The following is a 57,671-nucleotide window of genomic DNA, read 5'->3' on the forward strand; positions in this document are numbered from 1 at the left end:
TAAAGGATTTAAATGGGAATGGGGAAAACCTACATCAACTCTAGTAAATGATTATGAAAGCGTGTTGTCTGCAGTCTTTGCTAGAGAGAATAGAGAAAATAAAGCTTATGTGAAAGAGTGTAAGCAATTAGAAGCAGAAGAAAAAACACACAATAAGGTCCCTAAAATGATCTCAGACCTTATTATTGAAGTTTGGGATTCTGTGTTTCCTCATCGGAAGATAAAGTTAGAAGATGCTTCCATTAAAGTTGCTCTTCCTAGTGATGAAACGACTACATATCAAGCGAACAACATGTCTGATGGAGAACGTGTTGCTATTTACTTAATAGGACAATGCCTTATTGCACCTACTAACACTATTGTTGTAATAGATGAACCGGAAATTCATTTACATAAAGCGATTATGCATAGGTTATGGGATGAAATTGAAAAGCGTTGTTCTGATAAAACCCTTGTGTATATAACGCATGATCTTGATTTTGCAGCTTCTAGAAAAGATGCTGCCAAGATCTGGGTCAAATCATATCAAGGGAACTTGACTTGGGAGTATTCTATTCTTGCCCCTAATGCTGATATTCCCGACAAGCTCTACTTTGAGGTTCTTGGAAGTAGAAAGCCTGTATTATTTGTAGAAGGAGAGAAGGGTAGTTATGACTCTCATCTATATTCATATATTTATGATGGCTATAATGTAATTCCTTGCGGCAATTGTTATAACGTAATTGCTATGACCAAAGCCTTCAATAATGAGGAAGTCAAGAAGTTACACAATAACAATATCGTTGGTATTGTTGACAGAGACTATATGACTCGCGAAGAGATAAATGCCATTGAGAATAACAATATAAAAGTATTGCCTATTGCTGAAATAGAAAATTTATATCTCCTTGAAGGAGTTGTCAGAGCTGTTGCTGAAAATCAAGAATTATCTGCTGATAATATATTTGAAATAGTTAAGGAGTTCGTTTTTAAAGAGTTCTTAAAAGAAAAAGAAACGCAAATATGTAAAATGTGCGAAAGAGATATACACCATAAACTGAAGGGTTACAGTGTAGGAAAGAAACCAACAAAAGCCGATCTAAGAAAACAACTAAAGGATATTGTTGATCAAATTGACACGGATGGCATGTATGAGGAATATGAAAATCAGATCGATCAAATTATAGCAGAACAGAGTTATGATGAACTTCTTTTGCTATATAATCGAAAAAGCCTACACAAAAGAGTTTCTCCTTTCTTTGAACTTGCTACAGATAATTATTCCAAGTTAGTTCTACGCTTACTTAAAACTGACAGAGGAAAAGTTATTATAGATTCGATGAGAAAGAGATGTCCTAATTTATCTGAAGTAAAAGAATTGTAATTCTCTCAATTGCGTTTGATGAGCTGCTACGACTTGTGTTCTCACCAGTCGGGGACGGATAAACCGTTGATGGAGAGGAAGGGATTCTGCTTTGAATCGTTTTCAATGCAGAGCATCGTGCCATCTTCCTCGAAGTAGCGTCTGTACATGGATAAATAGATCTTGGCTTTGGCTTGCATGGTGTTTCCAGTGCGATACATTTGCGTTATCTGATCATCCGAGAAACCCATAAACGTTAAGAGCCTGCGTACATTGAGGAGGATAAGGAATAGAGGCATATACCGCTGAATGAAACTTCACTCTTCTTCGTAGGCTTTCTGATTCTTACACTGATGTGCCAGATCACGGTCCTTATTTTTGAGCCTGTCTTGCAGAACGACAACCTCCTTGTGAATGTGGTTTTGCAGAGCAAACTTGCGCAGGAGACATTAAAAGCCCCCTACAACTTTGATTTTCTCACCATGCGCGAAGACTATGACGAGAGGGATTTGGAAGATGAATTGACCAAACACATCACTCAGTTACTTCTGGAGCTGAGCAAAGGTTTTTCCTTTTGTGGCAGGCAGGTAGAGCTTGTGGTGTCAGGAACATCTTATCGGATTGATATGCTTTTTTACCATATTCGCCTTAAATGCTATGTGGTTGTAGAGTTGAAAACCCATGCCTTCCAACCAGAATATGTTGGTAAACTCAATTTCTATGTTACGGCAGTTGACAAATTGCTGAAGCAAGAAGAAGACAACCCTGCGATAGGGCTTCTCATTTGTAAGACAAAAGATGAGACCAAAGTGGAATGGGCTTTCAATGGCATCAATAAGCCATTAGGTGTGGCTGCTTATGAAATAAATAGTCCTCCCTTATAAACCTAATATTCTGCTGATTCATAGTACATTATCCTGTAAATTACTTGCTTATATCTGCAAGTTTTTGTACCTTTACACTATAATTCTTGCAGATATTTATGCTTAAACGTACATCTAAACAGCTCTCTATGTTCTCTTCTTTAGAGGACATGCTTAGTCATCAACATCCCCTTTTCCAACTTAGTAATAAGATTAATTGGGAATGTTTTGAAAATGCTTTTTCTCCTTTGTATTGCAGCAATAATGGTCGCCCGGCTCATCCTATTCGCCTGATGTGTGGTCTTTTAATCTTAAAACATTTGCGTAATGTGTCAGATGAAATGGTTGTTTTTCAATGGAGTGAGAATGCTTACTATCAATATTTCTGTGGTGGACTTGAATTTATGCCAAAACAACCCTGTGACGCTTCCGAGTTAGTTCACTTCAGAAATCGTATAGGTGAGGAAGGTATGGAGTTAATATTAGCAGAAAGTATCCGTGTTAATACCGACCATGATGACGAAGATCATTTTGATACTGCTTTCATTGATTCTACCGTGCAGGAGAAGAATATAACCAATCCTTGAGATGCGAAGTTGCATAAAAAGATAATCAAAAACGTTCTGAAGATCGTTCATGACAATTGTCTTCCTCTACGACAGAGTTATACGCGTACCTTGAAAGGCATTTACCGTTCCCAACGTTTTCGTAATCATCCCAAGAATCGTAAGAAAGCTCTTAAGGCAGATAGGCAACTGAAGACCATAGCAGGTAGATTAGTAAGAGAGCTAGAGCGTAATCTTGGGAGAAGGAAAGGATATGAGAAGATGTTTGAGCTATATTACAGAGTTCTTTCTCAGAATAGGAAGTCAAAGAACAAAGTATATTCTCTGCACGAACCAGATGTTGTTTGCGTCAGCAAAGGTAAGGAACATAAGCAATATGAGTTTGGCAATAAAGTATCTATTCTTCGCTCATGGTCAGGACTTATTCTTGGTGCATGTTCTTTTAGGAATGAATATGATGGGCATACTATCGAAAAGACGTTAGAACAAACCCAAAGGATGACAGGAAAGCAGGTTGATAAGTTAGCAGGAGATAGAGGGTATAGAGGTATAAAGCAGATTGGGCAGACAAAGATACTCATTCCAGACGTTCCTAAAGCTAAAGACAGCTACTACCAAAAGAAAAAGAAACACAAACTATTTTGTAAACGAGCAGGTATAGAACCAACAATAGGACATCTTAAAGCAGACCACCGATTATCTCGCAACTTTTATAAAGGTGTGAAAGGAGATGCTATCAATGTATTATTAGCTGCGGCAGCATATAACTTCAAAAGAGCTATGAGAGTTCTTTTGTACCTTATAAAAAGAATCAGCATAGAGCTTGTCAGTACAAGTTTTATGCTGAAATATAGTTTTTAAGGAACGACTAAATAACATCATACCGAAGGAAATTGTTTCAAAATTGCCCACAATTGAAGAGGTCGAACAAGGACTTAATAAGGTTGATGTTCCTAAGAAATCTTCAAAGGAATAGAATAATCTCCCCTAAATAGCAAAAATGCTACTTGGGGGAGTATTTTATTCTTTCAAATGCTTCTTCAATTCACCCTGCTCCTGCAAAATACGTTTCTGTTCCATCAGTAACTCGGATTGTCGTTGTAGGGCTTGTTCGTAATTGATAACCTTCTGCTCTAACTGATGGATGGCTTGGGGATTGCGATGCGAGATAAACATACTGTCAAGATGAGCAAAGTCTGAGACGGTGGCTTTGCCTTGCATACGCAGATAGCGGTAACGCAACTCGTAGTCAGAGGCGGTTTGAAGTTCATGAGCACCCATGGAGAAAAACCAACAACTCACCATGACTAAACCGCAAACAAGACCTAGTAAAATTCGCTCGGCTAAACGTACACTAGCAAAGAGCGAGTAGTTCTTAAACACCACTGGCTTTTGTTGCTCGCTGATAAGTTTTTGTAAGGCTTCAAACTTTGTGTCGAGTTTCTTGAACGACTCTTCTAATGCCGCCAAAACAAAAAGTTGGTGCTCTTTGATTTTGGCTTTCGTTTCTTGGGATAGTTGGAGGTGTACAGCTTTGGGCACTTGGGTGTTATCTTGAGGCTTCGTATTTTGTTGCTCAACCAAAGCAGTACGAAGTTCTGCCTGTGACTTCTTGATGGTTTTGCATTCTTGTTTGAGTTCTTCGAGGATGTCGAGAATGGGGGCTGTTTCATTATTCATACTGATATAAATTTGATGTGATTAAATTCTACGTTTGCGATTAGCTCTATTGCGAAGTTTCTTTTGAAAACGTATTTCGTCTACATCTACACCAGCATTAGACGTTGGCAGTGTGAAACTTTCGACGAATGCTTCGGATAGTTCTGTAAGAAAATTACTCGATCCTTCAGAAACCTCCTTAGACACTAGTACAAGTTGTTCATACTGTTGCTGCTGATTATTTTGATTGAGCGTTTCATTAAGTCGAGCAAAGGAGTATGAGCGGTCTATCTTCGACCCACTAAAACTACATCCGTCTTTTACAAAGATGATTCCTTGGATAACATCGGTATTGCCTTTCGTCTTGAAACGAGTGGTAATACCTTGTTGCTCTAGACCAGCAACAAAAACTTTCCAATTTTTCGATTGGGGTAACACTGCCTTGATGGCATCGAATATCTCATACTTCAATTTATCTTCCCCCCGCAATCGAGGGCGATTCACCTTTTGTTTTCCTTCCCCAATAGTCAAGCCATAACGTTCAGTCAATTCTCTGCAAATCTTTGTGGAGCGATATTTCTCGTTGCGGTCGGTGATGGTCTTGCCATCGTTGCCAATGCGGTTGATGCAAATATGCAAGTGCGGATGCTGGCGGTCACTGTGCCTTACAATCAGGCTCTGTGTATCGGCATAGCCCATTTTCTCTAAATACTCATCGGCAATCTTCACCATCATAGCATCCGTTAATCTTTCGGCGTCATTTGCAGAAAATGAGAGGATGGTATGACAAACTGCTTTTTGTACATTTGGACGCATAGATGCTTGCAAATTGAAGTCGTGTGCAATATCATTTGCCAGAGTACTCCGTACACCAGTAGCAGCTAAGACTTTCGCTTTATCATCCGGCCTATTGAGCATATAATTGATGACACCATTGAAGTCTGTTCCTTGTATAATCTTGGCAATCATGATTTCAATCGTTTCAAGAGTTCGTGAATAAGTTGTTTTAGCGCATTCAAATCTTCATGGATTGCAGAGATACCGAAAGTATTGAGCTGATGGGCTATCTGATTGAGATTGTTTGCCATCCCTGAAACGCAACGAATGAGTTGCATATCTTCGGGTTTGATACGACTCTTTATCTCTGCTTTGGTGATGAGTTGTCGCAAAAACTCAGTGCGCGACATAGAGGCTTCACGAGCTTTGCCCTGCAGGGTGTAATACTCCATCGTGTTGAGTCGAAGCAGTACTTGATATTTTCGTTTTTCAGACAACGTCTTGGTGGGGCGTCCACCCTTATTCTTCTGTTCCATAACTTCTTGTTTTTCATGAGACCAACGGGATTTTCTCTCCCTAGGGAAGGGAGCAAGGAGGTTTTGAGATACTCAAAACACAAACTTGCTTCCCAGATACACACTATCTTCTGATACCATGCTTCGTGGTCGGTAGTAACGGTTGCTTTTCTTTGAGTTGGGACTTAGATACGAGCCATTCGTTGAGGTCTTTGTGCTCTCGGTAGCGTGTAGCACCATCAATGACCTGCGGAAAAATTTGCTTCAAAACGGCAAATGATTTTCGCCCGGCATCGTCATTATCCAGAAAACTTTCCACTTCTCGATAGCCCGCAATCTGTTCTTTGATGCGGGGCAAAAGTGCCAAAGAGTTGAGCACGATGGCATCGCAGGTGGAAGAAGGATGGAACGTTTGCCATGACAGAAAATCCATGAAGCCCTCAAAGATTTGTAGGCATTCGCTTCCTCTTCTAATCGTTGTGGTCGCCTTCGGTGCGATACATCCTTTGAAATATAGACTACGGATTTCCCATCCGCCAGCATCATTAGCAAAGCCGATAGCATAAAACAATCGTCCTGCATTGCGGTAGTTTATCTCATAGCAAAACTCATTGGCGATGGCTGAGTTAATCCCTCGTTCTGAAATATAATTCAGCAAGTGTGGACTGGTAAGTGACACCACGGAAAGAAGTTTCAGCTTATGTTCAGCAAAATCCTTCTTTCCTCCAAAAGAAAAAGGTCTTGGTCTTAATGACGTCCCATTCTCCAATAGTTGTAATGCTTCTGCCATATCGCAATGATGTAAAGCGCATACAAGGTCGATGATGTCTCCATGCTCGCCAGTGCCAAAGTCGTACCACAGGTTGCGCTCTGTATTGACTTTGAAGGATGGTGTGCGCTCATTACGCAGCGGAGAGCAGTACCAATAGTGAATACCTTGTATTCGCGCAGGGGGATAGCCCTGTTGTTGCAAATAATCGGTGATAGAAATTTGCTTGATGTGTTGTATTTCCATTGTTGTTTTGTTTTAAGTTGAAATGAAATTGACGCAGCCTATTTTCTTTTGGAGGCTGGTTGATTCTTGTTTGGTCGGACGGTCGTAAACTATAGGCACCCATTTGCGACCGACCAAACTTATTTCTCTTTGGTCGGGTTGGTTCAGGTATATATAGCCTGCGTCCGACCGACCAAAGGTTTTAGGACTGGTTATCTTGGTTGAGCCGATATTTCCCTCGTTCTTCCTTTATCAGCATGTCTTTGTTGAGCATAAATTGCAGAAGTTCTTTGAGTTTGGTTTGCCCATAAGATTGCCCTACGACCTCAGTATAAGCCTTTTTGAGTGCCACGATAAGTTCGCCATAGGGCAAGACTTCGTGCAAAGAAAAGGCTTGTGTCAATACTTTTCGATGTTCTGTGTCGCTTAGTTCGTGGTAAGAATAGCGGTGGGGGTTGCGCTCATTGTCCGTATAGGTATGGTCGATTTCAGGAACGCACACCTCATCTTCCATTTCCTTGAGCCGAAAAGCAAATTTGTCGAAAGGCTTGGAACGAATGATGGCAGGGGCAACGATGCTTCGCTCGGGCAGCGTGTTGTCCCTCGTGACTTGCAGGACGGTCTCTGCCTTGTTGTTGAGTTCTGTGCCGATATGCCCTCGCACGTTGTCATCGCCTTTGTTGAGGTGAAGCACGGTTTGAATATGGATATTCTGCTCGCTCGTCCACTGCATCAGGTCGCCTACAAGTCTAGTCGCCTCCGTTGAGTTGTTGATGTCGAGCATCAAATCACGAATGCCGTCAATGACCACCAGTCCCACGTTGGGCGTGTTGTAAATGGCGTAACGGATGATTTCTCTGCGCTCGTTCGGGTCGGCAATGGCTCTGAGGTGGCAGAACTTTAGACTCTCCGGCTCTCTATCAATCGGGAGTCCCGCCAATCGCAGAATGCGTTGCATCACAAGTTGGCAATGGTAAGGGCTTTGCTCCGTGTCAAAGTAGAGGATAGTGCGCTTGCTCTCGGGAAATAATGCCCGATACTCCAGCACTTGTCCATTGATAAGGGCTGCTGCAACAATGGCACTCACATTGAAAGTCTTCTTGGCTTTCGCCTTGCCTGTCGAGACACTGAAGTTGCCCAGCGTACCGATGATGGCTTCGCCTGCTTGCAGCACAACAGGCGGAAGCGAGAACTCGTCCGTTACATGGATGAGCGATGCTTTCCAAATGTTTTCATAATCTGTCGTATTCATCCTCGTCCTCTAGTCTTTCGTCCTGCCAACTCCAGCGCAAGGTCGGCATCAACAATAATCTTGCGACCTACTTGCGTGATGGCACGGTCGATTTTACCACTTTGCTTGATGCGATTAGCCGTGGGCAGACTGCACCCAAAGAGACGTGCAATGCCAGCCAAGCCATATACATACCGTCTTTCTTCTTTGGAGGAGGAAACCTTTGCAGTTTCTCCACTTGTGGACATATTGCCGTGTTGTGCAAGGAAAAACAACTCTTCGCCGGTCATCTGCCAAACAGGTTTGCCCAATAATTCGTTTATCGTCATAATTCGATCGTTTTGAAATGAATAATTCGCCCTTGCGCATAGGGCATTTAGTCAGGTCTGACGATGCAAAAGTAGAGGACCTTTGATGTTATTCCAAGAGGCAAGGATGCAGTGGGAAGTATCAGGAAATGTGAGGAAATCATAAGGGCTCACTAAGTGTAAAAACAGCAGCCTAAAATCACACTTTCAGAGATAAACTCGTCATCGCACGCTATCAGATTTAAATGCCTTTGTTCTGAAACCAAGAATAAAGCCCAGCCCTTTATGTTAATACTCAGAGTTTCTTTGTTTTATTGAGGCTAATTTATTACCTTTGTTCATTAGAAATAAATAAGGCAAATATGGAATTTGAACCTAAAGGTATACTGAAAATTGAAGGTAGTTTTTTTGTTCCAGACTATCAGCGTGGCTATAGATGGGGAACATCAGAAGTAGAACTACTATTAAATGATATTACGGAAAACGGCAAGCAACATGGGCAGAATTATTATCTCCAGCCAATTGTCGTAAAGGCTATCGGCAAAAATAATTACGAACTTATCGATGGGCAGCAACGACTTACAACGCTTTATCTAATACTTAGTTATCTGCGTAAACAGCTTCCTAGTGTCCGTATTCGCTATGATATTACTTATGAAACCCGAAAGGAAACACATGATTATCTTCAAAATATAGACTTTAGTAAGAAAGAAGACAACATAGATTTCTTTTTCATTGCCAATGCTTTTGAAACAATTGAAGGTTGGTTTGAAAAGAAGCAAAAGAATGGTGAAGACTTATTGGGGGTATGTATTAATTTTTATCAGCAACTTAACGATAATGTGAAAGTTATATGGTACGAACCGGAGGAAAATGTTAGCGGGGTAGAACTTTTTACCCGATTAAATATTGGTCGTATCCCTCTCACTAACTCAGAGTTGGTAAGAGCATTGTTTTTAAGTAGAAATAGCGGATTGACTAATGGTAGACAATTAGAAATAGCGGCAGAGTGGGATAATATCGAAAAAGAATTGCACTCTCCGGCTTTCTGGGCATTTCTTACCAATTATAATCCAAAAGAATACCCAAACCGAATAGAATTGCTATTTGACATGATGGCTGGTGGACGAAAAACGAAAGATAAGTATGCAACCTTCTTTTTCTTCAATCAGCGCATTAATGAACAAGGGAATAAGATAGATGTATGGAATAGCATTATAGCCTTTTATGAGCAACTAAAAGAATGGTATGAGAGCAGAGAATTATTCCATAAGGTTGGATATCTTGTTGCATTGAACCAAGAAAACCTTCGCCGTTTACTTAATGAAACAAAAGAGATGAAGAAGTCGGAGGTAAGTAGCTATATTGACTGCAAGATAAAAGAAAGTCTTAAAGATATAGAATCGCTGGAGAACTTAAATTATCACGATAATTACCAAGACATTCATAATGTATTGCTCCTTTTCAACATTATCTCAATAATGAAAAACGATGATGATAGTCTGCGCTTCCCCTTTGATAAATATAAGGCAAATGGTGTAAAATGGAGTATGGAACATATACATGCTCAGAATGCTGAAACCTTGAACACAAGCGAGAAGCGAAAAGAATGGTTAAGGCTTCATTACGAAGTTTTGCCAAAAGGAAATAGCGAAGATATTAAAGAGTTAGAATCAAGAATAACAGAAGCTCTTAAATTAGAAGTAGTGAGCAGAGAATTGTTTACCACTCTCCAGCGAGATGTGTTTAGCTTCTTTTCAGAAGAGGAAAATGGTGAATATATAGATAATCTATCTAATATGGCTCTACTCAACTGTGCTGATAATGCAGCTTTGAACAATTCTGTGTTTGAAGTAAAACGGCAGCAAATCATCCAAATGGATAAAAAGGGACACTTCATTCCATACTGCACACGCATGGTATTCCTCAAATACTATAATAGTGAAATAAACTCGCAATTACATTCATGGGACGAAAACGACCGCAAAGCCTATATGTCTGCAATAAGCGAAGCCCTGTCCCCATATCTAACCTCAATAACTGGAGAATAAATGAAACAATATAGCTTTATAGATGTGTGCCAACAAGAGTTAAATGGCATAGAAATACCTCTTATCCAGCGAGATTATGCCCAAGGACGCAAACAAGAAGCAAAAAAGCGTGGTAGATTCCTGCAAGCTTTGCATGAGGCTGTAAAAGGAAAAGGGATAAGTCTAGATTTCATTTATGGAAGTCTTACAAAGGATAAGAAGCTTATTCCTTTGGATGGTCAGCAACGGCTTACCACTCTGTTTCTATTACATTGGTATGCAGCCAAGCGCGATGGCATAGCAAAAGAGGAATGGGAGTGTTTGGGTAAGTTTACATATTCAACTCGTATCAGCGCACGGCGCTTTTGCGAACATTTGCAAGAGTTTACTCCTGTCTCTGAAAGTAAAGACCCTATTTCAGCACAGATACATAACGAGGCGTGGTACTCGCTATCTTGGGATAACGATTCTACTGTGATATCTATGCTTCAAATGTTGGATGATATTGCGCTTACTTTCCATGATATAGATGACCTATGGGAGGAAATATGCAAGAATAAGAAGATTACTTTCTGTTTTAGAACCCTTGAGGATATGGGGGTTACTGATGATATTTATATCAAGATGAATTCACGCGGGAAGCCTCTTACAGATTTTGAACATTTCAAGGCAGAGCTGACAAATTTGATAAAACGGGAAGATTTCAGCCTGAAAATAGACAAAGACTGGACTAATATGCTATGGCCTTACCGAGGAGATAACAATATTATTGACGAAGAGTTTCTTGCTTATTTCCATTTTGTTACAGACATTATATGTATCAAGAAGGGTACCGATATTATTGGGGCAGATCAAGATTTTGATACTGGTAATAGTTATTTTGAAATGATATCGGTTTACAAAGATGAAGATAACCAGAATATCAATTTATTGGAAAGATACTTTGATTGTTGGTGTGAGATTGGGGATATTGATAAGTATTTCAGCAGTTACCTTGCAAATTCCAAATATGAAGAGTCTAAAGTAAAAGTTTACGATTGGAATACCAACTTGTTTAAGGACTGTTGTGAAAATTATCGGGGAATAGGACGAAGAAGAAGCTCTTTTACTATAAATAAAATAATAATGCTATATGCTTTTATTATCAGGAACACTGAAGGTAAACATATTGATGATAAGATATTTCGTCGCAGGCTTCGGATTCTACGCAACCTTGTGTGGAACTCAATTTACGAATTGAGAACAGATCGTATACAAAAACTCTTGGAAGAAACCGAACAGATTATCCTAGAGGGACAAATTTCAGTCAGCAAGGAAGACAGAGGATTCAATCGACAGCAGAAGGAAGAGGAACTCAATAAGCTAATTTGGTGTGAAACCCATTCTGCGTATGTTGATAATCTGTTCCATTTAGAAGACCATCATCTTCTTTACGGATGTACTGCTATAGCAGATTTGGGAAAGCCAGACATGATAGAAAAACTTCGTACTTTTCTTAATATCGAATTACAAACCATCAGTAGGGCATTGCTTACTTATGGAGATTATGGTCAAACCATTAACAATTACAAGCAGATAGGCAATGGGGCAGAAGACGTTTGGAAACAGCTGCTACATCCTTCTAACCAGAGAGGCGGATTCGAAAATACACGGCGTGTGCTTGCGGAAATGTTAGACAATAGCCCTGCAGTCACGGAAGAAGAGCTGAATGAAAGAATAGACACTTATCTAAAAGCAACAGAAACTCCTAAAGATTGGAGATATTACTTCGTAAAGTATCCTTGCATACTGTCAAAACCAACCAACGGAAAGTACGACTGGAAAAACAGCTATGAGTTAAATATAATGAGTGCCAATACCTATCGTGGGCGTTATTGGGATGCAATTTCCCTTGCAATATACAATAAATATGGAGAAATAGAGAATTTATTTTTGGATAATTGGGGAAATCCTCTAATGTTACCATCAGGAAACAAACTTGTTAATAAGCAAGGGTATTTTATAGTACTAAATAAAGAAGGAGAAACTTTGTATGAAGAAAAGATACCTCAAACTGATGGAGTAGACGCTAAGGATAGAGTTAATATGGCATTGTCGCTGATTAAGAGTTATTAAATAGACGAAGATGGAAGAAAATAACAAGTGGGTCGTTGCAGCAGCCAAAGTAGCACAGCGACTACATAAGGATCAAAAAGATAAGGCTGGTGTAAACTACTTTAGTGGACACTTGTCTTACGTTGCCTCCTTGGGAAAAACATGGCAGGAAAAGGTTGTTGGATATCTTCATGATGCAAATGAAGATACACCTAATAGTATTGACTCCATTCTAATGATGCTTGAAGAAGAATCAAAAGACACCTTGCTTGCTCCAGAAAGAGATAAAATTTCTAAAGCATTACTTCTACTCAATCACCATACAACCAAAAGCAGAGAAGAATATATCAAGTGCATAAGTAGAGATCCGTTAGCAAAAGCCGTTAAAATAAACGATTTAACTCACAACATGGATGTTCGGCGTTTACCACATATTTCACCCAAAGATATTGAGCGATTTGAAAGATATAGGAAAGAGTATGCCATTCTTACTAAAGAGTTCACAAGAAATATTGTACACTAAGTGAAGGGTAACTATAAGAAAAGCTTATCCGTTTGGCAAGAGCGAGCTAATCATACAAAATATTCCAAACACTAAGCATTAATATTTATTTGTACGTCATACCCCGATAAGTTATGAGGTTGATATTCATAGTATCAAAAATTTTGGGTGCAATAAAGGGTGTAAATCACGTAACTCGTTGATTTACGCCCTTGTTTGCGGAGAGAGAGGGATTCGAACCCCCGGTACCTCTCGGTACGGCAGTTTTCAAGACTGCTGTAATCGACCACTCTACCATCTCTCCTTTATTATAGAAGGCCTTAGTGGTAAGGCGGTGCAAAGATAACACTTTTTTTGATTTGGCAAACGATGTTCGAAATTTTATAAACAAAGTTACAGAAATGTTCAAATACAGGCCTTAGGAGGCAACACTTAATGAGGAACAGACGGGTTAGAGATGGCTTAATGCGGGTTAGAAATGGCTTAGAGATGGTTATAGATGTTTTATAGATGGCTTATAGATGGCTTAAAATGGCTTAGAAATGGTTTAGAGATGGGTTAAAGAAGGCTTAAAGAAGGCTTAAAGCGGCTTAGAGATGGTTTAGAGATGGAACCGATACTTCTTTGTGGCGCGCTGTGGAACCATCGAACCATAACTTCCCGAAATACCGCCAGGAGCCATACCCATGTATTGCTGCCAGCGATTACCAATGCGTTCCACATAGTCTACCGTTTCGCTGCCGCGCATATAACCATTCTTCACGATAGGGTCGTTATAAAATTGCGGAGTGCTTAGGCGTAAGACGAAAGGTGCCACCTCTTCCCAACGTTGCGGGTTTCGGCCGTACTTCCGCGCCAAAGCCATAGCATCGCGCACATGACCCGCACCGCCATTATAGCTGGCTAACACAAAACGTATGCGTTCCATGCGGTCGCCAATGTCGTTGAACTTCCCGTCCAGTTCCCTGATAAGCCTTGTGGCCGCCGCAACATTGGGTTCAGGTTCATGCACTTGACTGGCAGGCAAACCCAAATGAGCCGCCGTGCCAGGCATTATCTGCATCAATCCCCTTGCACCAGCCCACGAATGCGCCTGCGGGTCGAACGTAGATTCCTGATAACATTGCGCCGCCAACAACCGCCAATCCCAGCGGGCGGTTGGCGCATACTTCTGGAAAAGATGGTCGTATTGCGATATAACGCCCGCCTTTCGGTCCAGCATGGGCGAATAAACATGGCGCGTAATGCTGCGCGACGAAAGCGCGAACTGCTCTTCGGCCTTAATCTTTGCTAGCAATGCAGGCTTAAACCACTTGTTCAGCGTGTCGGCCAAAGCCTCGTTCCCCTCTTGAACCGCCCACTGGCCATTGCCCGATGCCGACGATGCACCACAAAAGGCCACGCCCCCTACCTTTTTGGGCAAGAAGAAAGCCACCAAATCGCCATCGCCATTCTTTAATCTTGCCACCATGTCGGCCGTGTCTTTGCACACTTCCACCCTAAGCGAAACACCCAGCGCTTTGGCAAAACGTTCGCAAAGCAGATATTGCAAGCCCATTCCGCGACCGTGATAGTCGTAGTAATTCTCTGGACCTGTAAGGGTAAGCATGATGAGTTCGCCGTTGTGGATAATGTCGTTGAGCGAAAAACCGCTTTCTGCCGAAGTGGCACTATCGGCACCAAGCGTCGTACCCCACGGCGTTTCCACGGGTTGGTTTTGTTTCTTATGGTTGCAAGCCACTAGGCCAACAACCATCAGCATGATGAAGGATAGGCGAAAGAGGATGTTCACATTCTTGTTTTTTGAGGGCGAATACGGGGTTTACGTTATAGGCATGCGCGGGTATTAGCATGCCACGGTCATGTTGTTGTTAGTGGTGTTCGGGTACGATGGCGAAGAAAACAAAGTCTTCCGTGCCGTTGTTTTCAAAATAATGGGCGTGCCCCATAGGACAATAATGCACCTGTCCTGGTAAGAGCGTTTCTTTTTCGCCGTCGCAATAAAACGTTCCTTCGCCGCTCAATGCAAACACCACCTCGCAATTTTCTTCGTGCTTGTGCAGCCCGCTTGCAGCCCCTGGTTTCAAAACGTTGCGCATAATGCGGCACTTGTCGTCTACAAAGGCGCGCATGAACATTTCTCCATGTCCACCCTTAAAACCAACAATCTTGGTTTCTTCCAATTTATTCAAGTCGATGTGCATAACATTTTCTTTGTTTGTACCTTGCAAAGGTAGCAAAAAAAGAGGACACTCCCTTATAGGAAGTGCCCTCTTTTGTATAATTACTGCGCTGTAAACGGGGCATTGTCGGCATAATGCCACCGTTTACGTAAAAGCCATTTGGCTTAGAACGTAACGCGCAAGCCCACTTGTGCGTGCCAACGGCTGGCCACATCGCTAACAAATGGTGTATTGTCGAAATACTGGAACGATGCCACTTTCGTATCGGCTGCGGCACCATCTTCAACGCCCTGAACTTGCAACTTGTTAATGTTGTAAACAGAACCATAAGTTGTGCCCCAGTTCTTGTTAAGCAGGTTGGCCACGTTAAGGATGTCGAATACCAACTCTATTTTGCTGCCGCGTCCCTTCAAATAATAGAAGTCTTGCGAGATGTGCAGGTCGAATTGGTTTTCCCAAGGCGTCAGGTGTGAGTTGCGTTCGGCGTATTGTCCACGATGTTTGCGTGCATAGCTGTCGCCTTCAATCCATTGTTCAAACTGCGCCTTCTGTTCGTCGGCCGTAATGGTTCTCGAACCAACCTTCTTGTCCACAAACTTCATCTTAGCCAGTTCGTCTTTGGTGGGGATGTACAGCAAGGTGTTGCCTTTACGATAGTCGCCATTAAACGATTCGTTTTGGCTGTCGCTCATGGTCAAGCTATAACGTTGTCCGCTCGACCCGTTGTAAGTAAGCCCAACATGTGTTTGCCAGCGTCCATTGCCATAACGTTTGCTGTTATAATTGGCTGTAACAACAAGGCGATGGGGGATGTCGAACATCGAAGCAGCCAATACGGGCTCGTTGGGGTCTACGTTATAATAATAGCCCCAGTTGGAAAGGGCGATAGACGAAGTTCCATCGTTTACCGAGTACGAACGGCCGAACGTGTAGTTAGCCATGAGGTCGAGGCCGAACTTAAACGACTTCTCCACCTGGGCACTTAGCGAATAGCTGTATCCCTTGTTCGTATTCTTCATATTAACAATACTGCTGTAACTACCCGGCTTGCTGGCGTAGAAAATGGTAGACGAGTTTTCGGCACCCTCCACAGCATATACTCGTTTGCCTTCGTTTACAAGTGCCAGGTTTTCAAACCAAACGTTGTTGAGGTTTCGCGAGTAAAGTCCTTCCAAGGTAAACTTCATGTCCCAAGGCAGTTGTTGTTCCCAAGCCAAGTTGGCACGGAACACCTGTGGGAACTTGAAGTTACGAGCCACCGTTGCAATATTAGGTTTCACAGGAACGGCATTAAGCCCAGGGGCATGTGCCGCCTCTTCTGCATTGTTCTTATACGTTTCGAACGAAGGAGCAAGTGCACCCGTTTTTGAGTTTGCACGAATAGACACGCCTTTTTGCTCTATACCTGTGTTGGCCCAAGCGTTTTCAATCCAAACGAAAGGTGCGCGCCCGTTGAAAATGCCCAGTCCACCGCGCAGCATCGTCTTATGGGTTTCGTCTGTGTACCAACGGAAACCGAAACGGGGCGAGAACATCAGCACCGACTTGGGCTTACGTCCTACAACAGCATCGTGTTTCGTGGAGAAATCGCTAGCATTAAAGTCTTTGTTTGTCGATGGGTTATTTACATAATATGGAATGTCGAGCCGCACGCCATACGTAAATTGCAGCAAGGTGTTCAAATCCCATTTGTCTTGAACATAAAAGCCTACTTGTCCGCTTTTAAAGGGCGTCTTCCATTCTCTTGTTCCTGTAATGTTGGTATCTGCGTGGTTCCAAGTAAACTCGCTAGCCTTATCTGTCATAAAGGCTGTGATGCCGCCCATGCCTTTGCTTCCATACGAATACCGTCCGGTAAAGGCTTGCATAAACGAGTTCTTCATGTCGTACAGCTCGTTATGCGTACCAAAGGTAATGTTGTGGTTGCCCAGATACCAAGAGAGATTGTCTTCCAACACCCAAATATTCTGTTCAAGAGCATTCAACCCCGAAGAATATTCGGTACCGATGTTGATGTATTTGTCTCCTGCTGTTTCAACTTTGGTTATAGGATCGTATGCGCCAACCTTGCTCATAGCCACATTGGGCGCACGGTAAGGGATGTCGCGGCGGTCGCGCACCATGGTCAATCCCACGCGCAACTCGTTGTAAAGCGAACGGCTGAGGTGCGAGTTAAGTTCGGCCACAAACGAGTGCATGTTGTTTACGCGCTTATAGCCGCTGTTTACGAAGTTGTACGTGTTGTAGCTCGAGCTGATTTCGTCTTTATACGAGTCGTTAAACTGATAACGCAACGAGAACTTGTTGTTGCTGTTGATGTTCCAGTCGATGCGGCTCATGAGCGAGAATGCGCCCGAAGTGATGTCGGGGCGGCTATAATCTTCCCTTATTCCCGTTATCGTTTCGTATCTGTCGGCTATGGCCTTGGCCATGTCCAGGGTCATGAAATAGCCTGGGGCACCAGCGTAGTACGTAGCAGGGTAAGTGTTTTTCTTATACTCGGCACTTGCAAAGAAGAAAAGCTTGTCTTTCACGATGGGACCGCCAAAGGTAGCACCAAAAGTCTTGGTAGACTCGTTTTGGTATTTCTCTTTCATCCTTGTGTTTTGGTTCCATTGGCCATAGAGGTTCTCATCGGTGTAGTAGGTGTAGGCCGAGGCTTTAAATTCGTTCGTTCCCGACTTGGTAATGGCGTTGATGGCACCGCCGGTAAATCCGCTTTGGCGGATGTCGAAAGGCGAGGCCACCACCTGTATTTGCTCAACTGCGTCTAGGGCAATGGGGTTGGCATTGGTTTGGTTGCCAATTGTGCCGCCACTCGACAAGCCGAACACGTCGTTGCTCACCATACCGTCTATTTGGAACGAGTTGTAACGGTTGTTTGCTCCTGCGATGGTAATACCGCCTTTTTTGTTGGCCTTTACCAATGGCGACAGCGTTGCCACATCGTAAATGTTGCGGTTAACGGTGGGCGTGTTGTCGATTTGTGTCTTCGAAAATTGCGTTGAAGCGCCCGTTGTACCAACGCCGGCCTTGCCTGTAACCGTTACTTCGCCCAGTAACTTGGCGTCTTCTTTGAGATCGGCGTTGAATACGCTTGTTTCGCCGAGAGCTAAATTTACGTTCTCGACCACTTCGTCTTTGTATCCCACGTACGAGATGGTGATGGTGTAGGGGCCTCCTACGCGCATACCCTGTATGGAGTAGCGGCCTTTCTCGTTGGTTATGCCGTTGTAGCGAGTTCCTGAGGGGTTGTGTACAGCCACCACGGTGGCCCCAATAACCTCTTCACCGCCGGCAACAACCTTTCCGTTGATACCCGATGTTGTAACCTGTGCCATGAGGGGGGATGTGAGGAACATCACAATGGCGAACAGAAAAAACAATCTTTTTTGCATAGTGATTACAAAAATTAATTAATAAGAAAACTTTTTTATAACCCCTCGGGGGATTATAATGCAAAATTAATTCTTTTTCCGTGAAGTAGAAAGCGTTGTAAAGGAAATGTTGCCACACGTAAGAAAATATTTCAAGCGCACCGAATACGGCTGCAAGAAACGTTATAAACAGAAAAAGAAACGCCTCAACGTTTCTTCTACCTTATATATGTTGCTATCAAAATAATCCTGAATATGGTGGGCTGTGTGCCGAGAGCGGTAAACGAGGCTCGAACTCGCGACCCCCAGCTTGGGAAGCTAGTGCTCTACCAACTGAGCTATTACCGCATTTGAGCCGATACCCGGACTCGAACCGGGGACCTATTCATTACGAATGAATTGCTCTACCAACTGAGCCATATCGGCCTTTCCCTATTAATTTCCTAATGGGGCATTATCTCAAATGCGGTGCAAAGGTAGTTGTTTTTTCGATAAGCACCAAATGTTTTGCCGATTTTATTCGCCAGTAATGTGGAAATATCTTCCCAATGGCCATTGCATGACTATCGTGTCGCCAGGGTATATGCACGCCAATCCCTATTTGCCGTAAAAGCAATTGGGGACTTAGGCATTAACTTCTATTGAAAGAGACAGGGTTCTTTTATGGGTTTGGACGTTGATGTCCATGATATGGACAGTTGCTATCTTAAACGTACCTTTACCGTTGGTAATGGTTCTCGGTTTCTGTTTGCCATCATCGTTAGCGCAACTATCCGATAGCCGACAATCGTTTTTTTCGGTAAATGCGAAAAGGAAATGGCTGCTATATGTGAAAAAGCTCACGTTCATCCTGGTTGCATGGGCCAATCCAACGAAAATACGAATGCCACATAAAGCACTTAAAAGAGGCAAATGTGCAGGTTTAGAAATGATGAGGCCTTCAAGTTAAAGCATTTGTGCGTTTCACTACAGGCGTCTAAGGGTTTATGCAGAACAACCTAAAAGACTTCAGGGTGATTTTTAGAACCTTCCTTAAAAGTGCACAAGCAGCCCGAAGAGGGCTTGTCTTCCTCTTAAAGGTAGGTCGAAACGGGTGGTGTTTAACCCTGCGCTTTGCACCACGATGTAGTGTTTGGCGTTAAGCAGATTGTCCATCGTGCAATGGGCTTCCAGCTTTCTGCTGATTTTGAAGCGGATTTCGCCATCAAGCATGTGGCAGTTCTTATACTTGGAGGGTGCCACCTCGTTGAGCAGATGGTGGTATTTCATGCGAATGTCCCATCTCTTTGTGGGGAAGAGATAGGCGGAGATATCCGAAGCAACGGATGATAGCGCATCAGAGTGGGCGTAGGCATTGCGGTCCCAGAAGAGCGAGCCCCGAAGTTTGATGTTCAACCGCATCCACTTTATTTTCTGATAGTCGGCCGCCACCTCCAGGGCGAGTACGTTGGCATGGTTGCTCGTCTGCAAGTTGGATTGCGAAAGCAGGTATGTTGAAAGCGAATAAGCCAAGGAAGACTTCAAGGAGAGGCCCGCATCTGTGAAACTTTTTCCCCAATCAGAGTTTATCATAAAGGAACGGCTGCGGTTCTTCCCGTTCTTTTCTGTCAAGATGGTGTGTTGGCTGGTATATCCATAATCGATGTAGCTCTCTCGTTGTTCTTCGTTGTAGGCTATGGTAAGGTTGCAGAACAACATTGTGGCCAGGTTTTGGTAGGAAAGGCTGCTCGAAATTCGGTTGCTGCTGCTGAAGCACGGCATCGGGTAAGAGCGGAATGTTGTGCGGTGGGATATTCGCAGCGGTTGGAGCGAATAAAAGCTGGCAAGAGCGTCGCTTTTGTTGGAAGATAGTGTGAGCTTTGCCTTCCAATGATGGTTTAGCTGACACTTGATATGCAGGTATGGCGAGATGAAGAGCAGGCTGCGCCGATGGTTGAAAGGCGCAATGCTGGCATGCAGCCATTCAAAGGGCAGTTCCATTATGATGCTGCTGTTGGTGTTCCACGTTATGGTATAGCTTGGAATTAACCCATATCGCATGCTTCTGCGATGAACGAGGTTTCCTGCATCGTACGCGTTGTCCTTATATTGAAATGCGGCTCTCAGTTCGAGGTAGTTGCCAAAGAGGGGGAAAGCAGTGGTAAGGGTGTTCTTGGTGTGCCAAGATTTCAGCGTGTAGGCATTGTCCGAGTTGTAAACGGGCAATGAATCGGAAAGGCTTTGCAGGCCCTCGCTTCGGTCAAGACACCTTGTTAGCGACTTAAACTGCAACACCCTGTCTCCCCAGGAGAAAGACGACGTGAGGTAGTTTTGCACGTAAACGGGGCGTTGGCGTATGGTTTCACGTATGTTTTCGCCATTGCTGTTGAGAGAGTTCACGTTGCAAAAGCTGTTGTAAGCGTAACGCAATTCGTCGGCAACATACGCCGTGGCACTGTTCAGTTCGTATTTCAAGATGGGTAACAACGTGCAACTGCGATGAGCCAGGTGTTTTTCCTCGTCGAGATTTACAACCGTTGTTCCGCCATAAGTGTAGTTGTGCCTGCTGTCGTAGTGCGAATGGTCGTTATAGGTAAGCAAGTTAAACCTCAATGTGGCCACCTTCGAAAGACCGACAAGGTGGTTGAGGGTTGCCGAATAGGATTTGTTGAAGACATAGCGTTGCATGGGCAGGCTCTCTTGAAAGCCTGAACCGGGCAACAACGAAGGGGGTAGGGGTTCGTATGCATCTAAGTCCGTGAGGTCTATGTGCTCGCGGGTTTCTTCAGACAGGTCTTTTCCCCTGTTGTTCGTCTTTCCGGTGAGCATTAGCTGGCTTGTGCCCAGTATTTGTGTAAGGAAAACACTGCCATCCCACAATGTGGAATGCCCATAGCCCATTGCACCGCTCACCTCGCCGAATGGGCGGGCTTTGTGAGATTGTTCCATGCGGATATTAAGGGCTGCTTTTTCAGAAACCTGTTTGCCTTGAAGCATCCTCACAGGCTGGTGGTTTTCCATCACTTCTACCGCTCTCACCGCATCGACCGGCATATTGCGCGTGGCCTGGTTGTAGCTGTTGCCCAACAGGTCTCTGCCTTCGATGTAGAATTTGTTGATGGCCTTTCCCTGATAAGACACCATTCCGTTGTCTGCAACCTTTATTCCTGGTAGTTTCTTCAGCACGTCCTCCAAATAAGAGTCGCCCCTGGCGGCGAACGACTTGACGTTAAAGACGAGCGTGTCGCCTTTGGCACTGATGGGAGGTGCCTTAATGGTTACTTCTCTGAGGGCGATGCTATTTTCGGTGAGCCAAACTCTGTTGGACGTGCCAGTAGAAAAGGCGGAGACATCCCTTGATAGTTTGACATAACCGAGCGCAGAGAATACCAGATGGTCCCGGGCGCATGCACTCACACTCAACTTGCCATTGTTGTCGGCAAGGGCATAGTTTTTTATTTTACCTTCTAGTGACAACACGCGGCACACGGCCTTGTCCACAGGTTTGCCAGACAGGGAGTCTAAGACGACAAAATCCAACGTGAACTCGATCTGGTTCTGCTGTGCCCAAATCGTGTTCATGTTGGTAAGTGTGATGATGAGTGCAAGCAAGCGGTAGGCCATATCACTCCATTTCCATGGGATTGTATGGCTTAGCACTCACGGTGGCCTTCACGTCGTCGGGGATGGTTACGCCGCTGCTTGTTAGCGCGCTGACGGGGTCTGCACAATAGTTCTTGTATATCTTCCTCACAGTTTCGCGGTTTGTCTTTACGATGTCTGCCTTGGCCCAGAGATAGATGGGCTTATAGCCATGTACTTTCTCCAAGCCGTTAAGAACAAAGTCGAAATGCCCTCTTGTGTCGGTTACGCGCAGCACAAGCCCCGGCAGTCCGTTGAATTTGTAAGGACCGTAAGGCATGGCTATGTCGGGCGAATACCAAGCGATATAGGTTCTGCCGAACAGCTCTGTCTCTGCCTTGTTGCATTTGTATCCGGCAATTGTGGAGTCCCCTTCCATCAACTTCCATTTCATCGGGGGGCAATTCTCTACATATTGGTATTTTTTGTTTCGCATTCCAGCTGTGCGCTGCACGATGTACTGGCTTTTGTTTTTGTCGAACACTATCCCTTCCTTGAATTGTACTTTCTTTAAGGTAGAAAGCATGAGGGCAGATGCTTCTGCCACGGGTGTTTCTTCTCGAGAAACCGCATCGCAAATCGAGTCGAAGGCCAACTCGTAATAATCGCAGAAACGGTTGTAGTTGTCGCCCATCTCCAATATGGTAACTCCCCGGCGTTTGTCTTCTGGGTGAGCAGCGTCTCTAACAAAGGTGTAGGCATAGGTTGCCATGTACTTTGCTGGTTCGAGTATCGTCTTGGCTATGCTGTCTCCCTTAACCCGTGTCTTCCCTGTTGAGTTTCCCCAATTGATGGTTTGCGCCAGGGATGGAACAACGAGGCAAACAAGCAGCATGGTCGTCATCATGTTTCTTTTCATACGCTGAAATTTTTGTCGAACAGTGTGGCCAACGATGAAGGGTTCTTATTCGGCAGGAATGTTAATCGCCACAAGGGGCTTCATCAATGGCCAAAACCTGCTCTATTGTATTCTCCAAAGTGGTTCTGTCTGTGTCAATAGTGTACAACTTTTCCACAAGACGTGGCTGCACAAACAACATCCTTACGGAATTAGGTACTTGTAGGAAGGTGCATTACTGCCAAGCTTTTTCATAATCTATATGTTTTAAATAATGTGACATTTCCTCAGAGGTTTAAATCATAATAGCCGTTTATCGCTTTCACCATTATAAAAGGGTATCCGTCGGGCAATTCGGAAATAGGCGATTGTATTTGCAAAGTTAATTTTTTTTCGTAGAAGTGCCAAATGAAATACGAAAATGTGCTAAGGCATATTCTAAAACATCCTCCGTTATGCCTTTTCTCCTTCTTAAAGTTCGTTCTTCACTGTCACCTTGCCTTTATTTGTCATCGTTTACTTGCTCTTTCAAGTGTATAGCGAACAAAGCCCTATAAAGAAGGAAATAAGTGCAATCTGCAAGGATGAAACCGAAAGATGTGGTAAAGATAATTTTTTGAACCTGCCTTAATGGGTTGAATGCGAAACGAAGAACTGCTTTACTGGGTCATAGACTTGTAGGGTTGTGAGTTGGTAGGGTTGTGAGTTGGTAGGTTGGTGAGTTGGTAAGTTGGTGAGTTGGTAAGTTTGTGAGTTGGTAAGCTCGTGAGTTGGTGAGTTGGTAAGTTGGTAAGTTGGTAAGTTGGTGAGTTTGTGAGTTTGTGAGTTGATGAGTTAATGAGTTGATGAGTTAATGAGTTAATGAGTTGATGAGTTTGTGAGCTCGAAGGCTCTTAATCGTGTGAGAAAGTGAGCATTTAAGTGCGCGTGCCCGCGAATTTTTATTTTCATTAGTCCGTAAGCCAAAAACTCACAAGTGTATCAACTCACAAGTTTATCAACTCACAAGCTCATCAACTCACAAACTCAAACACTTAAAAATATTTTTTTTATTTTACGATGCTGCTCTAATTTTCACTCCGTTCTAGCGAAATTATAGTTTAAAAAGTAGGTAAATATCTACTGTTTCTAACCTTTCACTCATTTCGTTTTGTCTGTTTTTAAGGACATAAGCTACATTTTGCACCATTTTGCCTTTCTATTTTGGTCGCCAACTCAAAATTTTTCAAGCCCAATAACCCGCTTTTTACCCCTAAAATCCTACTTTTTGACGACTATTTCGCCCTTTTCGGCCATGTATCTCATGGTTCGAGAAGGTTTTATTTATACCATTGCAGCGGATATTTATGCTTTTCGCCTCGCATTTAGCACCATTTTACACTGCGTTTTGCACCATTTTACCTTGCGTTTAGCACCAAAACACACTGCGTTTTGCGGCATATTGCACTGCGTTTTGCAGCATATTGCGCTGCATTTAGCACCAAAACGCACTTCATTTTGCTGCAAATCGTCCCAAAACGGGTATTAGTGGTGGTCCGTTTAAATAAAAATACATTTTACCCGCATGTACAACTACCCCCTTTTGATGCCAAAACAAACCTCCGCGAGAATCGATTTTTTGCGACAAGATGAGCGGTTGGTGGACAAAAAGGGTACTTATAATGTTAAAATACTTGCAGAAAAGCTTACAAAAACTGAGGCGTAGGCGGGCTTGTCAGTTGCGGATTTATAGTCAAACAGAATTGGGGTTGCAAAGCCATAGGTGCATCGTAAACAAACAAAAGTCCTCCTTATCCTCTGTGCAAGGGTTTATTGATGCCGTGCTACGCAATGTCTTGCATCCTTCAAACAACAATTTTCCAAAAGCAATTCTGTTTGACTATAAAAGAATGATGGGTCTGTCACGCGAAAACTGATAGGCTTGAAAAACACACGAACTCAACAACTCATAAACTCACGAACTCAACAACTCATGAACTCAACAACTCATAAACTTACGAACTCACAAACTCACGAACTCACGGCCTTATAAGCTCACACCCTCACAAGATACTTGTGGTGGCTTGCCCATTAGTGAAATGTTCACCAATACGCCAACCACCACAAACATAATTAACCTTTGGGATAATACCCATTGTGGTTATTAGATGCGGATTGGAACCTTCTTCATTAGGTTTCCAAAATAGTCCAACCCTCAATCGTCGTGCTTAACGGTCACTCGTCCCGAATAGTTTCCTGCCTCGACATTTCCACTTTTCAACTGTCGTACACGGTAAGAGAGTGAGATATGGTCGCCGTCGTATCTGTATATGTCGACATAGCTTCCTTCGGCAAGCACTTGTTCCCAGCCTTTGGCTTCTACAACCTCTCCGTCGAATTCCCATTTGCCTCTTTGCGACAAGTCCAAACGTATGCCTATTGCCGCCTTGGGACAAGTTATGGATACGTCTATATCGTCTACATTCGACTTTAGTTTAATCTTGATACGCTCACCCTTATCCTCAATCTTGGCGCGTGTAATGGCGTAAGCCCTTGATTGAACAAACATTGTGTTGGGTGGTAAGTCGTCAACAATCTCATCATGGCTTTTGCTACAACTCGAAAATAAAGCGGCAATGGCCACGAAGGCAATGGCCAATAAAGGTAAAATCTTAATCTTTTTCATGATCTTAAATTATATGTTCTTTTACGTTCCTCTAAAAGTGCGTTTTCTCGCCATGACAATGTCCGAGCAAGTTCAACGTTGTTCATTTGGCTTAACGAAAACGTTCTTTTCTCGTTCCTCTAAAAGTGCGTTTTGCCTTTCCACTTCGCTCAAAGCTCCGTGTTGGCGATTTCCAATTCTCGCCATGACAATGTTCGAGCAAGCTCGACGTTGTTCATTTGGCTTAACGAAAACGTTTGTTTGCAAAGATAGGCAAAAGGTATGTACGGCCAGCTGCGCATCACTCATTTATAAATAATACTATGCTTTTTTAACTGATTTTATTACATTGAGGTTGTTGTGAACGCCCCATTAAACAAGCGTATTAGGTAACCATACAAGAAGGATAATGTATCTGAAACTCCGAAAAAGGGGACTAAGGTTTGCCGTTGTCGAGGATATTTTATAAGTTTGCATAGCAAAAAGAGCTATGCCGAACCAAGGCAGGCCTTGATATGTTACACGCAGGCGGCGCACGAAACAGGCCCCCCAACAACTAAACACGAAGAATTATGAGTAGACAAAAAAGGTATTTATTACAAGAGAGCGACTTGCCCAAGCAATGGTATAACATACAGGCCGACATGCCCAACAAACCTTTGCCACCACTTAACCCTGCAACGAAACAACCCGTAAGCGTAGACGACCTTGCCCGCATCTTCTGTAAGGCCTGCGCTGAACAGGAGTTGGACACTGAAAACGCGTGGGTTGACATCCCAGAAGAAGTTCAGGACAAGTATAAATACTACCGTTCCACACCACTTGTACGAGCCTATGCCTTAGAAAAGGCGCTAGGTACGCCTGCGCACATTTACTTCAAGAACGAGAGCGTAAACCCACTAGGCTCGCATAAGGTTAATTCGGCCTTGCCCCAATGCTACTATTGCAAACAAGAAGGCGTTACGAACGTTACCACCGAGACGGGCGCAGGACAATGGGGAACAGCCCTTAGTTATGCTGCCAGCGTGTACGGGCTGTCGGCTGCCGTTTACCAAGTAAAGATTTCGATGCAACAAAAGCCCTATCGCTCGTTGGTTATGCGCACGTTTGGCGCAGCAGTAACGGGCTCGCCGTCTATGTCTACTAGGGCCGGAAAAGACATTATCACGCGCGACCCGCTACATCAAGGGTCGCTTGGTACGGCTATTAGCGAGGCCGTGGAGTTGGCTACCACCACCCCCAATTGCAAATACACGCTCGGTTCGGTGCTCAACCATGTTACACTGCACCAAACTATCATCGGGCTTGAAGCCGAAAAGCAAATGGCTATGGCCGAAGAATACCCCGATGTGGTGATTGGTTGCTTTGGTGGCGGCAGCAACTTTGGCGGTTTGGCCTTTCCCTTTATGCGCCATAACATCTTAAATGGGAAGGAAACGGAGTTTGTTGCAGCCGAACCAGACAGTTGTCCCAAGCTAACGCGCGGCAGGTTTAAGTACGACTTTGGCGATGAGGCTGGCTATACGCCTTTGTTGCCGATGTTTACGTTGGGTCACGATTTTAAACCTGCCAACATTCATGCCGGCGGTCTGCGCTATCATGGGGCAGGTGTTATCGTATCGCAACTAATAAAAGATGGTTTTATGCGCGGCGAAGACATTCCACAACTTGAAACTTTCGAGGCTGGCACCCTGTTCGCACGCACAGAGGGCATCATTCCCGCACCCGAAAGCAATCATGCCATTGCCGCCGCCATACGCGAAGCAAAACGTTGCAAGCAAACTGGCGAAGAAAAGGTTATACTCTTTGCACTATCGGGACACGGACTGATGGACATGACCGCATACGACCAATACCTCAATGGCGACTTGTTTAATTATTCGCTTTCGGAAGAAAGCATTGCGCAAAGCCTTAAAGCGGTTCCGGAGTTTTAATGCCACATTAACAGGACTTGTGGGCTCGCTAGCTACTCACCCCAAATAATGAGGTTACGTAACTTGCTTGCTTAACAAGTCCTTTATTTAGTTGACGAGTTGACAAGTTGACGAGATAACAAGTTGAGAAGTTGACGAGATAACTGGTTGACAAGTTGACGAGTTGATAATCTGACACAGGTTATAACGCGAGTAGTAGCCGCAGAGATGTAACCCGTAACCTTCTTTCCCTCGTACATACCCAGCCAAAAATACCGCTTTGGCGAGGGGCTCATGCTCTTGGGCATAGTGAAAGATTTCACGGCATGCAGCGACTTATACACCAAGCTTTCGCCACTTGCCTCATCGGTAAGTTTCATTTCCTTAACGTCATCGGCATTGTAGTTGGTTCCATCCTTGCTTTCGGCCGAAGATGCAACAACGACATCGGTGGCATTCTTAACCATGTATATGGGCCATAAGATGCGCTTTTCTCTTTCACCAACCAGCCTTCTACCTTCTTGCCATCGTTTAGAATTAGTTCGCATTTAATGGCGTTCGACTTCTCTGCAGACACGCTGAACGCACACAAAACTGCAAGTAGTAACGAAAGTAACAAACTCTTTTTCATACGTTTGATTGTCTTTAATGGATTAAACAAATAGTTGTTAACGCCGAAAAGTTGGTCAAAAGTGCAGAATTAGGAAAGAGCATGGGGCTGCTTTTTGCTTGTTATTTCACCACTTGCACAATGAGATAGCCCACATATATAATATATATGGATGAGAGAAGGGTGCCTTCGAGGCGTGTGATGGTGTACTTCGTGAACGAGAACAACCACAACAACATCATCGAACCAAAAAGTACGGAGAGGTCTACAAGGCCTATACCCTGTATGTTCATGGGCGAGATAACGCCTGTTACGCCTAAGATAAGCAAGATGTTAAAGACGTTTGAGCCCAGCACATTGCCAATGGCGATGCCGCTATTGCCCTTACGGGCAGCCACAGCACTGGTGGCTAGTTCTGGAAGTGACGTTCCGCCGGCCACAATGGTCAGTCCGATAACGGCGTCGCTAATGCCTATGGCCTGAGCCACAGTGGTTGCACCGTCTACAAAGAGGTTGCTGCCAAACACCAAACAGGCCAAACCAACAAGCAACCAAGCGGTTGCCACAAGGGGTTTCATGGGTTTCTTCGTTTCTGATTGTGTTTCGCCATCGGGTTTTGCCGTAGTAAGGGTGATGCCCATGAAGAAAACAAATAAGATGAGTAGAAAGCCTGCATCTACACGGCTGATGTTGCCGTCGAGACAAAGTAGAAAGAGTGCTCCCGATGCCAACACTGCAAAGGGGATGTCTTTGCGGACGGTGGTCTTCAAGATTGTCATGGGCGCCAACATCGCGGCCACACCCACGATGAGCAAAGCATTGAAAATGTTGCTGCCAACGATGTTACCCACGGCCAAGTCGGGTGTACCTTTCAATGCCGACACAAGGCTCACGCAAAACTCTGGCATGGATGTACCCATCGCCACAACGGTGAGTCCAATTACCAATTGCGACACTTTCATGCGCTCGGCCAAACCTACGGCTCCTTCTGTAAGTCTGTCGGCTCCCCATAAAACAAGGACAATACCTATCAGTACAAAGAGCATGTTTAACCAAATGTTGTCAGTAAAGCCGCCCAAAGCGGCACAAAATAGTTGGAGCATGGTGGGGTAGTGGGGTATTAGGAGGGTGGGTGGATAAATCTTTGAGTGGGTAAGTTTGTTTATAAATGGACGATAGGGTAGGCTTGTGAGTGGGTAAGTTTATGAGATGTCATTCACCAACTTACCCACTCACAAGGCTAACAAACTCGCTTTGCCTTATTCGGCAGCAGCTTGTTCAGCGGTTTGTTCTTCTCCGTTCTTAGGTTTTAGGGCCTCTTCAAAATTGGTAATGCCGTTCTTTACCAAGATGTCGTACCATTGAATAAGTTTGCGGATGTCGCTGTCGTGCACGCGGTCGCGGTCGAATGCCGGCAGAACTTCGCCGAAATAGTCGCGTAGTTCTTGGCTTGTAGCCTTCTTATAGTTAAGCGAACAGGCTTTTAGTTGTTCTTTTTCGCCTAAGTTTTTAAGTACTTGCCACAAGGGTACATCCTCAGAATCGGTGTACATGGCGATGTCGCTAAGACTTGTAACGCGGTCGGTTGCGAAGGCGGGCATACGCTTATGAGTTTCGTCGATAGCCTCGACAATGAGCGAAGCCTTACCGCTAGACACGAGCTTGTATAGCCCAGGCTTGCCTGAGATAGAAAGAATTGTCTGTAACATGTTGTTTTTCTGTTTATGTTTTTATTAGTTGTATGAATAACTCGTTTAGTTGTTGGTCAACGTCTTTCACGCCGTCGTTAACTATTTCGAAGTGGCTCATGGCCCTAACGCGCTGCTGCGGCCATTGGCATTCTATCCATTCCAGTGCTTTAGCGCGGTGGAGTGCATCGCGTTGCATCACTCGTTGTATGCGCATTTCAAGCGGAGCGGTAACACACACCACCTTGTCTACCTTCACCCTTGCATCGAAACCGCTTTCAAAGAAGATGGCACTTTCGAGCCATTGGTTGCCTGATTGTTCGAAATCGCGTGCAACGGCTGGGTGAACAAGGGCGTTGATGCGTTGCTTGTTCTCGTCGGAGGCAAGCAGATAGGCAGCTAATACCTGCTTTTGCAAGTGCCCGTCGGCGTATAGATGGTCGCCCACAAGTTGTCGCAAGCTCTCCATTAGCGGCTCCGAAGTCCGCAAAAGGCGCTTGGCCGACGCGTCGCAATCGAAAACTTCTATGCCGTGAGCGCGCAACCGCTGGGCCACGAACGATTTTCCGCTGCCGATACCGCCCGTTAGGGCGATGCGCAAATGGGGTGATAAGTGGCGAGGAGTCATGGTAATCTATCTACTTCTGTTCGATGAGATAGTCCACTTGATTGATTTCCAAACGCACCTTACGCACACCCGGAGGCGCTTTTCGCAAGTACAATGTGCACTTGTCGGCAGGGTGTTCCATCAGTTCGGCGTAGTTGGCGGCCACCTTGAAAGCGTCGGCAGTGATAGATCGCACGCGGCTAACCCCCACGATGAAGTGCACTCTCACCTTCGAAGGGAAGGTGCGCAACACCTTGTCGGCCGGCAAGCTTTCGGCAGAAATGGGTACTTCGATGCTTTCTTCGGTAAGCACATCGGGGTAAAGGGCAAGCCTAACCACAGATGGAACCATCTTTACGCCCTCGATACGGTGCAATTCAACGGTTTCGACGATGGTGTCCGAGAAGTTTGTGATGTTCAATTCCTCTGTACGCACTTCTTTTATGCTGTCTAATGCCTTATTGTTGGCATACACCGTGACGAGCTGTGGAAAGAACTTATAGTCGGCCAAATAACGTTGGTCGCCAGGTTTGATGGTCCCTGCTATGCGGATAGGAACGCGCTTGCTTTGGCCATAGTTGAAGAAGAACTCCAACCGCTCTGGCTTTACGGCCACTATTTTGGTGGAACCCGACAGCTGTGTATAGAGTTGTTTCTGTATGTCGGCAGCAGGTATCGTGCCCTTTCCGCGCGACTTGTTGGCGTAATTGGCGAAGTTCAGCACAATGGGGCGCAGCCGTTCGGTATAGAGATAGCTCATGATGGCAAATCCCTTGTCTCTTAAAGTCACTCGCACCACGTCTTCATCGTTAGACGTTATCACCACATCCTTAGGCAAATTGGCCAGATGAACGGGCACGATGAAGTCTTTCTCGTAGGTTTCGTTAAGGGCGGTGAGCAACCAAAAGCCCCCACTAAGCGCGAGAAAAAACAAAAAAATCAGAAACTCCTTGTTCACTGCACTGAACACGAAGCTCCTGACTATTGAAAAGATCTTTAAGAGCCGAAGCTGTTTCATTGCTTAATTCTTGGTGTTCACAGACTGCAACGAGGCTGGGTCGGCGAAGACGTAGTTACGGTCTACGGTAACAACCACGCCGCGAGCAATCTCCAACTCCACCGTGTTGCTTTCGATATTGATGCGTTTCACATCGCCATATACGCCACCGCTGGTAACAACGCGTGTGCCTTCTTGCAGTGCGTTTTGGAAGTTGCGTATGGCCTTTTGTTTCTTCTGTTGCGGCCTAATCATGAAGAAATACATGATGGCGAAGATGGCCACCATCATCAAAATGGGGGCGGCAGAATTACCTGCAGCTGCTTGTGCAGCCAATACTGTTGTTGAAATCATATTTTAATTGTTGAGTTGTTGTTTTTAATGCGCTAGCAAAGGCCTCCTCGTTTAGGCCTCTGCTACGTTTCTCTCGGGTTCAATGGGCTGTTCCAAAGCGCCATTGTCGGCATCAGAAGTCGGCTCCATTGGCGCATCCTTTTCAGCATCCACAGGACCTTCTTGCTGCATAGCAGGTTGCGGCGCATGCTTATGTTCGCCGTTCTTGCGCCCATTGTCGAATTGTTTGCGTGGGCGTGGTTCGGGCATGGCCTTCATCATCTGTCCATGTGCAACCAGTCCGCGGGCAATTGTGTCGAGCATACCATTGATGTAGCCTCCACTTCGGTGCGTGCTGTACAGCTTGGCCAACTCTACATACTCGTTAATCGTAACGCTTACGGGTATGTTGGGGAAGTTGAGCATCTCGGCAATGGCAATCTGCATGATAACCACGTCCATGTAAGCCAGTCGTGAAAAGTCCCAATTTCGCGAGTTTTCGCTCATGTATCGTTGATATTGCTCGCCATTAAGAATGGTCGATCTGAATAGCTTACGGGCGAAATCCTTGTCTTCCTCGTCCTTATATTCGGGCAGCAACTCTTGCTTGGCTTTGTTGGCAGGGTCGAAACGTTTGATGGTTTTCAACACAAAGGTGTCAACAATTTCTTTGTCGTCGTTCCAATACAAGCTTTTCTCTTCGAGCAAGGCGTCGAGGTCCACATTGTTTTGCACAAGTTGCTTATACAGCTTGCGCCACAATTCGCGGTCTTCCTCATAGTCGTCGTTTTCGCTTTCCATATATTCGCGGTAGGTTTCCGACTGTTCTATTTGGTTGCAGAGTTTTCTAACCGACTCGATATCGTCTTCCCAACGCTGTTTCAGCGTCTCCATGAAGTCGTTCAGTTGCTTGTTCTCTTCCAATTGCGTAGCAAACTTATTGTACGCGAACTTTGCCGAGGGCACCTCTGTGCCTTCGCGCTGCGCTTGTTGTGTCGCGATGTCTACACGATGTCTCTCTTCACGTGTGATTGCCACTATCAACGCCAGCAGGTAATTGTATAGGTCGTATGCCTTAGAAAGACTGAACAGCAGTTCTTTCTCGGCATTATCCATATTTCTATTACCGTTTTGGTAGTATGCATAGGTTAACTGGACAATCTTTATACGTATTAATTCCCTATTTATCATCGTTCCTGTTTTTCTTTATAATATTGTTATGCAAAATTAGGAACTTTCCCACGATTATGCAAGTGTAAAGGGCTTTTTCTACTTTTTTTAATAACAGACAAGCACCCCTTCCGAAAACTAGAACAACTTTGTTAACATCTAAATAGCGAACGCTTTACCTGCACTTTTTTCGTTTGTTTTGATGCAAATTTGCAAAAAACATCTGCTGATAAAATATGTTGTCATCGGGAAAAGCGCTTAAAAGTTGTGCTTTTCCCGATGATTTAACCTCATTAAATGCCGTTACAGGGTTAATAGCTCACCTCAATAGAGGCAGGGAATATTCTGTATGGGTCGAAGTATTCCATGCAGCTGTTAATCATATCTTGCAAAGTGGGCTTAACATTACCGCGGTAAAGTTGCTTGCCGTTTACGATGAGGGTTACCGCCTTGCTCATGTCTACAAGCTGTTCGTTAAGGTATATGCGCAGTTTGCCTCCCTTAGACTGCTTATACGAACGGTTGAACTTCATTTCGATACCCCATTGCTGGTCTTTCTCAACCGTGGTGTATTCCACATCGTTGATGTTCATCATAATGACATTGTCCTTAATCGTCATTTCATAATAAGTGCGTTGCTCCGATGGTCGCACAAGAACCTGCAAGTTGTAGAACCCCGAACGGTGGCGGCCGTCCATCTCAAAGTCTTCCCAAAGAACAGTTTTGGGATATGGGTTTCGGATGAAATCTTTAAGCCACGGAGTTGTTAGGTTATAGTTGATGCTGTGCTGCATCCTTTCGAGCAGGTTGATGCGATGCTGAAAGAGCGGACGATTGTCTGCCGAAAGTGGATGTGCCTTTTGTGCAGAATCGAAAGCCATTTGCGTGTAGCGCGTGAGGATGTTGCGGTAGAAACCCGTGTCTTCGGCTCCCGTAAGGAATGAAAAGCCAATGTTGGCACAATTCTCCACTGGTGCGTTCTTCAGAGGTTCGCCACCTGCCATCGGTCCGGCCGCTGCCCAATAGTCTGCATAGAACGAAGCCAGCCGTTGACTGCCATAACCTCCTTCGGATATGCCGAACACGTAAAGGCGATTGGCGTCGACGTTTCCCTCAACAAGTGCTTGCCGTATAAGCTTTTCCCAAGCAAACTGCTTAGCTAGTTGCCACCAACGATAATAGTTTCCTTCATTGGGTATCTGGGGAATGAAATAAAGCGAAGGGGCGTCTTGAAACGAGTTTCCTAGCATCAGCCCAGTTTGCCATTCTTGTTTTTTAGGCCCCGAACCATGTAGGTATAAGAAAAGCGGCAACTGCCCATTGGCCTGTCCTTTTGCGCCATAGTAGTAGGGCATAACGGCATCTGGTTCTAATGCTTGTGGCAGGTTCCACGCCCCCTGCCCGCCATTTTGTAGACTTTGGGGCTTGATGAGTTTCTCTTCCTGTAACTCGCGATTGGCCTCGCACCACGCAGCCCACACCATCTTCTTGGTGTTGGCAACGTCTTTATCTTTCAGTTGCTGCTGTATGTCGGTAGAATAGTTTGCGTTGCGCGCAAAGTCCGCCTTGCTGTTCAGCTCTGCGTTCAGCTTTGTTTTCAACGTTTGTTCGAAATAGTGCTTTACCATCTCTTGTTGGCTTTTTACCACCTCTTGTTGGTTTTTTACCATCTCTTGTTGGTTTGGCGATTGGTTGTGTGCGCAGCTCAGTGTGGTAGACAGCGTGAGGGTTGCCGCCATGCTTGCGGCAAGTTTGTTAACGTGTATCATAATCTGTAGTTTCGAGTTTTACAATTCAGCGTGTTTTTTTGATTTGGGTTGATTGCTTAACCCGCTTATCCTTGCGAACAAGTAGGTTTGGTTATGCTTCAAAGCCATTTATGGCTGTCGATAGCTTTGTGGAGCAAAGGTAAGCATTTCTAAATAATTGTGCAAGCGTAGTTGGCTTATTGGGGTTGATAATCTCGTTTACCTCTACTTAATATCTCCTTAATATCTGTTGATGGCAAATCTTATTGTGTCATTTCGGGTTCACTTGGTTACCCTCTTATGGCCATTTGTCTTGTTGAGCAAAACAAACTTTCCTTGGTTGTTGATGAGATATTTCTGAATTCCTTTGAAAGACGTGTCTATCTCGTCGACATAAAAGTTGATAAGGGTGATGTGATGGCCGTTATTCATATAGAAATAACGTTCGGCAGACTCGTATAATCGGTGCACATTGTAGTAACATACTAGATAATCTACAATGCGTTGTTGGCTATCCATCGTAACAAAAACCAAATAATCTACGGGAGCAAACATCTCATCGCCCATCTTGTCCTTATATTTTGAACCGCTTTTATATATGTTGAGCGTATATTTCTTTGTGGAGAATATGGTCTTGCAGTAATAAGCCGAGTCCACAAGGTAGTCGTCGCCAGTTAAATCCTTCCGTGGCACCAAGGGTAACTTGCGTTGAGGGCTGCTTGCAAGCCGCTCGAAGTATTTGTTGTTGGCTGTGGCCGTGCGTTGATAAACGGCATTATTAGCGGTATTCTTCCACTTTTTGGTGAAGTGATGCCTCGTGAAATCCACCAAACGCACGTAGGTTTTACCCTTTTCTGCTTGTTTGTTGATAGTTTGGCCGCATATGGACAAACTAGGAAAAAGGAAGAGAATGAATAAGATGAAGTATTTCATAGTTTCTTGGTGATTTTATGTTAAAGACGTCTATGTGCAGAATGGCCTAACACCCAACAGTGTTCTTGTTGGCCGTGTTCTTCTTTTGTTGTTAAATCTTCATTTTCAATCTAAACGCCGCCTTATTTTCCATAAGGTCTTTAGAAGGCATTCTGAAAGCAGAGATGCAATAAACCCACTCTTCGTCTTGCCAAGGCCAAAAGTAGGCACCACCGCCCCGTATGGTTTTAGAGCCTTGCACAACAGCGGCATGATGTCCTAAATTAGTGGTGAAATCATTAGAACACCACTCTCCCATAAAGAGTCCGTATAAGTTAAAGCCGTTACAAGCCAGCTTGTTTAATGACGAGAAATCCCAACTGAGCCATTTTCCCAGTTCTATTTCGTTTGGGAGTGTGTTTCCAAAACAGAAAACAGACTGGCTACCGCCCCGACAGAAATATTCCCATTCCTTTTCATGGGGGATTTCTGCGAGCAAATCCTTTGCAATGGCTTGTGCCAATGGATAATCACAGAAAAAGGGAGCGTGTTCTGTTCCTTCCACTTCAATGTCTTTATTAAACAGTTCGTTGTATTTCAGTATATGCTTGTTTAGTATGGGGGTAGCACTGATTAAAAAGGGATTTAGGCTAATCCTTTGTACTGGTTGCATCTCTTCTGGCGTTATGTTGGGGCATTCGGCTAATTTCAGAATATGTGCTCGTTCCTCTTCAGAAAGGCCCATACAATAGTTTCCACTAGGTATATAAACAAATAATATACCCGTATCTCTTTCTTCGAACAGGGGCAAGTTAAACTTCCCCTCGTGGTTGTTGGGCAAGTAGGATAGCCTTGCGCCAAACTTACGTTCAATTTGCTCAACTATTTTTCTGTGGTCTGTTCGCATTGGTTGTTTACTAGATGGTCGGTGTTGTTGCTTATGTTTTTTCCTTCCTTGTTCTTTTTGTTGCTTGTAGAATTAACCAGCACGTGCAAAGTTATTAAATCTTTTTTGTAAAACCCATATTTTGGTGTTTGAAAATGATGATGTTTTGTCTTGTTTTTAGTAGGGTTTTTAACATTATGAGTGCCCTTAAAATCCACCAACCGCTCACCTTGCCGCAAAAAATCGATTCTCGCGAGGGTTTGTATTGATGCAAAAAGGGGGTTGTATGTGAAGGCGGCAAAATGAATTTTTATTTAAAACAACTGCCATTTGCGCCCGTTTAGGATGTGTTTATTGCTGAATTTACTGTAATATGCCGCAAAACGCAGTGCATTTTGGTGCAAAACGCAGTGCGTTTTGATGCTAAATACAGTGCGTTTTGATGCTAAATGCAGTGCATTTTGGTGCTAAATGCAAGGTGAAATGCTGCTAAACGCGAGACGAAAAGCATAAAAATGCACGGAAATGGTATAAATAAAACCCTCTCGATTTGTTGGAAATATGGCTGAAAAGGGCAAAATGATCGTCAAAAAGTGGGGTTTTAGGGGGTAAAAAGTGGGTAATTGGCCTTGAAAAATTACGAGTTGGCGATCAAAATAGAAAGGCAAAATGGTGCAAAATGCAGGTTTTGCTCTTAAAAACAGACAAAACAAACGACGCGGAAGGGTGGAAATAGTGGCAATTTACCTACTTTTTAGCCAATATTCTCGCTAGAACGGAGTAAAAAATTGAGTGGGATTGTAAAATAAAAAATAACATTTTGAGTTTTTGAGTTGATGATTTTTTGAGTTGATGATTTTGTAAGTCGATGAGATCGTCAGTTTTTATTTAGTTCATAAGTTCATGGGGTGGTCTGTTTACAAATTTGAGAGTTCATAGGCATGTGCGTTGTATTCGTACGCGAGTAGGGAAAGATAGCTTTCATGTTGAGGAAAACAAGGAAACTATAGGGGCTTTTGCACCAACTCCCTCATTGCGTTTGGTACGCCATAAGTGGCCAAATGCACTGCTGTAAGTCGCTAGCACTCTTCGTCACCCTCTTCTTCCAGTTCGTTTATGAAGTTCAAAAAACTGCTTGACAGGCGTTTTACGGGACTGTCTGTAAACTCCCCTAAGTCCATCAGCAACAAAACCACTTCGTTTGTCTCCAAGTCTATTGCGAAGTAATTCCCTCCCCAGTCCACGGCGAAGGGCAAGTATCTTTTCGGGATGCCCTTGTCTGTGAGGTTTAAATAGCTGTTGAGCACATCTAAATTGCCCAATTCATCGCTTGGATAGTTTATGGGAATGAAAAAGCTCACTTCTACAAATCCCTCATCTTCTTCTACATAGTAATAGCTCTTGTCTGCAACACCTCCGTTAGCATGCAGGTATAAGTTCGTAAAATCGGCGGGCAAGCGCATGCCTAACGTTTTTTCTAGGGCAGCGATGTCTGCCAATGTAAGTGGTTTTGATGATTTAGTAAACATATATCTCGTCTGTTTAAGTGTGTGCGAAATGGTTCAAGCTTTGGGTCTAGTTCAAGGAAGAGGCTGTTGCTGAATATGGTTTTAAACAACTCTGAGGCTGTTTTTGAAGACTTTCCTTAGCTTTTAGGTTGATGTGGGGTATCATTCGCTTGCCCAATGAAAGGGTAGGGCGTTGTGTTAAGCAGGATAATACCGCGTTTAACTTAAAAGACAAGGAGGGGGATAACTGATAGCGTAGCCGTGTTTAGTGGTCAAATTGCATAGGGACACGCCCTAAAACGTGCGCCTTTTGACTTTGGATGCAAGGCACGGGTCGCCATCCGTTACGGCCGCACTTGCGTATTGGCGTGCGGAACCTCTTCCACATGGTCTGCGTATTGCGCTGCGATTTGGAAAGTGACTGTTTAATGGTTCTCGTGATTTGCCCGTTTGGCGGCTGTTTTGTGACACGCTTTGGTGGCGTTTTGTTTGCTGTTAAGGCCTAATGTGGGGCGTTAAGCGTTTTTGGCGAGGTGATTTTTAAGCACAAAGTCGTGCGTTGCAAAGTACTCGTTGTGGTGAAAAATGCGTTTTAAGGGCATAGCCCTAGTACACTTCCATTCCCCAATGGCGACTTTACAAAACACGCCTTTGTGCGTTATTGTTGTTGCGTTGAGGGCGGGGTGGCTTACATCACGCCCCTTTCGCGCAGTTTCAATTGCCAGTTCCAAGCCGAACGCAAGGTGTCTTCAAGACTGGTCTCGGACTTCCAACCAAGCACGTTGTTGGCTTTGTCGGGGTTGGCCCACACCTTTTCGATGTCGCCTTCGCGACGTGGGGCGTAGCTCCAATTAACCTTTACGCCCGTGGCCTTCTCGAATTTGTCTACCACTTCGTATGTGCTGACACCACGGCCAGTGCCCACGTTGAAGTATTCAATTGGCTCGGTGTCCATGTCTAGTACCCTTTGCATGGCCTTAACGTGAGCCTTAGCAAGGTCTACCACGTAGATGTAGTCGCGTATGCAGGTGCCGTCGGGCGTGTCGTAGTCGTTTCCGAATATCTTCAACTCTTTCCTGATGCCCATCGCTGTTTGCGTAACAAAGGGAATGAGGTTGTTGGGAACGCCGTTGGGAAGTTCGCCGATGAGTGCCGACGGGTGCGCGCCGATGGGGTTGAAGTAGCGAAGGATGACGCTCTTAATGGGTGCGCCGCTGTGGATGTCGTCGCGTATAATCTCTTCGTTAATCTGCTTGGTGTTGCCGTAAGGGCTGCAAGCCTCTTGGATGGGTGCGTCTTCGGTTACGGGCAGATGCGCTTTGGTGGGCTGACCGTACACTGTGCAGCTTGAAGAGAAGATGAAACCCTTTACGCCGTATACAGGCATCAGTTCTAATAGGTTGAGCAACGACACAATGTTGTTGCGGTAATAAAGCAGAGGTTTCTCAACACTCTCGCCCACAGCCTTGGATGCGGCGAAGTGGATGATGCCTTTGATGTCCTTGTACTTGGCAAACACGGCCTCCAAGGCTTGCTTGTCGCAGCAGTCTACGTTCTCGAAGGCTGGCCGGATGCCCGTAATTTGTTCGATGCCGTCTACAACTTCGGCGTTAGAGTTCGACAAGTTGTCTACGATAACCACATCGTAGCCGGCTTGTTGCAACTCCACGGTGGTGTGCGAACCGATAAATCCAGTTCCGCCTGTAACTAATATCTTCTGTTTCATTGTGTTGGTGTTATGCTTGTTGTTTAATGTTTAAGTTGACCAGTTTACGAGTTGACCAGTTTACCAGTTTACGAGTTAACCCGTTCACGGGCTCACTAGTTGGCCGTTTGATAAGTAAATGAATTGGCCAGTTAACCAGCTAATGTGTCGACAAGTGAAGAAGTTGACAAACAGGAGTGCCACGTTTGTCTTAGTATTGCCGTTCGCCAAAGATGTTCGTTCCCACGCGAACCATCGTGCTCCCGCATTGCAGGGCGATGGGGTAGTCGTGGCTCATGCCCCAACTACGTTCTTTAAAGGCATCGTCGTGGGCGAAGTATTGGCTTTTAATTTCGTCGAAAAAGCGCCAGGCGGTGGTCATCTCGGCACGAATTTGCTCTTCGTCGTCAACGTTCGAGGCCATAGTCATCAGTCCGCAGATACGAATGTGGCTTAGTTCGCGCCACTCGCCGCTGGCCAACATCTCGCGACAGGCATCGGGCGTGAAACCATATTTGGTTGCTTCTTGGGCTACATGCAGTTCGAGTAGCACGTCGATAACGCGGCCGCACTTCTCGGCCTGCTTGTTAATCTCTCGTAAAAGCCTAAGGCTGTCCACCGCTTCAATCATGTCGATGAAGGGTGCGATGTACTTAACCTTATTGGTTTGCAGGTGTCCGATGAAGTGCCAGGCAATGTCTTTGGGCAGTTCTGCAGCCTTTCGGCTCAGTTCTTGTTCTTGACTTTCGCCGAAGATGCGCTGGCCTTGCTCGTAGGCGGCCATCAGTTCTTCGTTGGGATGGAACTTACTCACCGCCACGAGCCGCACGTGGGGCGGCAAACTCTGCACCACACGTATTAAGTTTCCTGCCACATCGGTAGCCATTATTCAGTCTCCTTGGTGTTTTGGTTGTCCTCTTCGTATTCGGGTTTGTCGTTGGCGGCGGCATTTTGCGTTATTGCCACATGCTCGTACACGTCCATGATGAGCGTTTCGGTAACGCTGGCAATGTCGTATGTAATCATGGTGTTGCCCATAACGCTGTCTATATGCTTTACTGCGCCTTGCAAACTGGCGGCTTGCACCAGGTAGTTAACGTTCGAACGCTTTTCCTTTTCGGTCTTTTCGTCTAGCGTGATAAATTGCAGTTTGGCCTTATACCATTTGTCGTCGTTGTCGTTTTCGCTGAAAAACACCTCGTGATAAGGGGCGGGTTTGATGCCCGTAATCTTGAAGTCGCCAGCGATAAAGGCCGACATCTCTTCGATGATGGCGTTTTCTGCCTCGGTAAAGCTCAGTGCGTCTACCACGTATTGTTCGGTAATGGGTTTCAACATGCCATCATCCATCGTCTTGTCGTACCTGATTTTGGTTTCAAACCAGTCTGCCGTTCTTTGTCTCATGCTGTTTCTTTTGCTATTGATTTTATTGGCAAAAGTAACAAATTAATCCGTAAGGCACAAAAAAAATGCGCCTAATTCAAATAAACTTACGATGTAAGCATTGCGTTTCGATTAAATTCGATAACTTTGCATGTCACCATAAAACAAAATCATTATGCCTGAAATCTCTGTTCGCGGACTGGAAATGCCAGAGTCGCCCATTAGAAAACTCGCTCCGTTGGCCGTTGCAGCAAAGGCCAGAGGGACAAAAGTTTATCATTTGAACATCGGACAACCCGATTTGCCCACGCCGCAAGTGGGGCTCGACGCCTTGAAGAACATCGATCGCTCGGTACTTGAATACTCTCCCTCGCAAGGCTACCAGTCGTACCGAGAGAAACTCACCACCTATTATAAGAAGTATAACATCGACGTGACGCCCGACGACATCATCGTTACAACGGGCGGTTCGGAGGCCGTGCTCTTTGCTTTCATGTCCTGTCTGAACCCCGGCGATGAAATCATTATACCCGAACCGGCCTACGCCAACTACATGGCCTTTGCCATATCTGTGGGTGCAACCATCCGAACCGTGGCCACATCCATAGAGGATGGCTTTGCGTTGCCCAATGTGGAAAAGTTTGAAGAACTGATAAACGAGCGCACAAAGGGCATCCTTATCTGCAATCCCAACAACCCAACTGGCTATCTTTACACGCGTAGCGAGATGAACCAAATACGCGATTTGGTGAAGAAATACGACCTTTACCTGTTCTCCGACGAGGTATATCGCGAGTATATCTACACAGGTTCGCCCTATATCAGTGCCTGTCATTTGGAAGGGATAGAGAATAATGTGGTGCTTATCGATTCCGTTTCGAAACGTTATTCCGAGTGTGGGGTGCGTGTCGGCGCGCTTATCACGAAGAACGCCGAGGTGCGGGCGACGGTGATGAAGTTCTGTCAAGCCCGACTTTCGCCGCCGTTGCTGGGGCAAATCGTGGCCGAAGCGTCGCTCGATGCGCCCGACGACTATTTCCGCGGCGTGTACGAAGAGTACGTTGAACGTAGGAAGTGCCTTATTGATGGGCTGAATCGCATACCTGGTGTGTTCTCACCCATCCCTATGGGAGCCTTTTACACCGTAGCAAAGTTGCCCGTTGACGATTGTGAGAAGTTCTGTCGCTGGTGTTTAGAAGAGTTTAGCTACGAAGGCGAAACGGTGATGATGGCTCCTGCCGCAGGCTTTTACACCACACCAGGCGCAGGATACAACGAAGTGCGCATTGCCTATGTGCTGAAAAAAGAAGACCTGAAACGTGCGTTGATGATATTGCGCAAGGCTCTTGAAGTGTATCCTGGGCGCGTTGACGATGAACGGAAAGCACTTTAAAGGTGAAAAGGTGAAAGGGTGAAAAGATGAAAAAATGTTTTGCCACGAACTTGTTTGCTCGTTAACTTGTCAACCCGTCAACCCGTCAGCTTGTCGCCCCATCATCTTGTGAACTCGTCGGCTCTCAATTCATCAACTCGTAAACTCGTAAACTTGTCAACTTCTGAGCTTGTCAACTCGTGAGCTTGTCAACTCGTGAACTCGTAAACTTATTAACTTGTGAACTTACCCTTTTTCTTAGCCAAGCGCATTTACGCCAATAACACCGACAAAACGCGGGTAGACCGGCCTGCCATACGCATTGCCATTGCTGGCGTTGCCGTGGGGTTAGCGGTGATGTTGGTATCGGTGAGCGTTGTTTTCGGCTTTAAGCATACCATTCGTAACAAGGTGGTTGGCTTTGGTAGCCATATACAAGTGGCCAACTTCATGACCCTTCAAGCATCCGAACAATACCCCATACAGATGGGCGACTCGATGTTGAAGGTGTTGCGTGCCATCCCTGGCGTGCGCCATGTTCAGCGTTTTGCCATAAAACAAGGCATACTTAAAACCAATAGCGATTTTCTTGGCGTGGCCTTCAAGGGAATAGCGGCCGACTACGATACCACTTTCATTCATCAACACCTCGTTGCGGGTGCCATTCCGCACTTCTCCGATAGTGTGGGGAAACAACAAGTGGTGATTTCGCAGGCCATTGCCGACCAGCTGAACCTTAAACAGGGTGATAAAGTCTTTGCCTACTTCATCGACAACACGGGGGTAAAGGCTAGGCGGTTCAGCGTTGCGGCCATCTACCAAACCAACCTTTCGCAATACGATAAGGTTACGTGTTTCATCGACCTATATACTGCGGTGAAACTAAATGCGTGGGAGACTGACCAAGCTAGCGGAGCCGAACTAACGGTCAACGACTTCGACCGACTTGACGACACGGCTGCACGTGTGGTAAACAAGGTGAACCGCACGATTGACAGATATGGCGAGACTTATTCGTCGCAAACCATTCAAGAGATGAACCCGCAGATATTCTCGTGGCTCGATTTGTTGGATCTTAACGTCTGGATTATTCTCGGACTGATGTTATCCGTTGCAGGTGTCACCATGATTTCGGGTTTGCTCATCATTATTTTAGACCGTACGGCCATGATAGGCATTCTTAAAGCCGTTGGTGCGCGCAATGTAACCATCCGTCGCACCTTTCTTTGGTTTGCAGTGTTTACCATTGGCAAGGGAATGCTTATCGGAAACCTCATCGGCATGGGGCTTATCGCCCTGCAACACTACACGGGGTTGGTGAAGTTAAACCCTGCCACCTACTACGTTAGCACGGTTCCTGTCGAGTTTAACCTGCTTGTATGGCTCTTGCTCAACGTGGCAACGCTGCTCATCAGCGTCTTTGTGCTTATTGCGCCTAGCTATTTGGTGTCGAAGATAAACCCAGCAACGTCGATGAGATACGAATGAGGAAAGGTGAAAAGATAGGAAAGGTGAAAAGTTGAAAGGGTGAAAAGGTGAAAAGGTGAAAAGATGAAAAAATGGGAAAGGTGAAAAGGTGAAAAAAGGCTGCGCCATCTATACATTTGGCTTAACTCCTTTAACTCCTAAAGGTGAAAGGGTGAAAAGGTGAAAAGGTGAAAAGAGTCTGCGCCATCTATACATTTGGCTTAACTCTTTTAACTCCTAAAGGTGAAAGGGTGAAAAGGTGAAAAGGTGAAAAAATGGCTGCGCCATCTATACATTTGGCTTAACTCCTTTAACTCCTAAATAAGAGTGAAAGGTTGAGAGAAATAGAACCAAAGGATTGTAAGACTTGCAGAGTTGCGAGTTTGCAGTCCGAAAAGCTCGTGAGCAAGCATGTGGAAGGGAGGGAAAGATAATGTTTAGGGAGTATTGGATAAGTAAATCACACATACAATAAACTTACGGCTGCGTTTCATTTTTTTGAGGTTGTTCTTTGTTCATTAATCATTTAACATTTTTCGTTTATGTTGTTTCATACTTCTCATACACCGTCTCATACGGAAAGCATGACTAGTGGTGCGCCTTCTCGCGGCATATTGAAGTTTGCCATACCCCTTATCCTGGGCTATATCTTGCAACAAATGTATTTGGTTATCGATGCAGCGATAGTGGGTAGATGGATAGGCGTAGGGGCTTTGGCGGCAGTTGGTGCCTCTAGTAGCATCATGTTTCTTGTGATGGGTTTCTGCAATGGGGCGTGTGCCGGCTTTGCAATCCCCGTGGCACAGGCATTTGGCGCCGGCGATCACCACAAAATGCGGTGCTATGTGAGCAACGCCATGCGCATAGCCGTGATGCTTGCAGTGGTGATAACGCTGCTGTCGTGCTTGCTCTGCGAAAGGATATTGAAACTCGTCAACACGCCAGCCGATGTCTTCCACGATGCTTATGTCTTCCTTTTCTTGCAGTTCTGCACCATCCCATTCACGATGGCCTACAATCTCTATTCAGGACAGATACGTGCGTTGGGCAATTCCAAGCAACCTTTTTACTTCCTCATTGTCTCATCATTGCTTAACATCTTGCTCGACGTGTTGTTTATCCTGCTGTTGGGGCTGGGTGTCGAAGGCGCTGGCATCGCAACCTTCCTTAGTCAGGTTCTCGCATCATGGCTATGTTGGCGGTTTATTAGGCGGCACATGGCTATTCTCGTGCCCAAGGCCGACGAACGGTCGTTCGACAACAAGAAAATCAGTATCTTGTTGAACAATGGCATACCGATGGGCTTGCAATTCTCCATTACCTCTGTCGGAATTATCATGCTGCAAAGTGCCAATAACGCACTAGGGACGATATACGTGGCTTCGTTTACGGCCGCCTTACGCATCAAATACTTGTTCACTTGTGTACTTGAGAACATTGGTGTGGCAATGGCTACTTATTGCGGACAGAACATCGGTGCGGGAAAGCTAGACCGTGTTAAGACTGGCGTACGTGATGCCATGTGGATTATGATGGGGTATTTCGTCTTGACGGTTGCCGTCATCTATCCCTTTGCCGATGAGATGATGATGCTCTTTGTAAGCGGCCACGAGCAGGAAGTGATAGCCAATGCCGCACAACTTATGCGAATAGCCAACTGGTTCTACCCCACTTTGGGCGTATTGGTCATCCTCCGTTATAGTATTCAGGGGCTTGGTTACAGCAACCTGAGTTTGATGAGCGGCGTTATGGAAATGATTGCCCGTTGTGGAGTTAGCCTTTGGTTAGTTCCTGCGCTGGCCTGGTTAGGCGTTTGCTATGGCGACCCCGTAGCTTGGATAATGGCCGACCTGTTCCTTGTGCCTGCTTACCTATGGCTTTTAAGGCGATTGAAAAACAAAGAGAGGGTGAAAAGGTGAAAAGGTGAAAGGATAGGAAGGGTGAAAAGGTGAAAAGATAGGAAGGTGAAAGGGTGAAAAGATAGGAAAGGTGAAAGGGTGAAAAGATATGAAAAGTGAAAGGGTGAAAGGGTGAAAAGATAGGAAGGTGAAAGGGTGAAAAGATGAAAGGGTGAAAAGGTGAGAGGGTGGAAAGGTAGTAAAGATGAAAGGGTGGAAAGGTGAAAGGGTGGAAAGGTGAAAGGGTGAAAAGATAGGAAAGGTGAGAGGGTGAGAAGGTGAAGCTAGCCAATCACAATGTGCGGAGGGCGTCAGCATCTTTTCCCCCTTTCATCTTTAGGAGTTAAAGGAGTTATGGAGTTAAGGAGTTAAGCCAAATGTACAGATGGCGCAACCATTTCTTCATCCTTTCATCTTTAGGAGTTAAAGGAGTTATGGAGTTAAGGATTTAAGCCAAATGTATAGATGGCGCAGTCATTTTTTCACCTTTTCATCTTTAGGAGTTAAAAGAGTTATGGAGTTAAGGAGTTAAGCCTAATGTACAGATGGCGCAGCCATTTCTTCACCTTTTCATCTTTAGGAGTTAAAGGAGTTATGGAGTTAAGGAGTTAAGCCAAATGTATAGATGGCGCAGCCATTTTTTCACCCTTTCATCTTTAGGAGTTAAAGGAGTTATGGAGTTAAGGAGTTAAGCCAAATGTATAGATGGCGCAGTCATTTTTTCACCTTTTCACTTTTTCACCTTTAACGGCGCAGCCATTTTTTCACCTTTTCACTTTTTCACTCTTTCACCTTTAACGGCGCAGCCATTTTTTCACCCTTTCACCCTTTCACTCTTTCACCTTTAACGGCGCAGCCATTTTTTCACCTTTTCACCTTTGTTCATCGTCCATCGCATCCCAAAAGTCTCTATCGAGTTTCATCACTTTGAAAACCCTTTCCTCTTGCAGACCTAGTCCGCATTCGTACATGTATTCTGTGAGTTGCGTACCGTTAATCAAGATGATAGTTGGCGAACCATTAAGGCTTTCAACATAATCTATCGCGCCTTTGGTAAAGTCGGAAGTGGTAATAAACACCCCCTTTTTAGATGGCGTTCCAGCAACTGCGCCCACGAAAGCCTGCACATCATTGCGCCCAACATGGTTGTTTGCGGCATATCGTTTGGCTTGAATGGAAATATGATTAAAGCCAAGCACGTCTTCTTTAATGATGCCGTCGATACCTCCGTCGTTAGAAAGTTTGGTTATGACGCCTGCATTTTTAATCTCCCCGCCATAGCCCATAGCCTGCAACAGTTCAACAACCAACCTTTCAAAGGCTTGTGGCTTTTTGTTTAATATCGTCGCTAGAATGTCTGATTGTATCGACTTCTTGATGTTTTCGTACGATTCGTACAGCCCCTCTTGTGGTGTAAGTTCGTTATTGGATGCCATGATGGTGGCATCTATCACTTTATCCGTTTCCCCAGAGGTCTTCCTAGGTTTGCTCACGGTGTCGTCTATATACTTGTTAATCTCTTCGTCGGTGCACGAAACAACTAGTTCTTTTCCCTTTTGGCTGATGGTGTAGTCGCCCCGTCTTGGCTTTTCTGCCAATTTTGCCATAAAAAGATAAGACAAGGCCCAAGAAATACGGTCTAGAAATATTTCTCCATTACCCGAATCGTATTTTGTATTAAGCTCTTCATCGGTAAGGTTAAAGTGTTTTGCCAATGGTGTTCGAAGGTCTTTCGCCCGCATAACGCCACCTGCATTTAGTGTTCTCAGCACTTGTGTGCGAATTTGCTGAAACGTTGGTATCATATAAACAGATTGTTAGTAAATAATTATGGATGCAAAAATAAGAAAAATAATGTGATTATGCAATTTAAAGTGGACTAATCTGCATTTGGTAAGCGACAAGTTGTAAGTTGAACATGGTAAGCGTTTACTTGTAACCCCTAAACTTGTCGGCCCGTCAACTTGCCAATTTAAAGTTTAAAATTTATGATTTATTTTACAAAACACGTCCTAGTTTCTACTCCATTCTAGCGCAGATATTGGTTGAAAAGTGGGTAAATAGCTACTATTTCTAACTTTTTACATCCTCTAGTTTGTCCGTTTTTGAGAACAGAACCTGCATTTTGTACCTTTTAGCCTTTCTAATTTGGTTGCTGTATCGTAATTTTTAAAGCCCAATTCTCCACTTTTAGCCCCTAAAACTCCACTTTTTAATAGCTATTTTGCCCTTTTTAGCCATGTTTTTAATGGTTTGTAAAGGTCTTTTTTATACCATAGTGGTGGATATTTATACGTATCGTCTCGTGTTTTGCCGCATTTCGCATTGCGTTTTGCACCATTTTACCTTGCGTTTAGCATCAAAACGCGCTGCGTTTTGCACCAAATTGCGCTGCGTTTTGCACCAAATTGCACTGCGTTTTGCACCAAATTGCACTGCGTTTTGCGGCAAAACGCAGCGAATTTAGCAAAAGATGGCCCCAAAGTTGGTGTAAATTGTGGTTTTATGCAATACGTATTCATTTTGCCGGCATTTACAACTAACCCCTTTTTGCATCAAAACCAACCTTCGCGAGAATCGATTTTTGCGGCTGGGTAGGCGATTGGTGGACAGAAAGGGCACTCATAATGTTAAAATTCTTGCTGAAAACTGTACAAAAGTGCTTGCGTGGCATTCGCGCGTATGGGCAACTGCGCGGAAAGCACGCACGTTTACAACCGCCAGCAAAAGCGGTTGTAGGGCATGCAGACCACAGCCAACGGAAACAGCATCATGAAAATGCAGAAATTAGCTGCCATTGAGACGGCAGGTTTTCAACTGTCGGATAAATGCATGGAAGTACTTCCACCAGGCCGCTTTTAAGGCATGCCCATGATTTGCCCCAGAAAGATGGGCAAGATTTCTGTTTTATCGACCTTTTGTCCACTACTTCGCACATGAGTGGGGCGCTTGTCTTGTTCTTACAGCACCAGGACAATAAACACCTTCCATTTACAGGTACATAATGGTTAAGGCAACTTCAATAAAGGTTTGGGGCAACCCGTAGCAGCCAATTTGTATAAGAAGTGTGTCGGACGGGCTTGCTGTCCGTGAACCATGTTGTTGGAGGTGGTATGCCGACAAGTTGGTTGTTTGGTTTTTAATCGCCTCTGTGTGGAACATGTTTGGCTTTAAGCCCAATCGGTTGTTAGTACGCTTATCAATTAATGTAGGCTCTTTCCAACGCGTCTTGTTCATCTTTTGTTTGTTCGCCTGGCATCTTGCCTGCCTCGTTCTCTCAACGTAGTCCGCCAGACTTTCAATAATGAGGCAGGCAAGAGGCTCAACAATCAAACAAAATCTGCACAGACCCTAACATCCGATTTGGGCTTTAACCAAGTTCATTGCTTTAAGACTCCGCAGAAGTTAAATTGTCGTTTTCTTTCTGCCTTCATTGTCATTTTGTTTCCTTTTTGTTGTAGTTCTCGAATAAAATGGCGAACTTTGTTGTCGGGTTAAATACCCCTACACGATAAATAACTATGTTATGAAAAGTAAATTTACCACGGCTGCACTGTCGATGGCCTTCGTCTTTATGGCATCAGCCCAAAAAACAGTTTCTGTTTACCTTAATCCCGACGCGCCTGTTGAGGCTCGCGTGCAGGATGCACTTAAACGGCTTACCGTTCACGAGAAAGTAAAACTAATACATGCTCAAAGCATGTTCTCCTCGGCAGGCGTGCCAAGGTTGGGCATTAGGCAGCTGAACATGAGCGATGGCCCACACGGTGCGCGCGCCGAACTGAATTGGAGTACTTGGGGGTATGCCCAATGGACCAACGATTCCATCTGCGCCTTCCCCTCACTAACCTGTTTGGCCGCCACTTGGAACCGCAATTTGTCTGGCGATTACGGCCACGCCATAAGCGAAGAGTTTGCTTTCAGGGGCAAAGACGTCATTTTGGGGCCGGGAACAAACATCTGTCGCGTGCCGCTTAACGGCCGTAGCTTTGAGTATATGGGCGAAGACCCCTACTTGGCAGGCGAAATGGCCGTGCCTTACATCAAGCGGGCGCAGGCCAACGGCGTGGCTTGCTGCCTTAAACACTTTGCGCTGAACAACCAAGAAACAGACCGCTTTACCGTAAATGTAAACGTGGGTGAACGTGCTTTGCGCGAAATCTACTTGCCGGCGTTTAAGAAATGTGTGCAACAAGCAGGCGTTTGGACCATCATGGGTGCGTATCCGCTGTGGAACGGTCAACACCTGTGCCACAACGACTCGCTGTTGAACAAGATTTTAAAGAAAGAATGGGGCTTTGATGGGGCGGTGATAAGCGACTGGGAGGGCACTCATGATACGTGGCAGGCTGCAATGAACGGGCTTGATATTGAGATGGGTACCTCTGTAGACCGCAAAACCGAAGACGGCGCGCAAGGTTACGATGCCAATTATATGGCCAACCCACTTGAAAAACTCGTCTTGCAGGGGCGCATACCCATGTCGGTGCTCAACAATAAGGTGGAACGTGTGTTGCGAACCATCTTCCGCACGGCCATGAATCAGCGTAAGACCATTGGTAACCAATGTTCGGACGAACATTATGCCGTATGCAAGAACGTTGGTGCAGAAGGTGCAGTGTTGCTTAAAAACCAAGATAACATATTGCCTATTGCCCCTAACCGTTATAAGCGAATATTGGTGGTGGGCGATAATGCTGTGCGCAATATGAGTGAAGGTGGCGGAAGTTCGGAATTGAAAACGAAGTTCGACATATCGCCCCTTGATGGATTGAAGTCTGTCTATGGCGACAAACTCTCTTTCGTACGCGGCTATTATGCGGGCAAACCACTTTACGGCGCGGTGGAACCGTTATCGGCCGACTCGCTTAAGCAACTGAAAGAAGAGGCTTTGCAAGCTGCCCGAAAAGCCGATCTCATTATCTTTGTGGGCGGATTAAACAAGAACCATAGGCAAGATTGCGAAAACGGCGACCGCGAGAACTACGATTTGTCATACGGACAGAATGAACTGATAGCCGAGTTGGCCAAGGTTCAGAACAACATCGTTGTACTTACTTTCGGCGGAAACGCCTTTGCTACGCCGTGGATAAACAGCGTTAAGGCCTTGATGCACTGTTGGTATCTGGGCTCGATGTCGGGCGAAACGTTGGCCGAACTGGTTTCGGGCAAACTAAATCCAAGTGGCAAGCTGCCCATAACCTTTGCCAAACGACAGACCGACTACCCTTGTTTCCAGTTTGGCAAGCGTGGTTATCCCGGTGTAGACAAGCAAGTGTATTACGATGAAGGCATTTATGTGGGCTATCGTTGGTTCAACACCAAGGGTGTTGCACCGCAATTTCCTTTCGGTTTTGGGCTAAGCTACACCACATTTAAGTATGGCAAACCCACGCTTTCGGCCCAAACGATGGACAAGAACGGCAAGATAACTCTCTCTGTTGCCGTTACAAACACGGGTCGCAGGGCTGGTAAAGAAACCATTGAGTTGTTTATTGGCGACGATAAATGTAGCGAAGAGCGCCCCAATAAAGAGTTGAAGAACTTTGCTAAGGTGGCTCTTGAGCCTGGCGAAACCAAAACGGTAAGTTTTGACATCACGCCTGGCGACCTTGAATATTGGTCGGAACGCACCCACGGCTTTGTTGCCGAACCTGGAACATTCACTGCTTATGTTTGCGCCAGCGAAACAGATGTGCGTGCAACGGCTAAGTTCGAGTTGAAGTAAGTGTAAGTTGGCGAGTTTTAGGCTGTGCGTTTCTTAGTCTTAAAGGGTATGGTTTTTGAGTATATTGATGTTAGAACCGTTGTTGTGTAGTTGGCAAGTTGCTCCACAAGTTATCGCGTTGTAAGGCAATATGCCATCTACTTACAACCTTGCAAGCGCAAGGACTTGGAAACGCATAGCCTAAAAAATCACTGGCTAACAAACTTGATATATCGTGAAGTTAAAGAGATTAATCATAAAACCGAGAACTGGTCCGTTCGTTTCAACGAGGAAATGTTGCTCTATGAGTAAAGTTATTGCAGCCCTTGGCTGTATGATGCTCTTCTTACCCACAAAGAGTTGTGTAAAAAAATGCCAGACTCGAACGAGTTGGTGTTTGATAAATTGAAAGACATAGACAGTGAACGGAAGTTCATGAGGAATAGACCGTCAACAAAGAACTTTAACAGTTGTTCTCTAAAATGGCTCATGTAATGGCAGCACAATCGTATCATAGGTTTGCATTCTCCTCGATTTGTCTATTTGTAAGACGTTCATTCGTTCATACAATGGCGACATTGCCATTGATTTGTGTACTGTTATGCTGTTCAACAATAAGTAACGAGCATCTTGTCTTTGTGCAGGAACATCAGAAACTCTTATCAAAAGAGGTGACAATGAAACTTCCTAAACCATTTCATCGACAGAAAGAAAACTACGAAGAAGGAGTGATTTATTTCTATCATTTCGTTGATAGCGCATACGTTATTGTCTTCCAAGGTTCAATGATGGAGTTTTCCATAGATAAGTACCAAAATAAAATGGTGGAAAGCAAAGGCGAAAGAAAAACGTCTGTTGGGGTGGAGAACAAGCGGTGTTGGCGTAAAGACGTTTATTCTGATGGGGTGAGGGTGTATTATGATCATGTACCAAAACGTAATAAAGGTGTTTATGATAAGGTGTTGGATGAAATTGCGTTCAGGCAATTGCAAGCTGACGAGTAGTTTATGCGTTCGTTTGGGTGCCGTTAACATGGCGTTTCAAGCGTGCTAAGTATGTAAGTATCTTTTAACGAGAGTGCTTTTTTGACTATGGATAAATGGTGAAGAGGATGAGACATTTAAAAAGTATGGTGGCAATACTAGCCATAGTATGTTTAATGGCATGTGAAAATACATGGATGTGTTCTTGCAACATTACTGAGAAGGACATCGTTTATCAGTCGGCTGAGAAAAAGTTTTATCCATCAGCGCAGCTAAAGGCTAAGGTGGTAAAAGCCTTTAATGGCTCTTTTTCTTGGCGTAGGGCAGGCTATGTGTATAGAGATGCCTTTCAAGGCATTGGGGCTATCGTTTTTGAATACAACCCCGATGTAGGTGAGATTGATTATGTGCAACTGGTACGACCAACGAATGTGACATCTGTTGATCAAGAGTTGGTGAACTGTATTAAAGCGATGCGTTTCACAGATACTTTAAAAAAGAATCGTGTAAAGCCAGTTAAGTTTATATTGAAGATAGATTACTTTGATATGACCGCATACTAATAACGATTTGTCTCATCGCTAATCGCTTCTTATTATAAATGCTTTCAAAAACAATTATGGTATGAGATTTGTCACAATTAATTTGTTATATTCGAATGTACGTCTAGTCTTTTGGTCAATGGCAAGTATTAATAAAGAACTCCATGTTAAAAGCACAATATGTTGAACGTGTAATAAAAGAGCCGTAATTTAATTTGCAATATCGCGTATGAAAAGATTTTTGGCGTTTAATATAGTAATAGGTGGCGCTATACTTATTTCACATTTAGTTAACTATCTTATAGTTGTTCCTTGTGTTATAGGTAATGGATGTGACTATGATGCTGGTAAGTGCGATGGGGGAAAGGTTTTTGAGCTGTTGTTTGAGCAATCGTCTGACACGGGATACCATCCTGAACCAACCTTATTTAACTTCTTCTTTGTCACGTTTATTGGAGCAATGGTTGGAATTTGTTTCTTCAAAATCATTGTGCATTATCGCTTTCCTAAAAGGCAAGTCTCGCAAAATTGTGCACGAAAGACTTAATACAACAAGGTTAATATTGCACACAAGGTAAATAAACGAAAGGGAAGTTCAACGAACCGAGGAGAGAAGTGTGTTGCATTGCCTTGTAAGTGATAGTGGGTGAGAGTATAGAAAATGACTGGAAAACAATTATAATACATTGCGTATGAAAAGCTTATTCTTGTGTATTTGCATCTTTCTAAGCCTTATCCCCATTGATTTGTGGGGACAGAGTAAGGTTAATAAGCAAAGCAGTGGGCAGAAAGTGGCTGGGTATATCTCACTCTTAACGGCCGACAGCATTAAGTATTGGGATTGCGTCATTGGTAGTTGGGGCGTGGCTTTACAGAAACAGGGTCTTGAATATATGGAATACGACGAGAGGAGGCATCGACGGTATGCCATTCAAACCTGTATGAGTTATTTAACCTCGTTCTCTGTTGATAAGCGAAGGAAGTTAAAGGTGTTTCGTTATAATAGTGTTAGTCCTGCAAAGCTACATTGGAAAGGAGATATTTTGAAACTGACAGAAGACACCTTGATTGTAAAGTGGGAAGACTCATATGCAAATCTTTTGTTTATAAAGAGCAAAGACCAGTCTTCTCCATTAAAGCCTGCATTGAGTCTATATAATAGGAGGTTCCCTGAAATGGGTATGTCTAAGGACTCCTTGCGGGAGATGGCCTATTCACTTTATTGTACTTATCGTGAGAAGAAAGCATGTCCCGACACGATGCTCTTGGTAGTTAAGTTGAAATTGAACGAAGAAGGTAAGGTGGTTATGGCCAAGTATGAGCGTACACCGCCAGACTCTGCCACCTATGCAGACTTTTATAACGTTTTCTTGTCGTTCGTTAAAAGTCTCCCGTTTACGCCTGAAAGGGACATCGAAACGAAGGAAACGTTCGAATCAAGCATCATATTACCCTTTTCTTTTTTCGCAAAAGAAAGTTGGGCTGAGATATTTCGCCGCGAATTGCGACAGAAACGACAAGCGATAAGTAAGGAGAGTTCAACGGCAAAGTAGGGCAAATGAACTGTAACATTGTTCAATACAGATAAAATGTGCATAATGAGTATGTTTATATATAGAAAGTGAGGTGATGGTATGAAAAGGTTATTCTTGTGTATTTGCATCTTTCTAAGCCTTGTCCCTGTTGATTTATGGGGACAGAATAAGACGGGGCTGCAATCTAGTAAGTTAGAAACAGAGGTGTTGTATGATGTAGAAGGCATTGCTTATAAGCAAGTTTGGAGGAAAGATGGAGAGGTTGTTAGGTGTTGTTATCTTACTCGAAGTGGGCAGAAAGTTGAGAATGCCACATGGTGTGTGGATACGCAATGGGTATCAACTTTGGCAGATAAAGTTTTGGATAAAATACGTTTTGACTATACTAACTGCACAAACGTACGGGGAATAGTCCTTTTATTGGCTGTTCCCAAATTGAATATAGCGGAGTTAAGGCTGACGGACGTATTGCCAAAAGAATATAAAGAGATGTTGTTGAGGGCGGTTCGTGATGCGGAAAGCGACATTAGTGGCCTTGAAGGAGATACTCCCATACTGGCTCTTTTCCCTGTAAGGTTTACGACAAACTGAAAACATGCAACACAAATAAATAAGAAAAGGATCTGAATTAGGATGAAGAAGATGTTACTTAATATTCTCTCGACCAGCGAGAAACTAGAAATTGTGTGCCACCAAGCTTTTCTAAAATATATGGACGGCAAAGTTTTAATGCGAGCAATGAGGGTTACAACAATGTTAATGGCTTTTACTCTTGCTGGAGGGTTCATGGCTTCTTGTGCAGACGGGCGAGATAAACTTCCCGATATTCTCTATGGAGACGAGTATCGGGTTTGGTATGTAGATTTTGATAATGATGAAAGATGGCATTTGTGTTTCTATTTTAATAAAGACGGGACATGGAAAATCTTAGACCAAGACCCGCAAGACAGCTTACATGAGCATGTTGAGCGATGCCTGTTTTGGACAGAACGTTGGAGACTTGAAAACGATTCGACACTGATTCTTGATGAAACTGCGTGGAAGGTTCGTGTGGTTAGTCCTACCGAATTGAAACTTTGCCTTGATACAATAACGATGACTTTGCAGCCAATTGCTTACAATCCTGTACACAAACAAGGTAAATATGGGGAGTTTATTGGAAAAACCGTTGGCCTTTTTCTATTCTATCATCGCTTTTATTCCAATTTAATGGTGGTTGCAGGAAAACCAGGAAAACCTCGTGCAATAAGGGTTGACTATCCTTCTGATTCGTTAAGCATTGAGTTAACACCCTCGAAATTCAGGCACATAAAATTGTTTGACGAGTTTGAAGAATGGGATACTACCTTAGCTAAGAAAGAAAACATTGCCAAAATTCGGGTTTTTAAGAACGATTCGCTTATTGATGAGATTCCTTGGAGTAAAGGAAGTAAACACCGGGAAATTAAATATTGAAATTAAGTACGGCATGTTCTAACAAATCTCCGCTAAGGTTCAGTTGTCGTTTATTTGTATTGCTCTTTACTGTCTTTCTGCTGTTATCTGGTATATACCTGTCATTTTGCTTTATTATCGTTCCCTCTTATCTTATTGCTTACGGCTTAAGAGTGATACACATCATATTTTAAACAATTGCTGTTCGCAAAAATATAAATAGCAGGAAATCCTAACGTAATGCCTATAAGCAGGTGTTGTGTACAGCAACAAGATTTTCTAGATAGATTTGTATTGACAAGATGAAAGGATAGATTCGAACAGATTGGTGGAACGGATTGATGATGCTTTGTTTGAGGTAGGATAGTATGGCTGGTACAAGCGTAGCCTTTAATGTATCAGCAACTTTACTATTGTGTTTAATTCGAGGTGGTTTCCTTCGATTTTTTCATGGCACGCTTGTTGCATATATGTTTTTGTTGGGATGGTGCCGTTCGTTTATGAGGACGGAATTTCTTGAAAAGCGGTGTGGCGTGGCATAACTCACGCGTCACACTTATCGGTTACATTTGTTACCCAATGCGCATTGCGCAAAAGCAACAAATGTTACCTAATGTGGTTTTTTCTTTTCTTTCGGGTATGCTTTGCGGGCTTATGGCACACGCATTGTTGTTCATTATATTGAGAGAAGGGCGTGGTATGCCCTAATCTAATATAAGTTGTAAAGATTAAAACTGAACATTAACTAAAATCAAGAACATGACACCAAAGAAATTATGGTTGACTTTGGCGGCGGTCATTATCGGGTCGTTCGCCGTTTTATGCTTCTATGGCGTTGAGATTTTCAGAGAGATGCCGCCTTTTCCCAACAAGGTGGTGACTGAGAGTGGCGAAACGTTGTTCGAAGGACAAGATATTAAGGACGGACAGAACGTTTGGCAATCTATCGGAGGCCAGACAGTTGGTAGCGTTTGGGGGCATGGCGCATACGTTGCCCCTGATTGGACGGCCGACTATTTGCATCGAGAGTCGGAGCTGATGCTAGCCGAATTGGCCCAGAAAGATGGTAAAGTGTATGCCCAGTTGGCCGAAGCGGACAAGGCCAAGTACAAGGTGCTGTTGCAAGAAGAACTCCGTAAGAACACTTATGATGCGCAAACGGGCGTTATCACTTTTAGCGACATGCGCGCTAGGGTGGCCAAACAGTTGCATAACTATTATGCTAAGCTGTTCTTGAACGACCCCTCTATGGCTAAGTTGCGCAATGCGTATGCTATGCGCGAGAAATCTGTTGAGGCGGTAGGCGGTCTTTCGGCCGAACAGCGTTTTGATAAAATGGACGCTTTCTTCGCATGGTCTAGCTGGGTATGTGTAACCAACAGGCCCAACAGCGATGTTAGCTATACCAACAACTGGCCACACGACCCCGTAATAGGCAACATCGCACCCACCTCGCTGCATCTCTGGTCGGGATTTAGTGTGTTGTTGCTGCTCTTCTGTGTGGGAATTTTGGTTTACTACTATGCACAGCACAAGGAGGAGCATGTGTCGAAGGCGCCCGAAACGGACCCGATGAGGGAGCTTAAACCCACTGCGTCTATGCGTGCCGTGCTGAAATACATTTGGGTGGTAGGTGCTTTGATGTTGGTTCAGATGATTTCGGGCGTGATAACCGCCCATTACGGTGTAGAGGGTGATGCCTTCTTTGGCTTGCCCATACAAGATATTT

The 57,671-nt window shown here is 44.5% G+C and carries 45 protein-coding genes, 3 tRNA genes and 1 pseudogene (1 of these 49 only partly in view); 18 read left to right on the top strand and 31 right to left on the bottom strand.

Annotated features, from left to right (window positions below; genetic code table 11):
- Positions 1-1,363, top strand: a 1,363-nt coding sequence (locus tag BN93_RS02955) for a DUF4435 domain-containing protein (protein WP_019186869.1), incomplete at its 5' end; no start/stop codon positions are given.
- Between the two features lie 41 nt (positions 1,364-1,404).
- On the opposite strand, the gene BN93_RS17875 is transcribed toward BN93_RS02955, so the two are convergent.
- Complete coding sequence (locus BN93_RS17875) at positions 1,405-1,641, bottom strand: hypothetical protein (RefSeq protein ID WP_070720134.1); 237 nt, start codon at positions 1,639-1,641, stop codon at positions 1,405-1,407.
- A gap of 90 nt (positions 1,642-1,731) precedes the next feature.
- On the opposite strand from BN93_RS17875, the gene BN93_RS02965 reads away from it, so the two are divergent.
- Complete coding sequence (locus BN93_RS02965; protein WP_232211089.1) at positions 1,732-2,226, top strand: DUF1016 domain-containing protein; 495 nt, start codon at positions 1,732-1,734, stop codon at positions 2,224-2,226.
- A gap of 98 nt (positions 2,227-2,324) precedes the next feature.
- Positions 2,325-3,632: pseudogene (locus BN93_RS02970) on the top strand (IS5 family transposase).
- A 159-nt stretch (positions 3,633-3,791) separates the two neighbouring features.
- Here the strand turns inward: BN93_RS02970 and BN93_RS02975 are convergent.
- From BN93_RS02975 to BN93_RS03000, 6 genes are all read right to left on the bottom strand, one after another.
- Positions 3,792-4,451 (bottom strand): hypothetical protein, encoded by a 660-nt coding sequence (locus BN93_RS02975; RefSeq protein WP_019186874.1) that lies wholly within the window; start codon positions 4,449-4,451, stop codon positions 3,792-3,794.
- 21 nt (positions 4,452-4,472) lie between these two features.
- Positions 4,473-5,399, bottom strand: coding sequence for a relaxase/mobilization nuclease domain-containing protein (locus BN93_RS02980; protein WP_019186875.1), 927 nt, complete (start codon positions 5,397-5,399; stop codon positions 4,473-4,475).
- Positions 5,396-5,743 carry a MobC family plasmid mobilization relaxosome protein gene (locus BN93_RS02985; RefSeq protein WP_019186876.1) on the bottom strand — a complete coding sequence of 116 codons (348 nt, stop codon included), beginning with the start codon at positions 5,741-5,743 and terminating at the stop codon, positions 5,396-5,398. Before BN93_RS02985 ends, BN93_RS02980 begins: the two co-directional genes overlap by 4 nt.
- 103 nt (positions 5,744-5,846) lie before the next feature.
- A complete protein-coding gene (locus BN93_RS02990; protein WP_019186877.1) occupies positions 5,847-6,737 on the bottom strand; it encodes a CHC2 zinc finger domain-containing protein in 891 nt (296 codons plus the stop codon).
- A gap of 181 nt (positions 6,738-6,918) precedes the next feature.
- Positions 6,919-7,968, bottom strand: a complete 1,050-nt coding sequence (locus BN93_RS02995) for an AAA family ATPase (RefSeq protein ID WP_019186878.1) — start codon at positions 7,966-7,968, stop codon at positions 6,919-6,921.
- The gene (locus BN93_RS03000) at positions 7,965-8,276 is read right to left on the bottom strand and encodes a DUF3853 family protein (RefSeq protein WP_019186879.1); all 312 of its coding nucleotides are present in this window, start codon (positions 8,274-8,276) and stop codon (positions 7,965-7,967) included. The genes BN93_RS02995 and BN93_RS03000 overlap by 4 nt, the downstream gene beginning before the upstream one ends.
- A 341-nt stretch (positions 8,277-8,617) precedes the next feature.
- Here BN93_RS03000 and BN93_RS03005 point away from each other — a divergent pair, with 341 nt between their 5' ends.
- Genes BN93_RS03005 through BN93_RS03015 form a run of 3 tightly spaced genes read left to right on the top strand, consistent with a single transcriptional unit; the run spans position 8,618 to position 12,902 of the window.
- Complete coding sequence (locus tag BN93_RS03005; protein ID WP_019186880.1) at positions 8,618-10,306, top strand: DUF262 domain-containing protein; 1,689 nt, start codon at positions 8,618-8,620, stop codon at positions 10,304-10,306.
- Complete coding sequence (locus BN93_RS03010) at positions 10,307-12,400, top strand: DUF262 domain-containing protein (protein WP_019186881.1); 2,094 nt, start codon at positions 10,307-10,309, stop codon at positions 12,398-12,400.
- A 10-nt stretch (positions 12,401-12,410) separates the two neighbouring features.
- The gene (locus tag BN93_RS03015; RefSeq protein WP_019186882.1) at positions 12,411-12,902 is read left to right on the top strand and encodes a hypothetical protein; all 492 of its coding nucleotides are present in this window, start codon (positions 12,411-12,413) and stop codon (positions 12,900-12,902) included.
- 198 nt (positions 12,903-13,100) lie between these two features.
- Here BN93_RS03015 and BN93_RS03020 read toward each other — a convergent pair.
- The 9 genes from BN93_RS03020 to BN93_RS03065 all read right to left on the bottom strand — a co-directional run bounded on the left by BN93_RS03020 (position 13,101) and on the right by BN93_RS03065 (position 25,565).
- Positions 13,101-13,185 (bottom strand) — tRNA-Ser (locus BN93_RS03020).
- 297 nt (positions 13,186-13,482) lie between these two features.
- Positions 13,483-14,643, bottom strand: a complete 1,161-nt coding sequence (locus BN93_RS03025) for an MltF family protein (protein ID WP_019186883.1) — start codon at positions 14,641-14,643, stop codon at positions 13,483-13,485.
- A gap of 109 nt (positions 14,644-14,752) precedes the next feature.
- Positions 14,753-15,085, bottom strand: a complete 333-nt coding sequence (locus tag BN93_RS03030; RefSeq protein WP_019186885.1) for a cupin domain-containing protein — start codon at positions 15,083-15,085, stop codon at positions 14,753-14,755.
- A gap of 143 nt (positions 15,086-15,228) precedes the next feature.
- A complete protein-coding gene (locus BN93_RS03035; RefSeq protein ID WP_019186886.1) occupies positions 15,229-18,462 on the bottom strand; it encodes a TonB-dependent receptor in 3,234 nt (1,077 codons plus the stop codon).
- Between the two features lie 254 nt (positions 18,463-18,716).
- Positions 18,717-18,789, bottom strand: a tRNA-Gly gene (locus tag BN93_RS03040).
- Positions 18,790-18,794: 5 nt separating this feature from the next.
- Positions 18,795-18,867 (bottom strand) — tRNA-Thr (locus tag BN93_RS03045).
- 606 nt (positions 18,868-19,473) lie between these two features.
- Positions 19,474-22,002: a TonB-dependent receptor gene (locus tag BN93_RS03055; RefSeq protein WP_157462634.1), complete on the bottom strand. Its 2,529-nt coding sequence runs from the start codon at positions 22,000-22,002 to the stop codon at positions 19,474-19,476.
- A 43-nt stretch (positions 22,003-22,045) separates the two neighbouring features.
- On the bottom strand, positions 22,046-22,921 hold the full coding sequence (locus BN93_RS03060) for a GLPGLI family protein (RefSeq protein ID WP_019186890.1): 876 nt from the start codon (positions 22,919-22,921) through the stop codon (positions 22,046-22,048).
- A gap of 2,173 nt (positions 22,922-25,094) precedes the next feature.
- A complete protein-coding gene (locus tag BN93_RS03065; RefSeq protein WP_019186893.1) occupies positions 25,095-25,565 on the bottom strand; it encodes a hypothetical protein in 471 nt (156 codons plus the stop codon).
- Positions 25,566-26,116: 551 nt separating this feature from the next.
- Here BN93_RS03065 and BN93_RS03075 point away from each other — a divergent pair.
- A complete protein-coding gene (locus BN93_RS03075) occupies positions 26,117-27,478 on the top strand; it encodes a TrpB-like pyridoxal phosphate-dependent enzyme (protein ID WP_019186896.1) in 1,362 nt (453 codons plus the stop codon).
- Positions 27,479-27,561: 83 nt separating this feature from the next.
- Here the strand turns inward: BN93_RS03075 and BN93_RS03080 are convergent, their stop codons facing one another.
- The 14 genes from BN93_RS03080 to BN93_RS03150 all read right to left on the bottom strand — a co-directional run bounded on the left by BN93_RS03080 (position 27,562) and on the right by BN93_RS03150 (position 41,025).
- A complete protein-coding gene (locus BN93_RS03080) occupies positions 27,562-28,005 on the bottom strand; it encodes a hypothetical protein (protein WP_232211090.1) in 444 nt (147 codons plus the stop codon).
- Between the two features lie 184 nt (positions 28,006-28,189).
- Positions 28,190-29,170, bottom strand: coding sequence for a calcium/sodium antiporter (locus BN93_RS03085; protein ID WP_019186898.1), 981 nt, complete (start codon positions 29,168-29,170; stop codon positions 28,190-28,192).
- Between the two features lie 156 nt (positions 29,171-29,326).
- A complete protein-coding gene (locus BN93_RS03090; protein ID WP_019186899.1) occupies positions 29,327-29,776 on the bottom strand; it encodes a DUF5606 family protein in 450 nt (149 codons plus the stop codon).
- Between the two features lie 13 nt (positions 29,777-29,789).
- Complete coding sequence (coaE, locus tag BN93_RS03095) at positions 29,790-30,383, bottom strand: dephospho-CoA kinase (RefSeq protein ID WP_044259656.1); 594 nt, start codon at positions 30,381-30,383, stop codon at positions 29,790-29,792.
- 10 nt (positions 30,384-30,393) lie between these two features.
- On the bottom strand, positions 30,394-31,380 hold the full coding sequence (locus tag BN93_RS03100) for a CdaR family protein (protein ID WP_044259660.1): 987 nt from the start codon (positions 31,378-31,380) through the stop codon (positions 30,394-30,396).
- 3 nt (positions 31,381-31,383) lie between these two features.
- Positions 31,384-31,713: a preprotein translocase subunit YajC gene (gene yajC / locus BN93_RS03105; RefSeq protein ID WP_019186902.1), complete on the bottom strand. Its 330-nt coding sequence runs from the start codon at positions 31,711-31,713 to the stop codon at positions 31,384-31,386.
- A 51-nt stretch (positions 31,714-31,764) separates the two neighbouring features.
- The gene (gene nusB, locus BN93_RS03110) at positions 31,765-32,883 is read right to left on the bottom strand and encodes a transcription antitermination factor NusB (protein WP_044259661.1); all 1,119 of its coding nucleotides are present in this window, start codon (positions 32,881-32,883) and stop codon (positions 31,765-31,767) included.
- A gap of 290 nt (positions 32,884-33,173) precedes the next feature.
- Positions 33,174-34,631 carry a hypothetical protein gene (locus tag BN93_RS03115; RefSeq protein WP_019186904.1) on the bottom strand — a complete coding sequence of 486 codons (1,458 nt, stop codon included), beginning with the start codon at positions 34,629-34,631 and terminating at the stop codon, positions 33,174-33,176.
- Between the two features lie 261 nt (positions 34,632-34,892).
- A complete protein-coding gene (locus BN93_RS03120; protein ID WP_019186905.1) occupies positions 34,893-35,543 on the bottom strand; it encodes a hypothetical protein in 651 nt (216 codons plus the stop codon).
- A 91-nt stretch (positions 35,544-35,634) separates the two neighbouring features.
- On the bottom strand, positions 35,635-36,429 hold the full coding sequence (locus BN93_RS03125) for a formylglycine-generating enzyme family protein (protein WP_019186906.1): 795 nt from the start codon (positions 36,427-36,429) through the stop codon (positions 35,635-35,637).
- 1,058 nt (positions 36,430-37,487) lie between these two features.
- Positions 37,488-37,937 carry an SMI1/KNR4 family protein gene (locus tag BN93_RS03135; protein ID WP_044259664.1) on the bottom strand — a complete coding sequence of 150 codons (450 nt, stop codon included), beginning with the start codon at positions 37,935-37,937 and terminating at the stop codon, positions 37,488-37,490.
- Between the two features lie 667 nt (positions 37,938-38,604).
- Positions 38,605-39,642, bottom strand: coding sequence for a UDP-glucose 4-epimerase GalE (gene galE, locus BN93_RS03140; RefSeq protein ID WP_019186909.1), 1,038 nt, complete (start codon positions 39,640-39,642; stop codon positions 38,605-38,607).
- Positions 39,643-39,832: 190 nt separating this feature from the next.
- Entirely contained in the window at positions 39,833-40,507 is a 675-nt protein-coding gene (locus BN93_RS03145) for a YggS family pyridoxal phosphate-dependent enzyme (protein ID WP_019186910.1), read from the bottom strand.
- Entirely contained in the window at positions 40,507-41,025 is a 519-nt protein-coding gene (locus BN93_RS03150; RefSeq protein ID WP_019186911.1) for a DUF4494 domain-containing protein, read from the bottom strand. The genes BN93_RS03145 and BN93_RS03150 overlap by 1 nt, the downstream gene beginning before the upstream one ends.
- Positions 41,026-41,179: 154 nt before the next feature.
- Between BN93_RS03150 and BN93_RS03155 the strand changes: the two genes are divergently transcribed.
- From BN93_RS03155 to BN93_RS03165, 3 genes are all read left to right on the top strand, one after another.
- Positions 41,180-42,397, top strand: coding sequence for a pyridoxal phosphate-dependent aminotransferase (locus BN93_RS03155; protein WP_019186912.1), 1,218 nt, complete (start codon positions 41,180-41,182; stop codon positions 42,395-42,397).
- A 219-nt stretch (positions 42,398-42,616) separates the two neighbouring features.
- Complete coding sequence (locus BN93_RS03160) at positions 42,617-43,864, top strand: ABC transporter permease (protein WP_019186913.1); 1,248 nt, start codon at positions 42,617-42,619, stop codon at positions 43,862-43,864.
- Between the two features lie 521 nt (positions 43,865-44,385).
- Positions 44,386-45,762, top strand: coding sequence for an MATE family efflux transporter (locus BN93_RS03165; RefSeq protein WP_044259667.1), 1,377 nt, complete (start codon positions 44,386-44,388; stop codon positions 45,760-45,762).
- 851 nt (positions 45,763-46,613) lie between these two features.
- On the opposite strand, the gene BN93_RS03170 is transcribed toward BN93_RS03165, so the two are convergent.
- Complete coding sequence (locus tag BN93_RS03170) at positions 46,614-47,546, bottom strand: restriction endonuclease (RefSeq protein ID WP_019186915.1); 933 nt, start codon at positions 47,544-47,546, stop codon at positions 46,614-46,616.
- A 1,721-nt stretch (positions 47,547-49,267) separates the two neighbouring features.
- Here BN93_RS03170 and BN93_RS03180 point away from each other — a divergent pair.
- From BN93_RS03180 to BN93_RS03220, 8 genes are all read left to right on the top strand, one after another.
- Positions 49,268-51,469, top strand: a complete 2,202-nt coding sequence (locus BN93_RS03180; RefSeq protein ID WP_019186919.1) for a beta-glucosidase — start codon at positions 49,268-49,270, stop codon at positions 51,467-51,469.
- Positions 51,470-52,125: 656 nt separating this feature from the next.
- On the top strand, positions 52,126-52,452 hold the full coding sequence (locus BN93_RS03190; RefSeq protein WP_157462637.1) for a hypothetical protein: 327 nt from the start codon (positions 52,126-52,128) through the stop codon (positions 52,450-52,452).
- 125 nt (positions 52,453-52,577) lie between these two features.
- Positions 52,578-52,994 (top strand): hypothetical protein, encoded by a 417-nt coding sequence (locus tag BN93_RS03195; protein WP_157462640.1) that lies wholly within the window; start codon positions 52,578-52,580, stop codon positions 52,992-52,994.
- A 208-nt stretch (positions 52,995-53,202) separates the two neighbouring features.
- Positions 53,203-53,520, top strand: a complete 318-nt coding sequence (locus BN93_RS03200) for a hypothetical protein (RefSeq protein WP_019186923.1) — start codon at positions 53,203-53,205, stop codon at positions 53,518-53,520.
- 145 nt (positions 53,521-53,665) lie between these two features.
- Positions 53,666-54,526 (top strand): hypothetical protein, encoded by an 861-nt coding sequence (locus BN93_RS03205; protein ID WP_044259670.1) that lies wholly within the window; start codon positions 53,666-53,668, stop codon positions 54,524-54,526.
- Positions 54,527-54,607: 81 nt separating this feature from the next.
- Positions 54,608-55,099 carry a hypothetical protein gene (locus BN93_RS03210; protein WP_019186925.1) on the top strand — a complete coding sequence of 164 codons (492 nt, stop codon included), beginning with the start codon at positions 54,608-54,610 and terminating at the stop codon, positions 55,097-55,099.
- Between the two features lie 42 nt (positions 55,100-55,141).
- Positions 55,142-55,963: a hypothetical protein gene (locus BN93_RS03215; protein WP_019186926.1), complete on the top strand. Its 822-nt coding sequence runs from the start codon at positions 55,142-55,144 to the stop codon at positions 55,961-55,963.
- Positions 55,964-56,701: 738 nt separating this feature from the next.
- Positions 56,702-57,671: the beginning of a nitric-oxide reductase large subunit gene (locus tag BN93_RS03220; RefSeq protein WP_044259673.1), read on the top strand. It continues 1,289 nt past the right edge of the window; the window shows 970 of its 2,259 coding nt (coding positions 1-970); it begins with the start codon at positions 56,702-56,704; the stop codon falls past the right edge of the window.

It is taken from the genome of Prevotella conceptionensis 9403948, from assembly GCF_000312305.1.
GTDB classification, from domain to species: Bacteria; Bacteroidota; Bacteroidia; order Bacteroidales; family Bacteroidaceae; genus Prevotella; species Prevotella conceptionensis.

Coding starts and splice junctions, on each gene's coding strand:
- BN93_RS17875 (WP_070720134.1), bottom strand. CDS start 1,641: ATGCCTCTATTCCTTATCCTCCTCAATGTACGCAGGCTCTTAACGTTT.
- BN93_RS02975 (WP_019186874.1), bottom strand. CDS start 4,451: ATGAATAATGAAACAGCCCCCATTCTCGACATCCTCGAAGAACTCAAA.
- BN93_RS02980 (WP_019186875.1), bottom strand. CDS start 5,399: ATGATTGCCAAGATTATACAAGGAACAGACTTCAATGGTGTCATCAAT.
- BN93_RS02985 (WP_019186876.1), bottom strand. CDS start 5,743: ATGGAACAGAAGAATAAGGGTGGACGCCCCACCAAGACGTTGTCTGAA.
- BN93_RS02990 (WP_019186877.1), bottom strand. CDS start 6,737: ATGGAAATACAACACATCAAGCAAATTTCTATCACCGATTATTTGCAA.
- BN93_RS02995 (WP_019186878.1), bottom strand. CDS start 7,968: ATGAATACGACAGATTATGAAAACATTTGGAAAGCATCGCTCATCCAT.
- BN93_RS03000 (WP_019186879.1), bottom strand. CDS start 8,276: ATGACGATAAACGAATTATTGGGCAAACCTGTTTGGCAGATGACCGGC.
- BN93_RS03005 (WP_019186880.1), top strand. CDS start 8,618: ATGGAATTTGAACCTAAAGGTATACTGAAAATTGAAGGTAGTTTTTTT.
- BN93_RS03010 (WP_019186881.1), top strand. CDS start 10,307: ATGAAACAATATAGCTTTATAGATGTGTGCCAACAAGAGTTAAATGGC.
- BN93_RS03015 (WP_019186882.1), top strand. CDS start 12,411: ATGGAAGAAAATAACAAGTGGGTCGTTGCAGCAGCCAAAGTAGCACAG.
- BN93_RS03025 (WP_019186883.1), bottom strand. CDS start 14,643: ATGCTGATGGTTGTTGGCCTAGTGGCTTGCAACCATAAGAAACAAAAC.
- BN93_RS03030 (WP_019186885.1), bottom strand. CDS start 15,085: ATGCACATCGACTTGAATAAATTGGAAGAAACCAAGATTGTTGGTTTT.
- BN93_RS03035 (WP_019186886.1), bottom strand. CDS start 18,462: ATGCAAAAAAGATTGTTTTTTCTGTTCGCCATTGTGATGTTCCTCACA.
- BN93_RS03055 (WP_157462634.1), bottom strand. CDS start 22,002: ATGAACACGATTTGGGCACAGCAGAACCAGATCGAGTTCACGTTGGAT.
- BN93_RS03060 (WP_019186890.1), bottom strand. CDS start 22,921: ATGAAAAGAAACATGATGACGACCATGCTGCTTGTTTGCCTCGTTGTT.
- BN93_RS03065 (WP_019186893.1), bottom strand. CDS start 25,565: ATGAAAAAGATTAAGATTTTACCTTTATTGGCCATTGCCTTCGTGGCC.
- BN93_RS03075 (WP_019186896.1), top strand. CDS start 26,117: ATGAGTAGACAAAAAAGGTATTTATTACAAGAGAGCGACTTGCCCAAG.
- BN93_RS03080 (WP_232211090.1), bottom strand. CDS start 28,005: ATGCGAACTAATTCTAAACGATGGCAAGAAGGTAGAAGGCTGGTTGGT.
- BN93_RS03085 (WP_019186898.1), bottom strand. CDS start 29,170: ATGCTCCAACTATTTTGTGCCGCTTTGGGCGGCTTTACTGACAACATT.
- BN93_RS03090 (WP_019186899.1), bottom strand. CDS start 29,776: ATGTTACAGACAATTCTTTCTATCTCAGGCAAGCCTGGGCTATACAAG.
- coaE (WP_044259656.1), bottom strand. CDS start 30,383: ATGACTCCTCGCCACTTATCACCCCATTTGCGCATCGCCCTAACGGGC.
- BN93_RS03100 (WP_044259660.1), bottom strand. CDS start 31,380: ATGAAACAGCTTCGGCTCTTAAAGATCTTTTCAATAGTCAGGAGCTTC.
- yajC (WP_019186902.1), bottom strand. CDS start 31,713: ATGATTTCAACAACAGTATTGGCTGCACAAGCAGCTGCAGGTAATTCT.
- nusB (WP_044259661.1), bottom strand. CDS start 32,883: ATGATAAATAGGGAATTAATACGTATAAAGATTGTCCAGTTAACCTAT.
- BN93_RS03115 (WP_019186904.1), bottom strand. CDS start 34,631: ATGATACACGTTAACAAACTTGCCGCAAGCATGGCGGCAACCCTCACG.
- BN93_RS03120 (WP_019186905.1), bottom strand. CDS start 35,543: ATGAAATACTTCATCTTATTCATTCTCTTCCTTTTTCCTAGTTTGTCC.
- BN93_RS03125 (WP_019186906.1), bottom strand. CDS start 36,429: ATGCGAACAGACCACAGAAAAATAGTTGAGCAAATTGAACGTAAGTTT.
- BN93_RS03135 (WP_044259664.1), bottom strand. CDS start 37,937: ATGTTTACTAAATCATCAAAACCACTTACATTGGCAGACATCGCTGCC.
- galE (WP_019186909.1), bottom strand. CDS start 39,642: ATGAAACAGAAGATATTAGTTACAGGCGGAACTGGATTTATCGGTTCG.
- BN93_RS03145 (WP_019186910.1), bottom strand. CDS start 40,507: ATGGCTACCGATGTGGCAGGAAACTTAATACGTGTGGTGCAGAGTTTG.
- BN93_RS03150 (WP_019186911.1), bottom strand. CDS start 41,025: ATGAGACAAAGAACGGCAGACTGGTTTGAAACCAAAATCAGGTACGAC.
- BN93_RS03155 (WP_019186912.1), top strand. CDS start 41,180: ATGCCTGAAATCTCTGTTCGCGGACTGGAAATGCCAGAGTCGCCCATT.
- BN93_RS03165 (WP_044259667.1), top strand. CDS start 44,386: ATGTTGTTTCATACTTCTCATACACCGTCTCATACGGAAAGCATGACT.
- BN93_RS03170 (WP_019186915.1), bottom strand. CDS start 47,546: ATGATACCAACGTTTCAGCAAATTCGCACACAAGTGCTGAGAACACTA.
- BN93_RS03180 (WP_019186919.1), top strand. CDS start 49,268: ATGAAAAGTAAATTTACCACGGCTGCACTGTCGATGGCCTTCGTCTTT.
- BN93_RS03190 (WP_157462637.1), top strand. CDS start 52,126: ATGAAACTTCCTAAACCATTTCATCGACAGAAAGAAAACTACGAAGAA.
- BN93_RS03195 (WP_157462640.1), top strand. CDS start 52,578: ATGGTGGCAATACTAGCCATAGTATGTTTAATGGCATGTGAAAATACA.
- BN93_RS03200 (WP_019186923.1), top strand. CDS start 53,203: ATGAAAAGATTTTTGGCGTTTAATATAGTAATAGGTGGCGCTATACTT.
- BN93_RS03205 (WP_044259670.1), top strand. CDS start 53,666: ATGAAAAGCTTATTCTTGTGTATTTGCATCTTTCTAAGCCTTATCCCC.
- BN93_RS03210 (WP_019186925.1), top strand. CDS start 54,608: ATGAAAAGGTTATTCTTGTGTATTTGCATCTTTCTAAGCCTTGTCCCT.
- BN93_RS03215 (WP_019186926.1), top strand. CDS start 55,142: ATGAAGAAGATGTTACTTAATATTCTCTCGACCAGCGAGAAACTAGAA.